The organism is Ruegeria sp. CDSA020 (genome assembly GCF_059612345.1).
Map to the genome: position 1 here is coordinate 170,020 of NZ_JBXWQK010000002.1, position 56,897 is coordinate 226,916.

Consider the following 56,897-nt stretch of genomic DNA (forward strand, 5'->3'; position numbering starts at 1 on the left):
TGGATCAATCTGCATCTCGCCCTTCAGAATTCCTGCATGGATCAGCACATTGCGCAGGCCCTTTTTTGCAACAGCAATCGACTTGGCTGTGGCAGAGCCACCACCGCCCAATTCTGTTGAAACCAGAACCTTACCCATATCTTCGACCGCGGTGTCGTACATTCCGACATTGTCGATCTCCAGTAGCTGCACCGAATAGGGGGCGTTAAAGGCGGCCATCGCGGCGAAACAGGCCGCTTCATTGGCTTTATCTTCAAGGATATGGGCCGCCGCGAAGGGCACGAAATCCAGCGTTTTTCCGCCCGAGTGAAAATCCACCGCAATATCGGCCATTGGCAAAAGAACGCGCTGGAAATAGTCGGCAATCTTTTCGGTTGGGGTGCCATCTGGCCGGCCCGGAAAGGCACGGTTCATATTGCCTTTGTCGATGGGGGACGTGCGTAACCCGGCGCGAAAAGCGGGATAATTGAAGGCAGGCACGATGATCACGCGTCCGGTGATGTCCTCGGGCTTTAGCGTAACCGTCAGTTCTTGCAACGCCACGGGCCCTTCATATTCATCGCCATGGTTGGCGCCGGTCAGCAAAGCCGTAGGCCCATCTCCGTTTTTGATAACCGTTAGCGGGATCATAATTGACCCCCATGCACTGTCATCCCGGCTGTAAGGCAGCCGTAGGAAACCGTGGTGGATACCATCGCTATCCAGCGGGATCGTCGGGGAAATTGGGTTGGGTGTCATTACTCAGTCCTTCACAACCATTTTGCGGGGCACGTTGGCCAGGCACTCATGGCCGGTTCTGGTGATGCGGATGCTTTCAGTAATCTCAAAACCCCAATCCTCCATCCAGAGGCCGGTCATGAAGTGCAGGGTCATGTTCTCCTGCAGAACCGTCTTGTCGCCAGGGCGAAGCGAGAAGGTCCGCTCGCCCCAGTCAGGCGGGTAGCTGACACCGATCGGGTAACCGGTGCGGTTATCTTTGGTGATCCCGTATTTCTTTAGCACGCTGAAGAAGGCATTGGCGACATCCTCGCAGAGGTTGCCCTCTTTTGCAGCCTCCAGCCCGGCCTCCATGCCCTCAAGCACAGCCTTTTCAGCGTCGAGGAATGTTTGCGTGGGCTTTCCAAGGAAGACCGTGCGCGACAGCGGGCAGTGGTAGCGTTTGACGACACCTGCGATCTCGAAAAACGTGCCTTCGCCGGATTTCATTGGCTGATCGTCCCATGTCAAATGCGGGGCTGAGGCATCCGCGCCTGAGGGCAAAAGTGGCACCAGCGCGGGATAGTCTCCGCCCGCACCGATCTGTGCGTCATAGCGTAAGGCCGCATCATAGATTTCCGCCACCAGATCGCATTTGCGGATGCCCGGCTCGACCTTTTCAAAGATACGTTCATGCATACGGCCCACAATGCGGCCTGCTTGGCGCATGTATTCCAGCTCGGTTTCAGATTTTACCGCGCGCTGCCAGTTGACCAACGCAGTCGCATCGGAAAATTTGGCATTTGGCATGTGGTGCTGTAGCGCGGCAAAGGCCGCAGCTGTGAACCAGTAGTTGTCCATCTCAACGCCGATATGGCCCTTATCCAGCTTACGATCGGCCAGCTGTGCCGACAGGTAGTCCATCGGGTGACGTTCGGTGGATTGTACATAATGGTCCGGGTAACCGATTATATTGGCGGGATCCATAAAGCAGGTGCGAAGCGCGCCATTGGCATCTTGTCCACGGCCGTACCAGACCGGCTCGCCAGTGAGACTCAGCACTACGCATTGATGCACGTAAAAAGACCAACCGTCATAGCCGGTCAACCAGTTCATGTTCGAAGGGTCCGTCACGATCAGAAGGTCAAGCCCACGTTCGGCCATGGCGGCGCGGGTTTTTGCAATGCGCTGGCTGAACTCATCGCGTGAGAAGTGGAGTTTTGGTTCTGGCATAGAATTAATCCGTTGTTAGCTTGAAAACGTGGTGCCTTTGCCTGAGTTTTCCGCGCGCTGGCGAGCAAGCGTGGCAATGGCGGTGTCTTGGACACCCGTACCTGTCAGGTCAGCAATAATGATGTCACTGTCGGATTGTCGCCCCGGCGCCTTGTCGGAGGTGATATCACCCAGTTCAGCAAACCTGCCATCAGCCGGGAAAATGCCTACCGCAATGGCGCTGCGCAGCTCGCCTTTGAGGGCGCATTGGGCTTGGCTGTCGGGCACATAGAGCGTTGCCTTGGCAAGACAACCCGGGTCAAGCTCGACCTTGTGTTCCTGATCCGAACCCATCGCAATGACAAGCTGCCCCGGTTGCAGCCAGTCCGCTTTGATCAGCGGGGTCGCCGAAGGGGTTGTCGTGACGATGATATCTGCCGAGGACACGGATCCCGCCCTATCAGTGCTGGCCGTGACGTCGACCCCAAGTTCTTCGCGAAGGCTGGACGCCAAGGTTTCAGCCTTGGCCGCATCCCGCGCCCAGATCACAGCGCTTTCGATTCCGCGCACAAGGGTCAGCGCCTTGAGTTGTAGCTTCGCCTGCACACCAGCACCGATGATACACGCGCGTGTCGCGTCCTCGCGCGCAAGGTGGCGCGCAGATACCGCTCCCGCAGCGGCGGTGCGCACATCCGTGAGATAACCATTATCCAGAAGTAAAGCTTCCAGAACGCCAGTGGTGCTTGAGAATAGCACCATCAAGCCTGATGTGCTGGGCAGGCCCAGCTTGGGATTATCGAAAAAGCCAGGACTCATCTTCATGGCAAAGCTGTCGATGCCCGGGACATAGGCGGACTTTACACATACCTCACCGTTATGATCTGGAACCATCAGTGTCATGATTGGCGGCATGACCACTTTGCCCCCGGCCAGTGTCGAAAAACCCTGTTCGATGCAGTCCACTGCATCGATATCGAGCGGCACCAGATCGCGCAATTCGGTTTCTGTCAGAATTTTAATCTGCGCCATTCTAGCCCTCCGCCGTCACATCTACATCTTCACCGGAAATGATCCGGTGATGCAGCTGCATGTCGATGTTTTGCCCCGAGATCAGCGCGACGCACCTACCTGGGTCTTTGATTTTTCCCGCCAGAAGCGCGGCAATGCCGACACTGCCGGACCCTTCAATGATCTGACGTTCCTGCCAATAGGCGTGGCGGATGGCAGCAGCAATCTCGGTCTCGGTCACCAAAATCAGATCATCAACAAAGGCACGAGTCATGGCAAAAGTGTGCTGGTTGTCCAATCCAACCCCACCGCCCAACGAGTCGGCCAGTGTCGACAGTTCTTCGACCAGAACCGGTTTCCCCGCCTTCTGGCTTTCATACATAGCCGCCCCGCGCTCCATCGAAATTCCGATAACGCGGACCTGCGGATTAACCGCCTTCATCACCATCCCGACGCCGGAAATCAGTCCGCCGCCCGACAGCGGCACCAGAACCGTTTCAAGATCCGGGGATTGTTCCAGCATTTCCAGTGCAACGGTGCTTTGCCCGGCAATGATATCGCGATGATCAAACGGGGGAAGCATGACCATCCCATCGGCGACCAGCCTGTCAACTTCTACCTGTGCGTCATCCTGAGAACGCCCGACAATGCGCACCTCTGCGCCCTGCGCCTTGATCCCATCCACTTTGTTTTGTGGAACCAGCTCGGACATGCAGATGATGCACCGCACCCCGGCCTGCTTTGCCGCATAGGCCAAACCGCGCCCGTGATTGCCCGTCGATACACCCACCACACCTTTGGCGCGCTGCGCATCGCTAAGTGACAACACAGCATTGGATGCCCCGCGCAGCTTGAAACTGCCGGTAATCTGGCCTTGCTCCAGCTTGAGGCGAATATCACCGCCCGTGACTTTGCTCAGCGCGTCTGAGGACACCGTCGGTGTGACCCGGATCGACTGTGCGATCCGCGCGCGCGCAGCAAAACTATCCTGAAGTGTGATTTCAGAGCTCATCTCTTGTCCTGACTTTTTTCCTATTTACTGAACAACATACCGCCCGCGGGATAATCCGAAGTAATCCCAAGATGCCTCATGCAGCGCCAAACCATCGCCTGATTGGAGGTAACAACCGGTTTGCCAAGCCGGGCCTCCAATTGTGCGACACATGGGGCGGCACGCACCGCCGTACAGGAAATAAAAAGCGCATCAGCATCGGGATCGCACGCAGCAACACCACCTTCGATAACGCTGTCCATTGAGACGCGCGCCATGTCGCGATCATCGGACAATCCAAAGCAAACAGCGTTCACCATGTCGAGGCCGTGTTGCGAGAAATAGGTGACCAGAGAATCCGTCACATCCTGCGTATAGGGCGTAAGAACGCTTACTTTTTTTACCCCCAAAGCCTCAAATGCATCAAAGGCTGCCGAGCTGGGTGTGACGCATGGCGTGCCCGGCTTTGCGCTGTTCATGTGCTCGGCCACTTTGTCGTTCCCCAAAACTACCGAAGCTGCCGTGCATCCATAGACCAATACATCTAGCGCCTCGCCAGGCAGGATCTCTGCTGCGGCATCGGTCAGCAGCGGCCCTGTCTTCAAAAGGCTTTCATGTGTGGTTGGGTTTTCAAACCCGATCCGGTTTACATATACGCCCACATCATGCCCTTGCAGAATGCGTGCGAAGTCAGTTTCCGTCGTATGATCCGTGGCCAGCGTGACCAACCCGATACGATGTGTGACAGGGCGAGCATCCAGCGCGAGAGCCACAGACGAGGTCGAAGATTGTATATCCAAAGCCATTGCCATCCTCACACCACCAGAACCGGGCATTGCGCAAGGCTGGTCACCTTGTGAGAGACGCTGCCCAGCAAATAGCCCTCAATCGATCCCAATCCCCGGCTGCCCATGACGATCAGGTCATTCTCATGTTCTTTGGAAAAGCTGACGATAGTCCGCGCCGTTGGCCCGCCTTTGACAAAGGCCCGGATGTTCTCGCACCCCGCCTCGCGCGCAATGGACGCGCCGCGTTCAGCAGTTATCTTTGCGTGATCGCGCATGATCCCGTCAATATCATCGGGCTTTTCTGCATCAATGACATACATCGATCTTTCCAGTATCGAATGATGACGGTAGAGCGTCAGTACCAACATTTCCGCATCACACAACCTAGCCAATTCAGCGGCTTTGCGAAGGGCGGCCTCTGATCCTTCAGACCCGTCAAAAGCAGCGAGTATTGATTTGAACATTTGTCGCTCCTTTTATTTGTTAAATGCGATGTCGCGCAAAAACAGTGCCACCTGCGGGAAGAAGATCATCAAGACCGAGACACTCAAAAGCATGATCACGAAAGGCGGCGTTCCTCTGATTACTTCCAGATAGGGACGTTTGAACACCGCTACCGCCGTGAAGATATCGCATCCGAACGGCGGGGTGGCCGAGCCGATGGCGGCCTGCAATGTGATCAAAGTGCCGACCAGAATTGGGTCCAGCCCGGTTTTCTCGACCACGGGCGCAAAGATCGGAACAAAGATCAAGATGACCACGATGGGATCCACGAACATACAACCGATGAAGAACGCAATCGCAATTGTGAATAGGACGCCGATCTGCCCCATTTCATCAATGCCAAGAGCGCCCAATATCTGTTGCGGTATCTGCGCGAATGACAGAACCCAGGCAAAGGCAGCACCTGCACCCACCAAAATAAAAACCACCGCCGTTACCATGCCCGTTGACAGGGCAACCTGGTATAGACCGGTGATTTTCATTGTTTTGAAAATGAAGACTTCCAGCAACACCGCATAGGCCACGCTGATTGCTGCGGCTTCGGTCGGGCTGAAAACGCCGAAGAAGATGCCGCCGATGATCAGAACCGGGAAACCCAGCGGCCACAAGGCCCGTTTCACCGCTGCCGCGCGTTCGCACCATGTGGCGGCCGGTTCAGTGGGGACGTCATTTATTTTGGCGTAGATCATACTGTAGACCGAGAACATGAACAGGATTAACAATCCGGGCCCGATGCCCGCGATGAACAGTTCAGGGATGGAGGCCTTGGCAACTACACCGTAGATGATCATCCCAATACTGGGTGGGATCAGGAACGCGATGTCACTTGAGTTGACGATCAGGGCCAAAATGAAAGAATCCTTGTAGCCACCTTTCAGCATTCGGGGCCTGAGTGGCGTTCCCACCGCAACGACCGTGGCTTGGGTGGACCCGGACACGGCACCGAACAATGCGCAAGCCGCAGCTGTACTGACGGCCAACCCCCCTCGAACATGGCGAACAAAGGCCATGACCATATCAATCAGCCGCCCTGCGGACTGGCCACGTGTCGTGATATCCGCTGCCAGAATGAACATAGGCACGGCGATCAATGAAGAGGGCCGGATACCACCCAACATTTGCTGAATCATAAACTCAGTTTTGTCGATTGTGCCAAACAACTCGATCACGCCGATGAACGCGCCGGCAATGAGGGGTACCATCATCGGGAAACCCATAAGCAGCAGGACAACCATTGCGGAAAACATCAAGAGTGCCATGGTTAAAGCTCCACTTCCAGTTCCCGCGCATCTGCTTCTCGCAGATCAGTTGACAGATAGATTTCAGGTTCCTGAAGGTTTTTGATGAAAGTGAGCGCGTATTGAACCCCGGTGACAAACAGCCCAATCGGCACCCAGAGGTAGCTGAGATAAACAGGGAATCCGAGGGCAGGATAGACCCGCCCCTTGGCGTACATGCTGATGATGTATTGCACAGCGTACCACGCCAAGAGCAGCAACAGCACAGCGGTGACTCCCGTGACTACAACCATCAAGATTTTTCTGACCCGTTCGGGTAACGCGTCTGAGATGGCGGACATGCGGATATGCCGACCATGGCGCGCAGCGTAGCCGATACCAGCAAATGTCACCAACAATATGAATATACTGTTCAACTCTTCGGCGAATATAATGGAGTGGTTGAAAACAAACCGGCTGATGACATTTGCGATGGTGTTGACTGCCATCAGAATGACGCCTGTGGCCATGATCACCCGCTCAAGCGCAGCGATCCCCTTGTCAATGCCATCAACAATTCCGGCAAGGCCCGACTTTTTCTGCGTCGTTTCGCTCATATTCCCCCCGAACATTCGCAATATAGGCTGATCGCCGATTACTATTTCCAAATTGCAGGCCCGAACTATGGTTCTGGGCCTGCACCGATTTTTCAGATGAACACATCGCAAACGTGATGGATGCCTGTGGCAAAGCGCTACTGCTGCGCAGCCGCTAGATCCTTCTTCATTTGCTCGAGGATGGCAGCGCCACGTTCGCCCGCTCTTTCGACAAAGGCTGCTTCGACCGCTTTTGCACGTTCTTTAAAGGGTGCACGCTCTTCCTCGGTTAGCCGGTTTATTGTGTAGCCCGGATTGCTCTCCTGAATTTTTGCCAGACCGGTTGCATCCAGTTCGACGGCAACATCAAGAATATAATCGAGTGCGACTTGCGACGCATTCTGAACAAGTTCTTTGTCCGCATCGCTTAGCGCGTCGTAAAACTCAGCATTTGCCATCACAGCAGTCGTGTACTGACCATGTCCGGTATAGGTCATCACATTAGTCAGGTTATCCAGATCATAGGCCTCGATCCAAATTGCCGGGTTTTCTTGCCCGTCAACCATTTTAGTTTTCAGTCCGCCGATCAGCTCGCCCCAAGGCATTGCAATCGGGGAAGCGCCAAAGGCCGTGTAAGTCTCCAAAAGCAATGGTGAGGTCATGGTCCGAATTTTCATACCTTCCAAATCGGCAGGTGTCCGAAATTCCTCCATTGTGGTGACCACCATTTCACCTTCCGGGAACACCGACAACAATTCCAGTCCCTGTTCGCGATAGATGTCGTGGAACATCTCATTCACAGCGACGCCTTCTTTGAAAAACTTGCGCACGACTTGAGGGTCCGTCGGCTGGATATATGGCACCAGAAAGGCTTCGGCCTCTGGGATCAACGCACCGGTGAAACCTGGAGATTGATCAATGAACTGCAGCAATCCAGCCTGGGCCTGCTCCATGGCGTCGGCCGATTCACCAAGCGTACCCACAGGATAAATCTGGACTGTGTGATCCGAGTTGGCTTCGATTTCCTCTTTGAACTTGGTGGCGTACAGGCCTTGCGGATCTGTCAGCCCCTCTTCCATCGCATAGCGCCAATTGTCCGCATAAGCGGCAGTTGAGGTTAGCAATGCAGCAGCAAGGGGTGCGCAGACGCGCAGGGCAAAACGTGCAGTCTTGGTCATCATATCCTCCCAGATATCACCTTCTTTGTTAGTGATGTTCCACCACATCCCGAAGATTGTACTGCGAGCCAATTATTATATTGTTGCGCTACATTCTAATAAGCGAATTGCGGCAAAGGCTCGCGTGGGCGCAAAAGTAAACCGGCCAGAAGCTTCAGAGCTTGGCGAAAACGTTCGATTTCGCGAATGCTTCCCACCGAAATGCGCACTGCATTTGTTGCGGTAGCCTTGGGAGAAAGGAATGGGCTTTCAGGGGACACCGCAACATTTAGTTCGCGGGCATGGGCGACAAAACTGTTGGAATCCCAATCTGGAGGGAGCTGCAACCAAAGATGCAAACTGGCCGGATGGCCCGTCCATTTAAAACCAGCAAGCTCTTGCGTTGCTATATGATACCGCTTGGCAATTTCCGCGCGCTGCCAATCCGCCAGCGCTTGTGCTGTGCCATCTTCCACCCAGCGTGAGGCAAGTTCGCAGATCAGCGGCGTTGCCATCCAACCAAATACAATCAGTCTCGCTGTCAATGCAGGAAGCAAATGGTCCGGAGCAACGGCATAACCCGCACGCAACCCGCTGACCGTGCATTTGGTGAACGTTGTCAGGTAGACCGACAGTTCTGATGCGAACATCGAAACAGGCGGCTGGCGATCCGCTGCGACCGGACCAAACGCATCGTTTTCAATAATATGCAGCCTATGTTTGCGGGCGATTGCAGCAATTTGGCGCCGACGTTCCTCTGGCATCATATGTACATTAGGGTTGGCAAGAGATGGCAATAAATACAATGCTTTAGGGGACTTATCAACGCACGCTTTTTCCAATGCATCGGGCAGGATTCCGTGCTCATCAGTTTCAAGGCCAACATGTCGGTATCCGAAATATGCGACACTCGAAACCAAGAGGTGATGCGTGACCATATCTGACAGAATGACGTCGCCAGGACGCAATATCGCAGACATTGCTGCCGACATTCCATGCGTTACCCCGTTCGTCATGAGGACTGAATCTGCATTTGTCTCAAGGCCGCAATGTGAAAGCCATTTGACTCCCGTTTTTCGGTGAGTTTCGTGGCCTACATTCGGGCGTGTAGAAAGATATATGGCCGGGTCGAGCCCGGCATGCAAAGTCCTCAGCGTTGATTGCATCGCCTCAACATGCAGGCCATTAAACAAGGGGCGCGAAATCGACATGTCGAACAAGTTTCGAGGTTCTGACTCCAACTTGAATGGCTGTCCGTCGGTTTTGTCAGTGTCGACAACATAGCTGCCACGCCCAATCTGACCATCGATCAGGTTTTGGCGACGCAGAATGTCGTAAGCTTTGCTGACGGTATTAACGCTCAACCTCAGGTCATCGGCCAGTTTCCGGTGTGTTGGTAATTTCTGTCCCGGTGACAAACTGCCGTCTTCGATCGCGCCTGCAATCATCGTGGCAAGGCTCGTATGCAGCGGTGAACTCAGCGTATCTCGGGATGGTTTCCAATTTGTCATGCGACAATAGTAACCAATTCGAATTCGCGGACAAGCAGATCAATCACAAAGAGCTTCACAGGGGTCGGAATTACAGCTTTTTGTATGTGTCTCCCTTGAAAAGAAAGAAATTGCTGTGACCGTGGATCTATCACTTGGTTTTCCTGCACATCTCAACACGCCAGTATGCGCGGATTGTCCGGGACTGGATGAAGCCCATTGGCTTCGAGGCCAGCGCCTACGGAACTCCTTCAATGCGCCGAACCAAAGTCACGCAGTTCTACAAGAAAAGACAGGAAATCTTCGGGCGATTCAGCTGCTCTTGGGTCATGCAAAGATGGTAAGCACGGCTCGGCATCTAAGCGTCGAGCTTGAAGACGCCTTTGCCATCGCAGCAGCAATCGAGATCAAGAGCTTGTAGACCAATTTTGAACCGGCCATCTGCTACTGCGCATCTCATCGAACCTGCTGTTCGTTGCTTGCGCAAATTCTAACCCACCCCCAACTCGCAAGTTGAGGGATTTTTGCTCCGCGTCGCATAGAGAACAGACACGCGTTTAGCGACGTTTCTACAAGATGAGATGTCCTCGGCTGATTCCATACCTCAATCTACGGATCGCATCCTTGCAGGAGTTGCACTGATGCTTGGATTTTGCCTCACCGCTCCTTTGCTGGACGTAGCTGCAAAACTCGCGTCGGCTAGCGTACCAGTTGGGCAGATTACGGCTGCTCGCTTTGTAGTGCAGTGCGTGTTGATGGCCCCGTTCGTCTGGATAATGGGGCTGTCGTTGCATGTAGCGCGAGGCAAATTGATCGTACTCGCATTCCGCTCATTACTTTTGCTGTTCGCAACTTTTTGCTTCATTGCTGCCATCCGTGTGATGCCACTCGCCGATGCGTTGGCAATCGTGTTTGTGGCCCCGTTCATTGTCTTGTTGGTTGGTAAGTTTTACCTTGGTGAAGACGTAGGTCCGCGTCGTGTCGGGGCAGCTCTTGTCGGGTTTGTTGGGGTAATGTTCGTCATCCAGCCCAGTTTCGCGGCCTTCGGCGCGGTTGCAATAATTCCGCTTGGTACGGCAGTTGCTTTCGCTTTCTACATTCTTGTGACGCGAGGATTGTCGCGTCGGATGCATCCCGTGGTTCTGCAATTCCACACTGGCCTGATTGCCAGCCTGTTTTCCATTCCAATCTTAATATTTGCGCAAGGCTCTGGTTCGGAGCTGTTCGATCCTGTTTGGCCGACAGACATCGCTTTGTTGTGGCTTTTGGGAGCTGGTTTTTTTGCAACGGTGAGCCACATGATGATGACCTATGCGCTTTCGTTCGCACCTTCGGCCACATTGGCGCCTTTGCAGTACTTTGAGCTGCCTGTTGCGACCCTGTTCGGCTATCTTGTCTTCAATGACTTCCCGAACACGCTTAGCCTACTTGGTATTACAATCATCATCAGTGCAGGGCTGTACATGATTCATCGCGAAAGAGTCGTAGCCAGACAATTGGTCACAGAACGTGCAGCACCCCCAATCTAAAACTACTCTCTCTCGCGGCCCATTTCAGACATTTGAGCAAAGCAGAATTTGGGATCACCGCTTCCGCCGAGCTAGCCCCCGGTACATTGCACAACATCGAACGGCTACGGCCCTTCGCAAACCAGCGGGAAGGCACCGATTTCCGGAATCGTGAGCGTGCCTACAGTGACGGATTTGTCTCCTTCGACAGCGGTTATCAATCGAACCGAGGCAACGATCTGACTGTATTCGGGATCGGCAAAGTCGATTACAGTACGCATATCGACATCGGCCCCCTGTGCCACGATGATTGGTATCGCACCATCGACTTCAGTAAGGCTCCAGTGTTTGCCGTCTGTGTGAATGGTCGCGCTTACAACTGCGAGACCAGGGACAGTTCCCAATCCGACATCAAATACAGCGCCTGATCCATCAGGGGCCTCGCAATACAGCCCGACAGTTGCGAATGCCGAGGTTGCCGAGAGGAGAGCTAAGAGCGTCAGTGCAGTAGTTCTGATCATGAACTTTCCTTTTCGTTCGCAATCCGGTCAAAATATATCTTTGGTTCAAAGTTCTCAATAAGCGCGTCTGAACGCAGATCAAAGAAGCAGAAACACCGGCACCCTCAAACCACTACGTTGCCCCAAATTAATGGCACCGCACGGCTGGAACTTGGCTGGTTCCAGTGAGATTCTGCGCGTCGGAGCGGACATCCAACTTCAGCGCAGCAGCGAAAGCAAAGATTTGCATCATCCATTTCTCTGGATGTCGACATTGTCAAAAATGTGGACAACGCTCCGCCCGGCTTTCTAGGTGAAGTTGGACACGACCTCACACACACGTTAGCCTTAAATTCAGAGCGGTACGACAAACGTTAAGGAGACCGTTTTGCGTTTATTTATGTGGATCGCCGCCACACTGCTATGCGGTTCGCTCGCCACTGCCGAGGAACGGCTGGCGATGGTTATTGGGATCGACAGCTATGAAAATATTAACGACCTGCAAAAGGCAGGCAATGACGCTCGAGCCGTCTCTGCCACGCTGAGCGAACTCGGATTTGTGGTCACCGAACTGATCGACCCCGAGCGGCTGGACCTGCGGCGCGGCCTTGTAGATTTCTCTCGCCAGATCAGTCCTGGCGACGAGGTCGTGTTCTACTTTGCAGGACACGGCATCGAAGTAGGAGGTCGCAATTACCTGCTGCCCACCGACGTACCCCAAGTGCGTCCGGGCGAAGAAGATTTTGTGACCGGCGAAAGCATCGCTGCTGACCAGATCCTTGATGTAATCCAGTCCCGCGGTGCGCGCGTGGCACTGGTGATACTAGATGCCTGCCGCGACAACCCATTCCCTACCCAAGGTACCCGGTCCGTGGGCCGCTCGAGCGGGCTATCGCGAATGGAGCCGGCCGAAGGGGCCTTCGTCCTCTTTTCCGCCGGTACAGGCCAGACTGCGCTGGACCGACTGTCGGACAATGACCCAAACCCCAACTCGGTCTTCACTCGCTCCCTGCTGGAGCGGATGACCACACCCGGCCTACCTTTGAACGAGCTAGTGCGCCTTGTGCGGACCGACGTGCGTCAACTGGCTGCCAGTGTGAACCACAACCAGTTCCCAGCTTACTACGACCAGCTACAGGGCACATTTACCTTTGAGCGCGGCGGCCCCGCCCCGCTCCCAGTAGCGGTTCCAACGCCCCAACCCTCTGCCCCTCAGATCAGCCCATGCGACGCGGCACGCGCTGACTGGGAGGTGCTACAAACCACGTCCAGCACCTCCGCGCTGGAGGCGTTCATGACCATGCACGCGGGCTGCCCCATCTATGCCGCCGCTGCTCAGGATCGGATCGACACGCTCAGTGCCGCTACCCAACCCGCCGAAAGGGCCGTGGCACCAGTGCCTTCGCCGCCCAGCACCTGCGAACAGCTTTGGTACTCGCGCAACCTCATCTTTCATAACAACGGCTTCTGCTTTCAGTCCACACGTGCGCGGGCTGCCTTTGACACAAGCCAATGCACCACTCGAAACCCGCGCCTGACAGCAGCCGAACAAGGCGAGGTGCAGCGTCTGCAAGCGCTCGAAAGGGCCAATGGATGCTAATATCGCGGCTAGTCGCTGTCTCTCTTGCGCTTGGACTCTTGCCGAGTTTTGCGCGTGCAGATGGCTGCGTCCCCCGCGATTTTCTGGCGATGCCATTACCGCAGGGTCGGTCCGCAATCGCCACAGCACTTGAGACCGCATATCCCGGCCTGACCGTCGACGAAGCAGCGAAAACGCTAACAACGGGCGGCCAGACGTTGCCACTTGGCGCGGCCCATAACGGTCCACCGAAGGAACGGCTGGCGGAAGCCTCCATCATCGACCAGTTCGCGCAGATTTATCCGTTGGCCTTTGACCTCGCGGCGCGTGACACACCCTGGTTCGACCCAGGCCGCGCCCGCAACGACGCCTTCTTCCGCGCACTTTATGGGCAAACAGAAACTCAGGTTGCAGCCCGGCTCTGGCGCGCAGAATACCAGGGGCCGAAGCGCCGCGCCCGTTTTGCCTTGAACAGCCACCACTGCGCTGCACATCAATTACAAGCTGCGTTCGATGCGATGGCTGCCAGTGGTGAGGATTTTGACCCATATTTCACCCAAGTCGGCGGAAGCTTTAACTGGCGCCGTATCGCTGGCACGCCACGGCTAAGCGCGCACAGTTTTGGTATCGCGGTCGACTTCAACACGCAGCTTGGCGGCTATTGGCGCTGGTCAGGCGCTCCTGAAGGCAACGCCGGGGCCTACGAAAATCAATACCCAGTTGCGCTCGTTCAGCAAATGGAACGCTTTGGGTTTATCTGGGGAGGCAAATGGCACCACTTCGATGGAATGCACTTTGAGTACCGACCCGAACTCATCTTATACGCACGCCTCAAAACGGGTTCACAAAACAACTGAGTCGCGCTTATCCTTGTCTGTCAAGACTCCTGGGTGGACACACACAATGAAGAACCTGACATCAGCGGCCTCCATTTGCATCGCGTGTGCCCTCGTCGCACCGCCGGTTTTTGCGGATTGCGGGTTTTGCGCCGAAAAGGTCACTTTGAACGAACTGCTCGCGAAATGCTATCTCAAGCGGCTGAACGACGAACGCTTGGCGGCATCACAGAACAACTCAGAGGTGCACCTTGTTGATTTGTCCGCATGTGGTTTAGATCGCAGTGCGACTGCGCTTCCGGACGTGCAAACCGATGGAGGGGGGCCGGTGCAGCTGGACCAGGCGTTTCTAATACCCGAACCGGCGCTTGATTGTCTTGCGCGCGAGGTCGAAACCGCGCAATTCGAAAAGGACAAAACACTGACATTTGAGGTCCGCGTTGACTGCTCCAACTGACAAACGGTCGATTAGGCGTACGCGTTCCAATGATCTGGACCCGGGCGCAGCCGAACTTTCCGGTGTTCTTGAATCTGTACAGGCGGACGAGGATGTCGAACCAGGAGACGACGGCCCGCTTGGCCGCCGAATTGCCACCGCCGACACGGCCCCCGCGCCTAAAACCGCATGGGAACGAATTGAGAGCACCTTTCGCCTTTTGTCACTGATCGCTATTGCCGCCTCGGCCGGGGTCTCGGCGTTGAACTTCTATCAGGGCTACCTCGACACAAAAAAGGAGCGCTCCATCGAGTTGATGTCGGACTGGCAGAAAACCGGTGCACGCGAAACATACACCCAACTAGGCAACGTTCTGATCCCCGCAATCAAAGCTGCGGGCGAAGTACCCGCGGACTTGCCCGAGCGAGCACGGCAACTGGCCCGTAAGCAGATCGGTGCGAACCTATTGGAAAATCTCAAAACAGGCGATGCAGATACACTCAAAGAAATCGAAGCGCAGATCGACACAGTAGTTGTGTTTTTCAGCGAGGTTGAATTTTGTTTACGTGCCGACCTTTGCAATACTCCTTTGCTCAAAGACTATTTTGGAACAGAAGTGACCTTATTTTGGGACTATTTTCAGGCCTACGCCTTTGAACAACGCGCCGGTCTATACCCAACCTACGGGGACGCGGTAGAAGCGCTGGCAATCAGCTTTGCAAGCCCATGAACGACGTCACGAAACGGCGCATATACTGAGGACCAACTTTTCCCAATAAAGATAAGGTCGGCCCAAAAGAGACATTCCCCACCCGCGCGCGATGCTACGTTCGCAACCAGCGCTGCCCACCCCAGCCAGACACCGCAGCGCGTCAGACATGAGTTTCGCCAGAATATCGCCGGTAGCTGGCCAGACCGATGCTCTCGCCAGCAAGGGCAGTTACAACATCTGGATCAATACACAAACTCACGCGTCGATGAGAAGGTCTTGGGAAACCATATTTCCGACTTGGAGTATTTGCTGCGAGAGTGGCGAGAAGACCTCGACTATTCGACGGATTGAAATGCAGCAAATCGAACAAAGGCCAATGCACAATGCAAATACGATGTGACTAACCTTCCAGAAGATTGATGCGACCACTGAATCCCAGAGTAAGTTCCTCTACTATCCGATCGTCGGCGTTGACACTGTTGCGACCTGTGTTGCCGTTTGGCCGCTAATCAGTTGCTAGGCCCGACTGATAGAAATCAAAATAGACCCGGACTCTCTGCATTTGATGAGAATCGCGCGCCGGACAAGAGCGGGGAATGCCCCATTACGAAAATCAGCGTTGTAATTTCCTTTAGAACGGCGTGGCGCATAATGAAGCTGCAGGCGTTGTCTTGTGTGTTCCGCTGCATTAGCGTCCGGAATCATGGTCATCCGACGATACACATTTGCGCTATTGACGAGTCTTCTGGTCATTCTGGCCGGATTTGGTGGCGAGTCTCATGCCTGCGTCGGGCTTCACTGCGGGGACCATATGCAATCGGCGGAACACTCCGCCGCGGTGAAAAGCATCCCTGAAATCTCGGCCCAAAGCAGCCATCACGACACGGATAATGCCGATACCGGAGAGTGTAACCCCTTGCTTTGCCAAGCCGTCGTACTGATCTCGCAGAACAGCCAAGTCGTGTGGAATCAATATCAGCTTGACCGAGAGTTCCAGATTGGATCCCAATCCAAGTTGACTGAACCAGATAGCCCCTACAGACCCCCTGACCTTTGAATCTGCCAAGATCCGCGCGCGCCTAAGTGACCGGCCCTTGCGGCTGTTTGCGATGTGCCGCAGCACTTCCAGCTTCTACAAAGTCAGGTTCAACCCATGAAGAAAAGTCACTTGTTAATCGGCGCTTGCGTCGTCTCGGCTGTTGCCGCTTTCATAGTTTTTCGTTCAGACCCAATCGAAGAAGCCAGCCCCCAGGCGACAGTTTCAAGAGACGGCCCTGTCGCAATTCAGATGCCACCTATTGAGGGCAAAGCAGCAATCGGCCAGCGGGTCTTTGATGCCTCCTGTGCCACTTGCCACGGTGTCAATGCGGTCGGAATTGACGGCGCAGGACCGCCACTGATCCACAAGATATACGAACCTAGTCACCACGCTGATGAAGCGTTTCAGAGGGCGGTTTCACAGGGTGTAAGAAGTCACCATTGGCAGTTTGGAGACATGCCACCCGTCGACGGCTTGACGCGAGGTGACGTCGCTATGGTGATCGCCTACATTCGTGAAATACAGCGCGCCAACGGAATAAATTGAGGATAGCCCCATGAAGAAGATTGTAATGCTTATACTCTTGGCTGCGCTCCCCAATTTTGCGCTGGCGCATTCCAAGGTCACAGAAACAACACCTGCAGACGGAACCACAGTAACGACTGTGCCTGCTGAAGTTGGCCTCAATTTCTCGAAAGACATCCGGCTGACCCGGATAGAGATGGCACACGAAGAACACGGGGCAGTACGACTGGATTTGGGCGACCAGGCAAGATTTGCTCAGAAGTTCAAAATTCCACTGCCAGGCAATGGCGCGGGCACCTATGTCATCGAGTGGCGCGGTTTAGGTGAGGACGGTCATGCGATGCAGGGCGCGTTTACCTTTACTGTGGAATGAGCATGCCAGACATCTGGGGAATTGCTGCAATCCTCGCAAAGCTAGCACTCTATATCGGCTTTGCGGGGGCCACTGGCCTTGTGGTCGTTAAGTGTCTCTATTCCAGCTTGGTCACACCGATAAGCCTGGCGATGAAACGCCAATCCATGGCCTTGGCATGGCTTGCTCTCATTGCAACGGCACTGGGATTCATGCTTCGTGGAGCCCTCTTGACGGGCGGAGCGGATGGGCTGGTCGACCCCGAAATGCTTGGATTACTCTGGCAGACATCCGTAGGCGATGTATTTGTTTTTCGAGTGATGGGCGCTGCAATGATCCTTGTCGGATTGTCTGTTCCGCGCTTTGGTTTAGGGATCGCACTTGTGGGTGGCACGATGGCTCTGTGGTCCTTTGCACAGATCGGGCACCTATCGGATCTGGAGAATTTTGGTACCAAACTCTTGTTACTAGCACACCTGCTCTGTGTAGCCTTCTGGGTAGGCATCTTCAGCCCGCTGCGGAGTATGGCTCTTCAACCTGAGCAAATTGCAGACGCCGCTGCACTTGGGCATAGGTTTGGCCAAGCTGCGACACTGATGGTACCCGCATTGATTGCCGCAGGTTTCTGGATGGCTTGGTTGCTTGTTGGTGATCTCCGAGCGCTCATCTCCACTGGTTATGGGCAGGCCCTGTTGCTCAAAGTACTATTTGTAGGGCTGCTATTGATCCTAGCCGCCGCGAACAAGCTTCGATTTGTTCCGGCAATGCTGGACGGAGATACCAAGGCAGCGCAGCACCTCGCCCGATCCATCGAAGTTGAGGCGCTGATCGTTCTGGCGGTGCTGACAACTACGGCGACACTAACAACCGTTCTGACGCTTCCGAATTGAGGTGGGTGGAGATGACCAGGCACTTATTTATATTGGTCCTATGCAGCATTTATTCCAGCGTTGCCGCGGATCATACGTTGACAGACAGAGACGTGGCGAATGGACAGAGGCTCTACGTAGATCAATGCGCCGCGTGCCACGGCGTTAACCTGGAAGGCCAACCCAACTGGCAAACACCGGGTGAAGACGGTGTGATGCCTGCGCCACCACATGACGTGACCGGGCACACATGGCACCATGATAGCCTGCTTTTGTTTGACTACACCAAATTCGGCGGTGCAAAGACACTGGCCGCACGCGGCGTCAAGAATTTCAACGGTGGCATGCCGGGTTTCGACGGCACTTTGACTGATGACGGCATATGGGATGTTCTAGCTTATATCCGTTCCACATGGCCGAAAGATATTCAGCAGGTACAAGCCAGTCGCAACCTCGCACACGACTAGAGGCAGGCCAACACGAATGTCACAGATATCATCCGAGTGGGATGCCTGAACGTTGGCAAATCGCAATGCTCAGTAGGAACTATTTTCCCGAGCTCGAAATCCCAAAAGCCTTTCGATATTTGGGAATGAAAATATCTTTCCCCTTTATCTTGCGTGTGATCCAGTCACCCACTGTCACAAAAAGCCAGCTGCTGCCGATGACCGGCCCAAGGGGCACCAGAATGGGTGCTTTTTTCCAGGGCGCGTAGGGTTTCTGACTTTCGACGGGTGCGCCCTCGATTACTTTCTTAAGCGTTTTGATCAGCCACGGATTCTGCCGTGCCGTTGCTACGATTGTCATTCCGTCGCCAATGTCGGCAATGTCACCGCCGACGAAGACATTCGGATAGCTTGACGGTCGCAACCATTTGTCGGTTTTGACCCTACCCAATGCATCAGTCGACACGCCCGGAAGGCTTTGAACCAAAGACGATTGGGGTTTCGATCCAACCACCGGAAATATAAGATCTGCCGCAATCACCCTACCGTCGGTCAAGCTCACGGATCCTTCGTAGGGCCGATCCAAATGGCGTAAATCCTGCGCCCTCTGGCCGAGAATGACAGTGACGCCCAGCCGTTCCAATTTACCTTTGAGCTGCGCGCCTAGCTTGGCCGGGTATTTGGGAAACAAGGTATCATCCGACGAAACCAGGGTGATGGATTTACCCGGATGTGCCGAGGCGGTTTCGCCCGCAAGCTCTGTCCCGACAGCGCCTGCCCCTACGATCACAACTGAATTCGCCTTGGCCAGTTGCGCGCTGACGTCTTTGCTCGCTTGCTGAAAATCCGCAATGCTGCCACCCGACGGCTTGAACGGCGCTGCATAGGATGATCCGGTGGCGATCAGGATATAGTCCGCCGGAAAGACAGCTCCAGATTCTAAAGTGACCTCGGTTTCAGAAACCGAAACGGCGCGCCCGCGCACGACCTTACCCGATTGCAGCAGATTGTCGTATGGCAGGATGATCTGGTCCAGCAAGGCGGGTTCAACCAGCGCGCGGATCGCTGCAGGCGGATGCACGAACGCTTCGCGTTGCTCGATCAGGGTGACGTCCGCGCAAGCGTCCAGTTCCCGGGCAACTTCAAACCCGACATAGCCCCCGCCAATGATCACAATTTTCTTCTTCGCCATTGGGTCCCCCCGTTGCGGCATAACGTTCTGACCCCTATCTAAAATTGCACGTTCACACGAACAAGTACGGTCATCTAGGATACTGCCTTGAAACATGATGAGTTAGAGGATCATTGTCAGATCGAAGCATTGATCTCGGCAATCTCAGGTCGATGGAAGCTGTTGATCATCTACTGGCTTTCGCAGGGGGACTGCCGGTTCAACCAGCTTCAGCGAAACCTCGGACGCATCACGCATCGAACGTTGACGCGCCAGCTGACCGAGTTGCAGACGACGGGCTTTGTCTCTCGCAAAGACTTCAAGACCATACCGCCGCATGTCGAATACAGCCTCACACCTCTGGGTCAAAGCCTGCTTCCACTGCTGTATGAGATGCATCAATGGGCGGCGCAGAATGCGGACAAGTTACCGGAACCGAAAGATCTTTCGAAACAACTAGGGCGATGACCTAGCCCATTGAACAGGGCCAGGCATCTGAAGGGGCAAGACCAAGATCTAAGTCAAAGCCCGACCAATATCTCTGGCAACCATGTCGCCACTTCGGGGATCAGGATGATGACCACAAGAACCAGCATTTGCGCCCCTACAAAGGGCAACACGCCGCGATACATCTGCCCATAGCTCATGTCACGCGGAGCAATTGATCGAAGATAGAAAATCGACGGTGCCATTGGCGGTGTCAGATACGAAGTCTGAATCACCACTAGAACCATCATGGCAAACCAGATCGGATCAATTCCGGCGGATTTCACGATCGGGGCAAAGATCGGAATGAAAATCAGAACGATCGACACCCAGTCCAGTACAAAGCCCGCGAAAAAGACCACCAACAAAAAGAATGCGATGATACCGGCATTGCCATACCCGATCCCGGCAACGGTAGCGCGCACCAGCTGTCCGCCACCGGTGACCGCAAAGATGCTGGTGAACATCGTGCCTCCGGCCACGATCAACATGATCATAGCGGTGATGCGCAGGGTCACATTCAGTGCCTCGGACATCAGTTTCAGGTTTAGTTCCCGAAACATCAAAGCCAACAGGATCGTACCGGCGGCCCCGACTGCGGCAGCTTCGGTGGCCGAGGCAACACCGGCCAGAAGCGAGCCCAGCACCAGGACAATCAATGCCAGCGGGGGCAACAATGCCGTCAACGTCACCTTCATCTTACGACCGGTTGGCATCGCGCGCTCTGCCTGTGGCAACGGAGGAGCGTCAGCAGGTCGGACCATGCTGCGCACCAAAATATAAAGCACGAAGAACACCACCATCAGCAAGCCGGGCAGGATAGATGCGGCAAACAGCTTGCCAATCGACAGCTGCGCAATCGACGCATAGACGACCACAATGACCGAGGGTGGAATTATTGTCCCCAGTGAGCCCCCTGCACAGATTGTTCCCGCGATGAGGTCATTACGATAACCCGCTTTGGTCATGGCTGGGATGGCCATCAACCCCACAACTATCTCGACCGCGCCTACAACGCCGGATGCGGCGGCGAAAACCGCGCACATTGCAATCGTCGACAGCGCCAATCCACCGGGCAAGCCGCCCAGCCACAACTGCAGTGCAAAGAACAGGCGTTTCGCGATCCCCGAACGCTCAAGTATCGCCCCCATGAAAATGAACAGAGGGATTGCTGCCAGTACGAAATTCGAAGCCGTATGAAGCAGCGGACCATAAAGCTGCAAAAAGATCAGCTCACCGAACACCATGTAGCCAAAGGCGACGGAGATGATGATGAGCGAAAAGGCCACCGGCACTCCAGCAAAGACCAGCACAAAAAGGGCTGCAAACATCAGTAATGGTGTCATTGGTTTTCTTCCATGCCGTCCAGTTCGCCCGGTGCCTCACCAGGGTTCTTGCGCCCCGAAAGCAACTTGATCGCCTCAGCCAGGAATTGCAGCGCCAAGGCCGCCAGACCAACGGCGATGACCGTGTAAAACGGCCAGACAACCGGCGCCCAGGGGCTGACGCTTTCGACCTCTCCGGTGATCAGTGCTTTCCAGGCCTTTTTGCTTGCAACCCAGGCAAAGATGGTCGTGATCGGTGTCATGACCAACAGAAAGACAGCACCATTCAACAGCTGCTGCGCCCGCATCGGCATACGCTGAGACAGAAAGTCGATCCTGACATGCACGTCACAGCGCAGGGCATAAGCCGCCCCAAGCAGAAAAACCGAACCGTTCAGCATGTACGAGATATCAAACGCCCAAAGCGTCGGCGCACCAAACGCATAGCGAGCAACAACCTCGTACAGCATTGCCACGATCAGGGCAAAAATTACGCATCGACCCAGCAGGGCCAGCGCCCCAGCAATCGCGTCGATGACTCTGAGAATAGTGGTCATGTATGTCCCCGGAAACGGATGACCGGCACGAGTATCCGGTCATCCAACCAATGTCAGGGCAGAGCCTATTCGGCGCTGTCGCGAACCAAATAACCCGAATTCTCGGCCCAGTTCGCTTGATAGGCGAGGTAGCTGTCCAGAACCTCTTGCATCCGGGCGCTTCCGTCTTCGGCTTTTTTGGCAGCCTGGTTACGGGCCCAATCGCGCCCGGCGGCACGGATCTTTTCGGATTCCGCTGGTACCATGTTGATGATTTCAACTTTGGTGTCGCGGAAGGCAGCCATGGCCTGAATGTCCGCGTGACCGAAATGTGTGAAGCTTTCGTATGTTGTCAGCTTGGCCGCTGCGGTAACCTGAAGCTTGATATCCTCGGGCAGAGCATCCCAGGTTTCCTGTTTGACGAAGACTTCCCACAGAAAGGACGGCTGATGCACGCCGGGCATGATCATATAGGGCGCAACCTCGTGGAAACCTTCAGAGATATTGCCTCCTGGTGTCGACCATTCGACCGCGTCCACACCCTTACGCTGCAGCAAAGTGTAGATTTCATTTCCCGGGACAACCGTCGGAACGCCGCCAAAGCTTTCCTGTAGAACAGCGGCCCATGCGCCCGAGGTCCGGTATTTGACGCCCTTCAGATCGCTGGTTGTTTCGATCTTGACGTTCGAATGCGCCATCACTTCGGACGTACCGACCCCAACGACCAGCGTGTGCAGACCCATTTCTTCGCGGCGGAAATCCTGCAGCATCTGCTCACCGCCGCCTTCATAGATCCAGTGCAGGGTCGCCTCGCCGGACATGCCACCGGGGAAGCTGGCGAAAACGGCATTGGTCGGGTCCTGGTTTACCAGATAAGACGGCGTGGAATGACCAGCTTCGACGATGCCGTCCTGAACTACTTCATACGCCTTGAAGGCCGGGGCCAGAACGCCCGCGCCAAAAGGTTGGACATGCATGCGCCCCGCGGTCAGTGTGTCTACATTGGCCGCAAATCGTTCCATGAAGTTCTGGTAAAAGAATGAACCTTCACCAATCGCTGCGGTCATCTTCCATTCAATTTCTGCGGCGCTTGCGGGCATTGCAAGCGTGGCTGTTACCGCCAGGGCGGCAAAGTTCGAGAAGAGTTTCATCTTGTCCTCCTGTTATGGGCCAAAGCCCGATTTTGCACGTCGAATGACGCGGAATTTCCGGTGATCTGCTTCTATGGCAGAGTGTTGCGGATGATACGGAACAGCCGATCTGGGTGTCCCTGCCCGGCCCCGTTCACCGGGGCCAAAGCCTTTGATATGGCCGAGGCAATTTCTAGCCTCAGCCCTGTGGTTCACCGCTTATTGCGTCGAGCCTTCCAGATCTTCGGGGCTGAGTGCGGCGGGCATGTTCTGATATGCTACGGGTCGCAGCCAACGGCGGATGGCCATTGTGCCGACGCTTGTCGCGCCGAAATTCGTGCTGGCAGGATAAGGCCCCCCGTGGACCATGGACCCCACCACCTCGACCCCGGTTGGGAAGCCGTTGAACAGCAACCGCCCGGCCTTGCGCTCCAGAATCGGGAAGAGTTGCTGCGCCAGCGCGGTGTCACTGTCATCCATCTGGATCGTGGCCGTAAGTTGCCCGTCCAGCTGGGCAGACAAGGCAACCATCTCTTTTTCCGAGCCGACGCGCACAATCAGCGATGCGGGCCCAAACACTTCTTCGCTGAGGCTGGGATCAGCCAGAAACGCTTCGGCATCGGTTTCGAAGAGCGCCGGTTCAGCTGAACGGCCTGCCGTGGAACCTTGATGGATCGTGCGCACGGCGGGATGTTCGGCCAAATGCGATTGGCCGGATCGAAATGCCTCGGCAATCCCATCGGTCAGCATGGTCTGTGACGGCACTGTACTCAGGGCACTCGCAGCAGCATCGATAAATTGGTCAGCATCATCGCCTGTGATGATCACGGCAACGCCCGGATTGGTGCAAAACTGCCCTGCCCCCATGGTCATTGACCCCGCCCAGGCTTTGCCGATCTCTTCACCTCTGGCGGCCATAGCGTTTGGAAGAACAAACATCGGATTGACCGAGCCCAATTCACCAAAGAACGGGATCGGGTCTGTGCGCGTTGTGCAGAGGTCAAACAGCGCCCTGCCTCCGGCCAGCCCACCGGTAAAGCCCACGGCACGGATTGCTGGATGCATTACCAATGCTTCTCCGATGCTGCGGTCCCCACCTTGCACCAATGAGAATACGCCGTCGGGCATACCGGTCGCCTTGGCCGCCGCTTGAATGGCATCAGCGACGATTTCGCCGGTGCCTGGATGGGCGGGGTGGCCTTTGACCACGACCGGGCAACCTGCGGCCAGTGCCGATGCGGTGTCACCTCCGGCAACCGAAAATGCCAAGGGGAAGTTCGAAGCGCCAAAAACAGCCACCGGGCCAACCGGGCGCTGCATCATCTTGATGTCAGGACGTGGGGCGGGTTGGCGATCCGGCATCGCCAGATCATGGCGGCGCTCTAGATACGCACCATCCTGGACGAATTCGGCAAACATGCGCAACTGACCAACCGTGCGTCCCCGCTCGCCCTGAAGACGCATCTCAGGCAGACCGGTTTCTGCACTGCCAATGCTGGTGATGGCCTCGGCACGGGCCTCGATCTCATCCGCGATAGCATTCAGGAATCTGGCCCGATCCCCTCGGCTGCGATTGGCGTAATCTCCAAAGGCGGCCTCGGCCAGGGTACAGGCCTGATCAACCAACTCAGGCGTTCCCGCAGCAAAGTTGCTCCCCTCACCCGAGACGGGGCTGGAGGCAAAGCTTTCATCAGCTCCAACCCACTGACCGCCAATCAAGTGCTGACCGCGAAAAACATATCCATTATTCAACGACATACCCAATCCTCACGCTGCATTTTGCGCCGAAGAACCGGCCTGACTGCTCCAGTTCTCGTACCAGGTACGGAACAGTCTGAACTGTTGTTCAACATAGCCGCGCTGGCTGTCAGTAAGGGCATCTGTTTCGTTGAAATGATGCGTGTATTCGGGATGACCCGTCATAACCATTAAGTGTTTGTAGTAGAGCACAAGATCGGTGCCTTCGTCGAAGGACGACAAAACGCCCAAAGCCGCCTCAAGCTCCAACGCTCGGGCACGCGCGTTGGCATCGCCCTTGGCCGCCGCCTGACACAAATCCACCAGATGCAGAATCTCATCGGGCAGCACATTCCCGATCCCAGTGATGGCGCCGGTAGCGCCACAATTCACGATCCCGTGGAACACCGCGGTATCCACGCCGACCATCAGGGAAACATTGCCATCACCGCTGGTGATGTTTTCGGACGCATAGCGCAGATCTTCGGCGCCGCCGAATTCCTTGTATCCGATCAGGTTCGGGTGATCCTTGCGCAGATCAAAGAACAGGTCCGCACGGGTGGTAAATCCGTAATAAGGGCTGTTGTAGATCACTGCGGGAAGATCCGGTGCCGCGGCCAGAATGCCTTTGAAGTGGTGCCGCTGCGCAGTCATGGACGCGCCGCGTGACAGTACACGGGGAATGACCATCAAGCCGCTGGCGCCCACTTTCTGCGCGTGTGCGGCATGCTGGATTGCCAAGGCCGAATTGATCGCGCCTGTTCCCACGATCACCGGGATACCAGCCCCGACCAACGCCTCGACGCCCTGCATACGCTGCGCATCGGTCAAAAGGGGCCAATCACCCATCGAGCCACAATAGACAACCGCGGACATGCCCGTCTCGATCAGCTCATGACCTTTACGCACAAGCGCCTCAAAGTCAGGACTGCGATCCGCGCGACAGGGCGTCATCAGGGCCGGGATGCATCCGGAAAAGACATTCGGGTTCACGATTTGGGTCTCCGTATTTTATTGCCGGGCCGGGGGAATGCCCCACCGGGTTAGGGATTCGTGTAATCTTGCCGTCAGTCTACTTTAAATATTTTATTTGTCGACAAATTTTCGACAAGAAGGAATAAGGCCCTAAAATACGTGAAAAACAACTGGTTTTTGGCTGGGATTAACACTCGACTTAGCACCGGTACGTGTGGCAAAATTGATGTGCGAACGCAGATGGACCGCGATCCAGCGGCTAAGGAATGCTCTGACATGGAAAAACGAAAGCCGGTCGAAGCCGGCCGCAAACGTGGATCAGGCGTTCAGTTCGTCTATGAAACCCTGCGGGACGAAATCATCGACCTCGCCCTTGCGCCCGGCAGCGCCATAGACGAGGCCAAGCTGAGCGAGCGGTTCTCGATGTCGCGCACCCCGATCCGCGAAGCCCTTGTCAGGCTGACATCGGAAGGGTTGGTGGCGACACTGCCGAACCGCGCGAGCATAGTGGCGCCCATAGACTTTTTGAATCTTCACACATTCTTTGATGCGATGACCCTGATGTATCGCGTTACAACCCGGCTGGCCGCCGAATACCGAACGGACCAGGATCTGAGCGACATTCGCATACGGCAACAGGAATTTTCGGATGCGGCTGCCAGAAATGACGTTCTGACCATGATCGCAAAAAACGCAGAGCTTCATAATGCAATCGCCAAAGCAGGGCGCAACCCATATTACGAAAGCCTGACGCGCAGATTGCTGAACGAAGGGCAACGGATCATGCGGCCCTATTATTCGTCCTTTGGGGATCGGTTACCGGATCGGTATTCCCTGGAACATGACGACATAATCGCAGCTATAGCGGCCCAGGACATCACCGAGGCCGACCGATTGGCGAGCGCCCATGCGGAACAAATCGTCCAGAACATCCGCGACATGATCTCGGCGGATCGGCGTCACTCAATCAAACTCTGATTCTGTTTCGCTAGATACTAAGCCGTTGGAAAAATTGAGGGGTTTGAAGGTTTACACCCGGATCTTCCCAAAAATATTTACCTCTGCTAAAAAAAATTTTGATATTTCCTCTGCGATCCGGTTGAATGCGCGGCAACCCACGATTCCGGGAGACAGGGAATGAACGCAGCAAACGCGCGCGACAAATCAAAGCCGAAGGGCACGCCGACCGAGCTGGGGCAGGCAATTCGCAGGCGGCGCAAGGCGATGGGCCTGACTTTGGACAAGGTCGCACAGACCTCTGATCTGACAACGGGCTTTCTGTCTCAGGTCGAGCGCGGCCTGAGCTCACCCTCGCTGACCTCGCTGATGGCGATTGCCGCGGCACTTCAAACCAGCATCGAAAAGCTGCTCAGCGTACCCGAGGTGTTCAGCGAATATGTGGCAAAGGACAACCGCCAGACATATTCCCTGGGTATGCGGGGCAGGTTTTATGAGAAGCTGGGCCCTGGTTTTGCCGGTGCATTGTTCAACCCACAGATCGTTCATCGCCCCCCGGGGCACGTTTCCGAAAAGATGCGGCATGAGGGCGAGGCGTTTTGCTATCTGATCTCGGGACGGCTTGAATATCACCTTGGTGACAAGGTTTTCATTTTGTCGCCAGGTGACGTCGTTCACCACGACACATCTACCCGTCATTTCTCGGTCGTATTGGGGGACGTAGAAGCCGTAGAGCTTTGGGTAACAACCTCTCCGATCAATGATTCCGGCTTTGTGACAAGTTAAATTGACCAACCGAACAGAGGTCAGCCTAAATACATTTGGCCATTTTTCACACACTACTAAAAAAAGCTTTAGTATTGTTAAGAATCGGGTATGGTCGCCCCGAGCATGAATTCATTCTGCGGGAGGACTAATTATGAAATTGAAGACGGTTTTGGGACTAACCGTTGCCGCCACCCTGGCCATGCCTGCTTTGGCACAGGAAAGAGGCGGCACACTCAACTTTGCACGCTATGACGGGTCGCGCCTGATTGATCCGATCTATGCGGATCGCAACCCTGATATCTGGATGGTCGGCAGCCTGTTCGACACCCTGCTGCGCAGCAGTGCCGACGGCAATTCCGTCGAACCCGGCCTTGCTGAGACCTATACAGTCTCTGACGATGGTAAAACGGTTTCGCTGACCCTGCGCGAGGGGATCAAATTCGCAAACGGTACGCCCATGTCAGGTGACGATGTAGTCTTTTCCCTCGACCGAGCGCGCAATCCCGACCTGAGCCCCTGGGCTGGCTTGCTGGGTTCGATCGACGCGGTTACCGCAGATGGAAACGCGATCACGGTTGCCCTTGGCAGCCCGGATCCAACCATCCTGTCCATGCTGGCCACATTCAACACGGCAATCGTGTCCAAAGCGGCCTTTGAGGCCGCAGAAGGTGCAACAGATCAGGAAAAATCCGCTGCGATATTTGCCGCCACAGCCGCCGGAGTAGGCTCTGGCCCCTTCTATCTGTGTGGCTTTGAACAAGGTGCATCGATGGATTTCTGCGCCAATGAAAACTATTGGCGCATGGGCGCAGACGACAAAGCTCTGCCGTATCTGGATGCCGTACATTTTGAGATCATCCCGGATGACGCAACCCGCATCCTGAGTTTGCAGGCCGGAGAAGTTGATGCCGCAGAATTCATCCCGTTCAGCCGTGTGGCCGAGCTGGAGCAGGATTCCAACATCAACATGAACCTCTATCCGTCGACGCGGATCATCTATTCGCCAATCAATACGCGCGATAACCGAGCCGATGGTTCTGCAAACCCACTGGCCGACGCCCGCGTCCGGCAGGCGCTGAACTATGGCACCAACAAAGAAGCGTTGATCGGGCTGGTACTGCATGGCGCGGGTCAACCGATGAGCTCGCCTTTGATGGCCAAGGCTACCCAATATGCCGCCGACATGACCCCGCTCTATGGCTATGACGTGGACAAGGCCAAGGCATTGTTGGCTGAGGCCGGGTTTGCCGATGGAACCGAAATCACCTTTACCACGCTGGCAGGTTCTGCGGACGATGCAACCATCTTTGCGGCGCTTCAGCAGATGTGGGCTCCTCTGGGCGTCGATCTTGTGGTCGAGCAAGTGGACGGCGCAACACGCGGCGCAAAGAACCGATCAGGTGAGTTTGACATTCACACCTATGGCTGGGTCAACGATGTAAATGATCCCAGCCAGGTGGTGGGCTGGCTGGGCCACACACCCACGGCCAAGGCAGTAGGAACCGGCTGGGAAAACGCCGAGTTTAACACCCTGTTCGACGAAGCCGCCGGTGAAATGGACGCCGAGGCGCGCAAAGCGAAATTCGCCCGAATGCAAGAGCTCTATGCCGAGGCAGCCCCCCTGCTGTTCATGTATGAGACGCCCTTTGCCGTTGCTGTTGGCTCGGCTGTCGAAGGCTATGTCCAGACCCCTCTGGGCAACAATATCTTCGATCAAGCAACCGTCAGCCGCTAAGGTAAGACCCCTGGTCCCGCCGCTTTCAGGCGGCGGGACAAATTTGCGGAGCTCGCTTTGTCCAGCCTGTCCTATATCTTCAAACGACTCCTGATGATGATCCCGACCTTTTTCCTGGTCATGATCATTATTTTTCTTCTTGTTCGATTGCTACCGGGGGACCCTGCCATTGCGATGGCCGGTGATCGTGCCTCGGACGCCGACATCCAGGCCATCCGTGAACGGCTTGGGTTGACCGAACCTATGCTGGTGCAATTCTGGCTGTTCCTGACCAACACCGTGCAGGGCGATCTGGGTCGGTCCATCCTGATGCGCTCGGATGTGATCAATGTGATTTCTGACCGGCTTCCTATCACTGTCTTCCTGACCGTGTATTCGGTGATTTTGTCGCTGCTGATTGCCGGTCCGCTGGCCTTTGTTGCCGCGCTCAACCGGGGGCGCTGGCCTGATGCTGTGATCCGCACTGTCTTTCAGATCGGGCTGTCGATGCCGGTGTTCTATATTGGCCTCGTACTGTTGACCTTTCTGGCAGCACAGCTGCGCCTGTTTCCGGTCGGAGGATATGGCGACACCTTTACCGAACGGCTCTATCACCTGTTCCTGCCTTCAGTGACCGTAGCGCTTTACACCTCGGCCATCATCATGCGGAACCTGCGCAGCGCGATTATCGAGGTTCTGGACGCCGAATATGTCCAGTTCGCGCGTGCCAAAGGCCTGCCGCCTCGTTTGGTTCTGGGTCGCCACGTCCTGCGCAATGCGCTGATTTCGACGGTAACCCTGCTGGGCCTGTCCATCGGCAATCTGATGAGCGGGACATTGGTCACCGAAACCGTATTCGCCGTGCCCGGAATGGGGCGCCTGATGCTCGAGGCTATCTTTGCCCGCGACTACCCCCTGATTCAGGGGCTGACCCTGACATTTGCTGTTCTGGTTTCCGTGGTTTTCCTGATGACCGACCTGTTTCAGAGTCGCCTTGACCCAAGGATGCGCCTGCAATGAGTGACGCGACCTTCAACAGCACCTCGCAGCGCCCCACCTTCATGCAGCGGGCCTTGCGCAAACCTGGGTTCGTGGCCGGGTGCATCATCATCGGGTTTTCGGTGCTGCTTGCCCTGTTTCCCGGCGTATTCGCGCCCTATGACCCAAGCGCAATCGACTATCTGGCCCTGCGCCAACCACCATCCTGGGCACATCCGTTCGGCACAGATCTGTTAGGGCGCGACAGCCTATCCCGCGTCATCTGGGCCTATCAGGTCAACATGCAGATGGCAATTTTCGGGACTGTATTCGCATTGGTCACTGGTATAACTGTTGGCGCGCTGGTCGGGTATTATCGCGGCATCGCGGACATGATCTTTGGCCGCATCGTTGACGCTGTAATCACCTTTCCTTTCCTGGTTCTTGTCATTGCCGTGGTTGCGGTTCTAGGGCCGGGCCTGATCAACATGTATATCGCGATTTCAGTTGTTTACTGGGTCTATTATGCGCGCCTGATGCGGGCCGAGGTAATCGCTCAAATGGGGAATGACTATGCCGCGGCCGGGGTGGTGATGGGATATTCCGACAGCCGCATCATCTTCCGCCACCTGCTGCCAAACGCGATAACACCGGTTATTGTCTATTGGATGACTGACATGGCGCTGGTGATCTTGCTGGGGTCATCCCTTGGCTATCTGGGGTTGGGGGCGCAACCACCGCAGGCCGAATGGGGCGTGCTGATCGCCGAAGGGCGCAACTTTATCTCGACCGCCTGGTGGCTGAGCCTGATGCCCGGCATCGCCATCGTTCTGACCGGCCTTGGCTTTTCGCTTTTGGGCGATGGGCTTGCCGATCTGCTGAGACCGCGGGGATAGCGATGCAGGATCAAACGAAACTTCTAGAAGTAACCGGGCTAAGCACAACCTTTCACAAGAACGGTCGCGCGCTGCCTGCGCTGCGCGATGTCAGTTTCGGCGTGAACCGGGGTGAAGTTTTGGGGCTGGTCGGCGAAAGCGGGTCGGGCAAGAGCGTCACGTTGCGCTCGATCATGGGGCTGGCGCGCCGCTATGGCGACGTGACCGGCCAGGTGCGCTGGAATGGACGCGATCTGATATCCATGTCAGACAGGGCTCTTCGTCGGTTTCAGGGTCGCGAAATCGCGATGATTTTTCAGGAACCTATGACTTCGCTGAACCCTCTGCTGACTGTCGGACTGCAACTGGAAGAGACCCTGCGTGCCCATACCGACCTGCCCCGCGCCGCGCGCTTGGATCGGGCAATCGAAATGCTGGACCTTGTCGGCATTCCCTCGGCAGCGCAACGCTTGAAGGATTATCCTCACCAATTTTCCGGCGGAATGCGCCAGCGGGTCATGATCGCAATAGCGCTTGCCGCAGAACCCAAACTGTTGCTGGCGGATGAACCCACCACAGCTCTGGACGTGACCATTCAGGCCCAGATCCTCGATCTGATCCTGCGACTGGCGCAGGATATGGATATGGGGGTTGTGCTGGTCACCCATGATCTTGGCGTGGTTGCCCAGACTTGCGACAACGTGGCCGTTATGTATGCGGGGCGGATCGTCGAACAAGGGCCGGTCCGCGATGTGCTGCGGGCACCGCATCACCCCTACACTGTGGGTCTGATGCGGTCTGTGCCCGAAAACATCGCTCCTCGCACGCCGCTATATTCTGTTCCCGGAGTGCCGCCCGCACTGGATGCCCTGCCTGCCGGATGCGCGTTTGCACCGCGCTGTGCCGCATGCATAGACGCCTGCGCGCAAGAGCGCCCAGCGATGACCCTGATCACCGATCAAAGACAGGTCGCCTGTTTCAACCCGATAACCAAAACCCAAGGGAACGCCGCATGACTGCCCTGATGCAAATCCGCGACCTGCATCTGCGGTTCCCAATGGGCCGCAGCATCGGCGATGTCATTTCGCGGCGTCCTGGTCGCGAAGTACGGGCGCTGAATGGTGTCAGCCTAGATCTGACCCGCGGCGAAACTCTGGGTGTCGTCGGAGAGTCCGGGTGTGGAAAGTCCACACTAGCCCGGTGTATCGTGCGCCTTCATAAGCCCAGCGACGGTTCAATCCACTTTGAAGGTCAGGACATATTCGACGGCGAAATCAAAGCTGACCGCACCTATAACCGCCGGGTTCAGATGATGTTCCAGGACCCCTATTCATCGCTCAATCCCCGGATGACGACGGGGCAAATTCTGGCCGAAGCCCTGAGCGTTCACAACATGTGCCCAGAAGCAGAAATTCCCGACCGTGTGGCCGAGTTGCTTGATCTGGTCCGCCTTCCGAAGGACGCGCAAGACAAGCTGCCGCACGAATTCTCCGGAGGTCAGCGTCAGCGGATCGCCATTGCGCGCGCATTGGCGGTCGAACCCGAAGTTCTGATTGCGGACGAACTGGTCTCGGCACTAGATGTTTCGGTTCAGGCGCAGGTGGTAAACCTGTTGCTGGACCTGCAGCGGGAACTTGATCTGACAATCCTGTTTGTGGCCCATGACCTGCGGCTTGTCCGTCATGTTTCAAACCGGGTCGCGGTAATCTACCTTGGGCGGATTGTTGAAATCGGCGACAGCGAAACCTTGTTTTCCGCCCCCTCCCACCCTTACAGCCAAGCTCTGCTTTCAGCCGCCCCTTCGCTGAACCCCGACAACCGGGGCACCGTCAAGCGGCTTGAGGGAGAGCTGCCTTCACCGCTGAACATGCCCTCAGGGTGCCCATTCCATGTCCGGTGCCCTCACGCCAGCAACATATGCAAAGCCAAAGTGCCTGCCCTGCTGCCTTTTGAAAATCGTGGCGAGGTCGCCTGTCACCATGTTGAAGAGATAAATGCCGATGCTTGATGCCCCCGGAACCGACCGATCCGCGATTGTTTCGGCCTTGCGCGCAGAGCTTAAAGCACAAGGTCTGGATGCCTTTATCGTGCCCCGCTACGACGCACATCAGGGCGAATATGTTGCCCCTCATGATGAACGCCTCGCCTTTGTAACTGGCTTCAGCGGCTCGGCAGGCATGGCCATCGTCACACCCGAAACTGTCGCTTTATTTGTCGATGGCCGCTATGTGGTGCAGGCTGCAAACCAGTGTGCCGAGGCTGTTTTCTCGCACCATCATCTGTTTAACGAGCCGCCCGAATACTGGCTGGCCGCCGTTGCACAGAAAGGATGGAAAATCGGCTTTGACTCTATGCACCTACCGCCGGTCTGGTTTGACCGATTTGAGCACGGGCTGGAAGGCAGCGGTGCCGCGATGGTAGCGACAGCTTCAAATCCGGTCGATGCAATCTGGACCGACCAACCCGCTGCCCCCCAAGGACAGATCGAGCCATTTCCACTTCAGTTTTCGGGCCGGGCGGCGGGTGAAAAGATCTCGGATCTGGCCACTGAGCTAACACGCCGAGAGGCCGGCTTGCTGGTGGAAACTCAGCCCGACAACATCGCCTGGCTGCTTAATGTGCGTGGCTCAGACGTGGCTTTCAACCCTGTTCCCAACTCTTTCCTTCTGTTGCAAAGCTCGGGCCAAGTGCACTGGTTCGTGTCTGATCAAAAACTGGATGCCGATGTCACTGACCACATGCCGGAAAATGTTTCGGTTCAGGCGCCGGATGGTTTTCTGTCTACACTCAGTGATCTCACAGCGCCCGGCCAGGCTGTGATTTTCGACCCCGATTTTTCGCCGACGGCGGTCAAACAAGTGCTGGAGCGTATCGGAGCGAAGGGCGTGCCGGTCAACGGATTGTTAAGCAAAACCAAAGCCCGCAAGAATACAACGGAACTGGAAGGGTTGCGCGCTTGCCATATCCGGGACGGGATCGCCTGGACCGAATTCTGCGCCTGGCTGGCGGCTCAGGTACAGAAACAGGCTGAACCGGTGACCGAGCGTGAAGCAGAACAGCGGGTATTGGCCTTCCGCCGCGCTCAGGATGGGTTCATCCACGAAAGCTTCAACACAATCTCGGCCGCCGATGGCAATGCCGCGATGTGCCATTACGCGACCGAGGCCGACAATACCGTTCCGATCCAACCGCGGGGCACATACCTGCTGGATTCCGGGGGGCAGTACGACACCGGCACAACGGATGCCACGCGCAGCTTTTCGTTCGGGCCTCAGCGGCCTGATGGATATGACCGGGCCTATACCGCAGTGTTCAAGGCCTTTCACGCTCTGGCCACGCTGCGCTTTCCTGCAGGCACACAGGGCCATCACATTGATGCAATCTGTCGCCGCCCGCTGTGGGATCTGGGATTGGATTATGACCACGGTACGGGTCATGGAATTGGCCACCGGTTGTCTGTCCATGAACATCCGCAGCGCATTGGCAAACCTTACAACCCGGTCGACCTGATGCCTGGCATGGTTATGTCGATCGAGCCGGGATATTACGAGGCCGGCAGGTTCGGCATTCGCATCGAAAACCTGTTCGAAATTGTCGAGGCAGATGACGGATTTCTGGAGTTCTCGAACATGACCTGGATCCCGATCCAGACGGATATGTTGATGCCAGATATGCTGAACCAGTCAGAAATTGACTGGATCAATGACTATCATGCCAAGGTTCTCAGACAGGTCGGGCCGCATCTTTCGCCTCTGGCCCTTAGATGGGCCCAGACGGCCTGTGCAACGCTGACCAAATAAACCAGAGTTTTGCCATCAGACCACCGTTCGAGGCGTCTTTCCGGCAAATACCGGCTGGACCGGGGCACCCTGATATTCGCCTGCGTTATCCAACCAGTCCAGAAACAGGCGCGTGTTTCCAACGATGTAAGGGACAAAGCCGAAATCCGGTCGATTACCAGCCAGCTTTTGAACCACTGAACCCGTTTGCAACACGAAGATCGCGCCCCCTACCACAACGGCGGCGCTGATTGTGGGCGAGGCTGCGATCTCATGGCTTTGGGTTCCGGCCACCCAAAGAGCAAATGCCAGACGCGTCATCGCCACCGTATCCGTGACGCGGCGCAAGCCTGGAAGGAAATAGGTGGATAGAGCCGTCGCGCATACAATGACAGCCATATAGATCAGGCCGATAACAACCGGGACGGGCAATCCGAAACGCGTTGCCTCTATATGTGAGTAAAGAGTGAAACCTGAGGCAAAAGCCAGAGCCGCAATCAGCGACAACCGCCGTCTTTCGAGACTTAGATGCCTTGTGACTCTATTCACTGCGTCGACCCTCATGTTTTGTTGAGGATCTGTTTGAAATATGAATTTGTGATTGATCTGACGAAATAGCGGCGGAAGTTTGTCTTTGTCTCCCTTCACCATTCAATCGGTCGCCCAAATGACTTGGTTACGCCCTGCACGTTGGCCTTTTAACTCTGGTACGAGTAAAAAATCCAGCGCGGTTCAGGCCGCTGCAACCCGCTTCGGCGGCCCTGTGATTTCAGAAAAGAGGTTTGGCAGAATTCTCACCTCCTATGGTGAAAATCGCTCATGTTCATTCCGCTGGGTCGGTTTCAATGTCGCTTGCCTTCAGGATAAATGTGCTGTCGCTTCAATTTCCAACAAGGCCTCGTCTTCGACCAAACCCGCCACGATGATCATTGACATCGCAGGAAAATGCCTGCCGAAAACCTCACGATAGGCCGCCCCAACTTCGGCTTGCAGAGACAGATATTCGCGTTTGTCAGTTACGAACCAGGTCAGGCGGGTCACATCGCGGGCCGAGCCACCAGCGGCCTCGACAATATCAACGATATTCTGCAGCGCCTGTTTCATCTGTCCGATGAACCCGCCGCTGACAAATTTCTTATTCGCGTCCCATCCTATTTGCCCGCCGATATGTAACGTTCCATCTTTGGTCAAAACGCCATTGGCATATCCTTTGGCAGGCAACCAGCCGTCGGGGTGAATTGTCTTGTGGCTCATAGCGCGTCGTCCCTGAATGCCTCGAGTTTTTTACGGATGTCTGCGGGCCAGGCCGTTGGACCGCCCTTTGAATCTACATGAACAAGCGTTGCTACGCTTGTCAGTCGCTCCTCTTGCGCACAACTGGCTACGACCGAGTATTCGGCTGAACTGCGTCCGATCTTTGTGATCTTCATCCGGAATATCAAATGGTCACCGTGACGGCTGGGCGCTGAAAATCGGGTTTGTATCTGTGCGGTAGGCACTGCGCCAACAGGATGAATCTCTTCAAACGGTTTGCATAGCACTTGATCGAAATAGGTCTCAACGCAATCATTGATCATCTCGAAATAGCGCGGGAAAAAGACAATCCCCGCCGGGTCGCAATGTTTGAACAGAACCTTTTGGTGGAATTCAAAAGTCATCAGACCCCCACATATTTTTCTGTGATGTCATGACCGAGATCCACCATCGCGCCAGACCAGACTGTTTTACCGCGCTCAAGAATGACCGCGCGGTCAGACACCAGCGCCAACTCTTTCAGAGACTTGTCGATCAACAGGATCGAAACATTGGTTTCCTGTTTCAGGCGATGCAAGACCGACCAGATTTCCTGTCGCACGATCGGAGCCAGCCCTTCGGTTGCTTCATCGAGGATCAAGAGCTGGGGATTTGTCATCAGGGCGCGCCCAATAGCCAGCATCTGTTGTTCTCCGCCGGATAGTGAGGCTGCCCTTTGGCCCTGACGTTCCTCTAGCCGTGGGAACAGTTCAGCCACCTTCTGCAATGTCCAGTCACCGGGTCTGGCAGCGGCGATCAGATTCTCGCGCACCGTCAGGTCGGCAAAGCACCGGCGCCCCTCGGGTACCAGCCCGACACCAAGACGCGCGACCTTATAGCTGGGCAAAGCGTGCAGATTCTGATTGTTCAGCGACAGGGTGCCCTCGGACCGGATCATCCGGCAAATGGCTTTGACAGTCGTGGTCTTGCCCATCCCATTGCGCCCCATAAGGGCTGTAACCTCGCCCTGCGCCAGAGAAAGATCGACACCAAATAAAGCCTGACTGACGCCGTATGTCGCGGTCAGGTTTTCTACCCGCAACAAAGTCATGCCTCATCCCCCAGATAGGCATCGCGCACCTCACGGCTTGCGCGGATTTCATCTGCCGTCCCGGTTGCAATCACCTTGCCATAGACCAATACGCTGATCCGATCAGCCAGCGCAAAAACGGCGTCCATATCATGTTCAACAAGCAAGATGGGCGCCTCTTCCCGCAGACCGTCAAGAAACCCGGTCAACCGTTTGGACCCTCCAGCGCCAAGCCCGGCCATCGGTTCATCCATGACAAAGACCCTAGGTGACAAAGTCAAAGCCACGGCGACTTCAAGCTGGCGGCGTTGACCATGGCTGAGATTTGCGCAACGCGTTTCGCGTTCATCGCCCAGGCCCACCCTTTCCAGCGCAGCCTCGGCCCTTTCGAGCAGCTCTGGCCGTTTCAAGGCAGGTTTCCAGAACCGCCATACGAGGTTTTCCGCACCCATGGCGCTCAACACGACGTTTTCCAGAACCGTATCTTCCATGCACAGTTCCGATATCTGGAACGTCCGCCCCATCCCTGCCCTTGCCCGCTTTTGCGTGCCAAGGTCCGACACATCCTGTCCGCACAGCAAAACACGCCCCGAATCCGGTTGCAAACCTCCGCAAATCTGCTGGATCAACGTGGATTTTCCCGCTCCATTCGGACCAATGATGGCGTGGATCTCTCCCGGCCTGAGATCAATCGAGACGTTATCCGTTGCCTTTAACGCACCAAAGCTTTTGTTCAGACTCTCGGTGGCAAGGACGGGATCAGACATGTGCCCCCTCTTTCCCGGTTAGCAGCCCAATCAGGCCACCGCGACCAAACAGAACGATGCACAGCAGAACAATACCCAAATATACATGCCAGAAATCGGTTAGTTCACCCAGAAAATGCTCGAGCGCGACAAACACGCAAGCCCCAATTACCGGACCCATCAGGCGTCCGACACCTCCGATGATTATCAGCACAATCAATTCGCCCGAAAGCTGCCAACTGAACATAGACGGCGAAACGAACCGGTTGAGATCGGCAAACAGCGCCCCGGCCAGACCAGTGACAGCGCCGGACAGAACAAAGGCCAGAAGTTTCAGCCGCATGGGGTTCAATCCCACGGTCTCGACCCGCGCCGTAGATTGCCGCGTCGCATTAAGAGCCAGCCCGAATGGCGCGGCTTGCATCCGCGCAAACAGGAACAGGACGAGACATAGCAGCGCGAAACAGATGCCGTAAAACTGGATCGGATCCAATGTGTTGAGGCCGGGAAAACCGTTGCGAACATAGATGGATAATCCGTCTTCGCCCCCGTATTGCGCCCAAGAAATCGCGAAGTAGTAAAACATCTGTCCGAAGGCCAGCGTAATCATGATGAAATAAACGCCTGACGTTCTTAGGGACAGAAGACCGACGAAAAAGGCAGCAATGCCCGAAGTAAGCATCGCAACTATCCAGATCACGGGCATGGATTTACTGCCTTCGATAGAAATCAAGCCCAGATCCAGTGCAGTGTAGGTCTGCGCGTGATAGGTCAGAATGCCCATCGCATAGCCGCCGATCCCGAAGAAAACAGCATGGCCAAAGCTGACCAACCCCCCAATTCCCAGAATGACATTCAGACCAACCGCTGCAAGCGCCAAGATCACCGCCCGCGTCACAAGCGTGATTGTGAAGGGCTGGTCCGCGGCCAGCGCCCAAAGGGGCAGCGCCAGCAGGCCGGCGATCATCAGGCCATTGATGTATCTTTCATTCATTCTCATGCGCGGGCTCCGAACAGACCTGTTGGGCGCCAGATCAGGACCAGTCCCATCAGGACATAGATTCCCATTGATGCCAGAGCCGAGCCGCTTTTCTGAGCCGCTCCCGGTTCCATGAACAGTTTGAACAGTTCGGGCAGAAAAACCCCGCCCAGCGTGTCGGTCAGCCCAACCAACAGCGCCCCGATGAACGCCCCCCGAACCGAGCCTATGCCACCGATTACGATAACCACGAAGGCCAGGATCAGAACAGGTTCACCCATGCCCACCTGTACCGACTGAATTGCCCCAACCAAAGCACCGGCAAGCCCCGCCAGCGCCGCACCTAATGCAAAGACCAACGTGTAAAGTTTCGAGATGTCGACGCCCAGTGCGGCAATCATTTCCCGGTCGTTCTTACCGGCCCGTATCTGCACACCCAAACGCGTGCGTTCGATCAGGGCCCACAAACCCACTGCAACAGCAAGACCAATCCCGATCAGGGTTAGGCGATAGAGGGGATATTCGATCCCGCCCTGCAGCGTGATCGGACCCGAAAGTGCCGCTGGAATATCCAAGAACAATGGGAAAGACCCAAAGACCCACCTTGTCCCTTCGGAAAAGATCAGGATCAGTGCAAAGGTGGCCAGAACCTGATCCAAATGTGGTGCCTGATAAAGCCGCCGGATAACGAGCATTTCTACGATCACCCCTGCCAGTGCGGCCGCAGCCAGAGCAGCAATCAGAGCAAGCAGAAATGACCCGGTCGCCCCTGCAACTGCTGCAGCGGCAAATGCACCCACCATGTACAAAGAGCCATGGGCCAGGTTGATCAGGCCCATCACCCCGAAGATCAGCGTCAGGCCAGCAGCCATCAAAAACAACATGACGCCGAACTGCAGCCCGTTCAGGATCTGCTCGATAATCAGGATCGAGGACATGGAAACTCCGGTGATCTGCCCGCCCCACTTTTAGGGGCAGGCAGAAATTCAGTTACATTTTGCACTCGGCGGCGTAGGCATCAGAGTGGTTTTCAAGAGCTACGCCAAGGATCTTATTGGTAAATACATCACCTTCTTTGATCACTTCGCGCGCATAGATGGTCTGAACCGGATGATGGTTCGGGCCAAAGCTGAAATCCCCTCGTGTGCTGTTGAAGTCCGCCGCCCTCAGCGCTTCGCGGAAGGCATCCGCATCTGACGGGTCAGCCTTGTTAAGCGCGGCAAGCAACAGGTTGGCGGTATCGAATCCCTGACTGGCGTAAAGCGAGGGCAGACGTCCGTATTCTGCCTGAAAGCTTTCAACAAAAGCAGCGTTGGTCGGGTTGTCGATATCCTTGTTCCACTGCGAAGTGTTCACCACGCCCAGAGCTGCATCGCCTACCGCCTGCAGAATGCCCTGATCAAAGCTGAAGGCTGGGCCAACAACTGGAAGATCGATCCCGCTGTCGGCATATTGCTTCAGAAACGAAATCCCCATCCCGCCGGGCAGGAAGAAAAAGACGCTATCCGCATCGCTTGCGCGGATTTGCGCGATTTCAGCTGCATAATCGGTCTGGCCAAGCTCGGTATAGATCTCACCGGCCAGATCACCTTCGAAAAAGCGTTTATAGCCAGTCAGCGCGTCGACACCCGCCGGGTAATTCGGAGCAAGTATGAAGCTGCTCTTGTAACCCGCACCATTGGCGTATGCGCCCGCGGCCTCGTGCAGGTTGTCGTTCTGCCAGGCGACGTTGAAATAGTTCTGGTGACAGCCCTTCCCCGCCAGAGGTGACGGGCCCGCATTGGGTGACAGATAGAAAACGTCCTGGTTCACGGCTGCTGGCACAACCGCCATCGCCAGGTTTGACCAGATGATACCGGTCATCACATCTACACGTTCGGATTGGATCATCTTGTCTGACAGCTGTACCGCGATATCCGGTTTGCGCTGGTCGTCTTCGATCACCACCTCGATATCATCCCGCCCCGATTGAGCAATCGCAAGCATGAACCCATCCCGTACGTCGATGCCCAAACCGGCCCCGCCGCCTGAAAGCGTTGTGATCATCCCCACCTTAACTTCCGCTGTAACACCCGTCGCGCACAGCGCGGTGATCGCTGCAGCCGCCAATAGTCTCTTCATCGTCTTCTCCCTTCGTTGGCCCTATGAACGCGATTTATGTCATTATTCTCAACGTTCGGTCTATGCCTTTGGCAATTCGGTCTTTTTCTTACATTCTTTCTTCCCGCTATATTCTACATACATTGATCATGATTTCAGGCGGAAACGCTGGATTTTTCCGGTCGCGGTTTTGGGCAAACCATCGCAGAACCGGATCGAGCGCGGGTATTTATACGGAGCAATCATAGATTTCACATGAGCCTGAAGGGCTTCGCGCATAGCGTCATCAGCCGTGCCTGAAGCCAGAACAATATGTGCTTGGACAATATGACCCCTTTCAGTATCTGGGACGCCGATCACCGCGCATTCCGCAACGACCTCATGCGCCAGAAGTGCGGCTTCGACTTCGGGTCCGGCTATGTTGTATCCGGCCGAGATAATCATGTCGTCATTGCGCGCAGAAAAATGAAAATACCCCTCTGCGTCCCGATAAAAGCTGTCACCAGTGATATTCCACCCATCTGTTACATAACCCGCCTGCCGCTTATCATTCAGATACCGGCACCCTGTCGGACCACGAACAGCTAGGCGTCCGATAACCCCAACTGCAGCTTCAGTACCGTCTGGGTTTAGTACTTTGGCCTCATATCCGGTAACCGGCCTGCCGGTACTGGCTGGGCGGTGATCGTCAAACCGGTTTGAAATAAAGATGTGCAACATCTCGGTCGCGCCGATCCCGTCGAGCATTGGTTTGCCTGTCTTGGAAATCCACTCGTCATAGATTGGCTGCGGCAAGGTCTCGCCAGCCGACACAGCCGCACGCAGACTAGACAGATCAACACCGTCATCCATCGCCTGCAGCATGACCCGATAGGCGGTTGGCGCAGTGAAACAGACAGTCGCTTTGTATTTTTCGATTATCTCGATCATGCCCGCAGGCGAGGCTTGTTCTAACAGGGTTGCAGTCGCGCCGAACCGCAACGGAAACACCGCCAAACCACCCAACCCGAATGTGAAGGCCAAAGGTGGAGAACCAACAAAAACGTCCTCTGGAACGACCTGCAACACCTCACGCGCATAGCTGTCGGCAATGATCAGAATATCTCTGTGAAAATGCATGGTGGCCTTGGGCTCACCTGTCGAGCCGGAGGTGAAACCCAACAAGGCCACGTCGTCGCGCCCGGTTTTAACGCAATCGAACTGTACCGGCTTTTCAAGTGCTAGACGATCAAGCTCGGCATCGTGGTTTGAAGTTCCGTCGAACCCGACGACCCGCTGCAGGAATCGGCTATCACTGGCGCAGGACTGCATTTCGTCGATCAGCCGGGTATCACATAATGCAAACTGGATTTCCGCCTTATTGACAGTTTTCGTCAGTTCTGCAGCGCGCAACATCGGCATAGTATTGACGACGACCGCACCCACCTTGGTTGCGGCAAGCCAGCACGCAACCATTGCCGGATTGTTAGCCGATCGGATCAGCACCCGGTTTCCCGGCTCGACCCCCAAGTCATCGACCAATACATGTGCCAGCCTGTTGGTCCAGTCGCTGAGCTCTTTATAAGTTCGTTGCCGACCATTGCCGATCAAAGCGGTATGATCACCAAAGCCCTTGGCAACCATGGCATCGGTCAGCTCATATGCTGCATTCACATGATCGGAATATGCAAAACCCACCAACAGGAAGTCGGGCCACTGATCCTGGGGGGGCAGGTTATCGCGGCTGAACGTGTCGATATGTGCAGACGGTCCAAGCATCACCTTCCCTCCATGTGCGCGGCCATCGTCTGACGTGCAATGATTACTTTTTGAACGTCCGAGGCGCCCTCGTAGATGCGCAAAGCACGGATTTCTCGGTACAGAGATTCAACCGCCATCCCAGAACGCACCCCGTCGCCACCAAACAACTGAACCGCCTTGTCGATAATCAACTGCGCCTGATCGGTAGCAAACAGCTTGGCCATCGCCGCCTCACGTGTAATGCGCGCGGCTCCGCTGTCCTTGGCCCACGCTGCCCGATAGATCAAAAGCGCCGAAGCATCGACATCTAATGCCATCTCGGCGATGTGCCCCTGCACCATCTGCAATTCAAACAACGGGGCGCCTTGCACCTGCCGTTCCGATACCCGTGTCAGCGCCTCATCCAGCGCGCGTCGTGCAAATCCCAGCGCAGCGGCGGCCACCGTCGGGCGGAACAGGTCCAGCACAGACATTGCAATACGAAATCCTGCGCCAGCTTGACCGATCATCGCGCTAGCCGGCACACGCACATCATTGAAACGCAATGTCGCCAATGGGTGTGGCGCGATTGTGTCCAGGCGCCCGACAACTTCGAAACCCTTCAGATCAGGAGTGATGATAAAAGCTGACAACCCTTTGGCCCCGGGTGCCTCGCCAGTACGGGCGAACAGGGTGTAGACATCTGCGATACCCCCGTTCGATATCCATGTCTTTTCACCGTTCAGGACAAAGTCGTTGCCATCACGGATAGCCGTCATTGTCGAATTTGCCACATCCGACCCCGATTGAGGTTCAGTCAATGCAAAGGCCGCGATAGCCTGACCAGAGCGCGTTTGCGGCAGCCAATGCGCCTTTTGGCCTTTTGAGCCGAACAACGAGATCGCACCGGTTCCAAGCCCCTGCATTGCAAAGGCGAAATCGGCCAACCCATCATGGCGGGCAAGTGTTTCACGGCTGAGGCACAGCGTCCTGACATCCAAATGGCCGCTTTCGTCCGAAGTAGGCTGCAGCAGCCCGGCGTCGCCCAGCTGACGGACCAGATCGCGACAAGCCTGGTCCGGGTCGCCATGGTCAATAGTCAGTCCCCGAGCAACCTCTTGCACCCGATCCGCCCAGCCCCGGTGATGAGGGTCAAAGAATGGCCACGAAAGAAAGCTCTGATCTGCCATCAATCGCCCTCGAATACTGGTTTGTCTTTTGCAACAAAGGCCTTGTAGGCGCGTTCAAAATCTCCGGTTTGCATACAGATCGCCTGGGCCTGCGCCTCTGCTTCGATTGCCTGTTCGATCGACATAGACCACTCCTGCGCCAGCATGGTCTTGGTCATCATATGCGCAAAATTGGGGCCTGCCACGATACGGTCAGCCAGAGATTGCGCGGTAGCGTCAAGCTCGGATGGATCAACCACCGCATTGTAGAACCCCCAGGAAAGCCCCTCATCAGCGGTCATGCTGCGTCCGGTATAGAGCAGTTCGGCCGTACGCCCCTGCCCGATGATACGGGGCAGGATGGCGCAGGCCCCCATATCGCACCCTGCCAGCCCCACCCGCGTGAACAGGAATGCACATTTGGCCTGCGGGGTGGCGATACGCAAATCCGCAGCCATAGCGATGATGGCCCCGGCCCCCACGCAAATACCGTCCACCGCAGCAATCACCGGCTTGCCACAATTCACAATCGCCTTGACGAGATCTCCGGTCATTCGCGTGAAGAGCAACAGGTCCTTCATCTTCATGCGCGTTAGCGGACCGATGATATCGTGCACATCGCCGCCCGAGCTGAAATTGCCACCATTTGAGGTGAACACCACTGCATCTACCTCTTCTGAATAGACCAGATCCCTGAACCAATCACGTAGTTCGGCATAGCTGTCGAAGGTCAAAGGGTTCTTACGCTCTGGTCGGTTCAGTGCAATCGTTGCAACCCGGTTCCGGATTTCGCAGCGAAAATGTTTGACGTCACTGGCCATCGATTTCCTCCGAAATAGTGAGTTCGGTTGTCAGAGTGCGGGCGTCCTCGGCGGAAAACTGGCCAAGCATATCGGATATCCACGCCTCATGCGCCGCGGCCTGACGTGCGAATTCCTCGCATCCTTTTTGTGTCATGCGTACGCGATGGGCACGACGATCCCCAGGCACAGGTACGCGCACTAGCAGGCCGTCATCAGCCAGCCGATCCACGATTCCGGTCACATTCCCGTTCGAAACGCGCAGCGCACCCGAGATTTCGCTCATCTTCAGCCCATCTTCGAACCGCGACAGGGCTGCCATCACGTCAAAACGCGGCAGTGTCGTGTCAAACTCTACTCTGAGGTTCTCTCTTAGTGCCGCCTCGATGCCACGCGTGGTCTTGAGCAGCCGCAGCCATAACCGCAACCTCTCTTTGGATGGATCTTCCAATGGTGCTTGAAGCGGGTTTGGGTTCATATCTCGCCTCCGGACAGGCTAAGTGCGTGGCCATTGACTGAATTTGCCGCATCCGAGGACAACCACCTCACGGCACCTGCTACGTCTTCGACCTGGATGAAACGACCCTGTGGGTTTATCTTTTTCAGGCTTTTCACCGCATTTTCCGCGCTCATTCCCGTCTTCTCGACGATGTTCGCAATCGAGCGATCCAGCATCGGCGTTTCCACAAACCCCGGGCAAACCGCATTGACGGTGATGCCTGTCGCCGCAAGTTCGACCGCCAGAGACCGCGTCAGCCCGACCACCGCATGTTTTGTCGCACAATAGCCGGAAACATAAGGATAGCCCTTCAATCCGGCGGTGGACGCGATGGCAATCAGACGGCCCGTTCCAGCGGCTTGCATGTCAGGCAAAACCGCCTGCCAAAGATTGAAAACACCCACCAGATTCACATCCGTCAGGGTCCGCAGATCATCGGCTGTCATCCGATGAAACGGAAGCGAATGGGCCGCGCCGGCATTCGCAATCGCTATCGAAATCGGGCCGCGTTCTGCCCGTGCTGTTTCAATAGCAGCTCGGACTTGCTTGTCATCGGTCACATCACAAAGGACATACGGCAAGGCTTGCTGCTGCAGCTTGGCCTCTGTACGGCCCAAAATGGTAACGGCTGCTCCGCCATTCGCGAAATCTTGGGCTATAGCCGCACCAACACCGGTGCCGCCGCCAGTTATGACGACATGTTTCATACTTCACCCGCCGTTTCCGCCATGCGATCTGCCAGGCGCCAGGCCTGATCCCGTCCAGCCTCATAGGGGCGGGGCCAAGTTTCCTGCCGGTCCCCCAACGCCGTAGCCGCGTGCAAGGTCCAGTACGGATCGTCCAGATGAGGCCGGGCAAGGCACACCAGATCCGCACGACCGGCCATGAGAATCGAATTTACGTGATCGGCTTCATAGATGTTCCCCACCGCCATAGTACTGATGCCGCATTCGTTTCTAATGCGGTCCGCGAAAGGGGTCTGGAACATACGGCCGTAAACCGGGTTAGCATCGGTCGAAGTCTGCCCGGCGGAAACATCCACTATATCTGCACCCGCCGCATCGAACATCGCCGCTATATCCACAGCTTGTTGCGGCGTCACGCCAGTAGGTCCGACCCAGTCATTGGCAGAAATGCGCACCGCCATCGGCTTATCTTTGGGCCAGATCGACCGCATAGCTGAAAAAACTTCAAGCGGATAACGCATACGGTTTTCAAGACTGCCCCCATACATGTCGTCGCGCGTGTTCGACAAAGGAGAGATAAAGGACGAGATGAGGTAGCCATGCGCCGCATGCAGTTCGATCATGTCAAACCCAGCACGGTCTGCCATCCGGGTTGCGGTTACAAATTGGGACGTGACCCTATCCATATCTGCACGATCCATCGCGCTGGGCACAGCGTTACCGTCGGACCAAGGGATCGCCGAAGCTGATACCAAAGGCCAGTTTCCTTCCTTCAGCGGCTGGTCCATTCCTTCCCACCCGATGCAGGTTGAACCTTTGCGGCCCGAATGGCCGATTTGACAGCATATTTTGGCGTCGGTTTCCGCATGGACAAATTCGGTGAGTCGAGCCCATGCGGCCTCGTGTTCGGGCTCATAAAGCCCCGGGCATCCTGGGGTGATCCGGCCTTCGGCGCTGACACAGGTCATTTCGGTGTATACCAGCCCGGCGCCACCTTTGGCCCTTTCACCGTAATGGATCAGGTGCCAGTCAACCGGGCACCCATCAACCGCCTTGTACTGTGCCATGGGTGACACCACGATCCGGTTCTTCAACTGCATCCCCCGCAGGCGAAATGGCGCAAACATCGGGGGCCGGACCATACCATCAACCGCGCCCCCAGACTGTTGCATGAACCATGCCTCGGCATGCCCCAGCCAGTTGGCATCGCGTTGGCGCAGGTTCTCGTGGCTGATCCGCTGAGACCGTGTCAGCATCGCGTAATTCAACTGAACCGAATCCTGATCGAGGTAACGTTCGACATTCTCGAACCATTCGACCGAGTTCCGCGCTGCCGATTGCAGGCGCAACACTTCAAGACGACGCTCGTCCTCATACCGTGCAAAAGCCGCTTCAAGCGTATCTTCTTTATGGAGGAAGTCAGCCAGCGCTATAGCGCTTTCCAGTGCTAGCTTTGTTCCCGAGCCAATGGAAAAATGTGCGGTCGCTGCGGCATCTCCCAGCAATACCAGGTTTTTGTAACTCCATTTTTCGCACAAGACCCTAGGAAACCGCAGCCAGGCCGAGCCGCGGATATGACTGGCATTGCTCATCAAGGGATGGCCGCCCAAATGATCTTTGAAAATGTCTTCGCACAAAGCGATGGACTCTTGCTTGGTCATCTCACCGAACCCAAAAGCATCGAAGGTCTGTTGCGAGCATTCCACGATGAAAGTCGCCGTATCCCGGTCGAACTGATAGGCATGTGCCCAGACCCAGCCCTTTGGCGTTTCCTCAAAAATAAAGGTGAAGGCGTCGTCAAACTTCTGATGCGTTCCCAGCCAGACGAACTGACACCGTCGTTGGTCTATATCGGGTCGAAAAACATCTGCGAACTCGGCCCGTGACTTGGAGTTCAGCCCGTCCGAAGCCACAACGATGTCGTAGTTCATCATATAGTCCGAGGCTGATGCCGCCTCGGTCTCAAAGCGCATCTCGACACCAAGCTCGCGCGCTCGGTCTTGCAAAATGAGCAGCAGTTGCTTGCGTCCGATCCCGCAAAATCCGTGGCCACTGGACACGGTGCGCTGACCTTTATGCACAAGTGCTACGTCATCCCAATAGGCAAAGTGTTTACGTATCACCGCCGCGCTGGCTGCGTCATTGGCGGCAAGGTTATCCAGCGTCTCATCAGACAACACGACGCCCCAGCCAAATGTGTCATCCGGGCGGTTTCGCTCGATAACAACAACTTCGGCATCCGGATCGCGGAGCTTCATTGAAATCCCGAAATAGAGGCCAGCCGGCCCGCCGCCGAGACATGCAACACGCATCGTTACCTTCCCCCCATTCGCAGCTTTACCTGAAACGCTAGACCAGGTGGCTCATCCCTTCAAGTAAAAATATTTTATACTTGAAGTTTCTATATTCTGAATAACCACCCACAAAATCGCGACGGGTTGGTATTTTCCTGAGCCAAGCCAGCATCGGTTTGCCTGCGACAAAGCAATCAATCTCTGTAAGCGGTTACATTTCGCTTTCACCTGAACGGCGCAGAGCTTACACATATTTGCAAAATCAAATTTCAGGTTTGACAATGCCAAAGGCAAAAACTGCACCGACCCTGGAGGATGTTGCGAAACTCGCGGGCGTATCGACCGCCACGGTTTCACGTTGCCTCAATTCTCCGAGCCTGGTGGTGCAGGCTACGCGTGATCGGGTTCAGTCTGCCGTTGACGCTTTGGGATACACGCCAAATTTTGCCGCACGTGTTATGGCTGCCAGACGATCGCACACCATCGGCGCCATCATTCCCACCATGGAAAACGCGATCTTTGCGCGTGGACTTCAGGCCTTTCAGGAAGAGCTGCGCCAGCATGGCTATACCCTGCTTGTCTCTAGTTCGGCCTATCAGCCTGAGATCGAAGAAGAGCAGATACGCAACCTGGTCGCACGGGGGGCGGATGGGTTGCTGCTGATCGGGCATGATCGAGACTCGCGGATCTATGACTATCTCGCAAAGCGCAGGATTCCGGTTCTGATAGCGTGGTCGTTTCAGGCAGACGCACCAGTCCCTTCGGTCGGATTTGACAACCGTGCGGCCATGGCTGAACTGGCAAATCAAGTGATCAAGCTGGGTCACCGAACCCTGGGTATGATTTCTGGTGTCAGCACCGGAAACGACCGTGCCCGACTGAGGATCGAAGGGGTGCAAGAAGCAATGCGCCGCAACAACATCCCAAATGACCGGCTGACGATCGTAGAAACGCCATATGAAATCGAAAACGGGGCAGAGGCGTTTTCCCGTCTGATGTCTCGGCAAGATCGACCAACAGCGGTGCTGTGCGGGAACGATGTTCTGGCTATCGGTGCGTCGCGCCGGGCCAAGGAGATGGGGCTTAGAGTTCCTCAGGACGTCTCCGTCACAGGGTTCGACGATATCGAACTGGCGCAGATCACCGATCCAGGCTTGACGACCGTGCATGTCCCACATCGGGAAATGGGTCGACGGGCTGCGCTGGAACTGGTTGGATTGATCGAAAAGCCCACCGAAAGTTGCAATGTACAGTTGCGAACCAATTTGGTCGAACGCCAATCGCTGGGGCGCCCCGGCTGACTTCAGGCGGCCTCGTTCTCCATGGTGCGAAACTCACCTTTCAACCAGGCGTGACTTGCGCACATCGGGTCGGTAAAATGTTGACGAATAAGCTTTCCCATCGCTCTCTGGATTAGCTTCGAAGTGGTCTCGGGGTATACGTCGGTCGTGAATAAAGACACTGTTCTTACAAAGTTTCGGCCGGGAAATGGCACCACCCGAACTTGGTCGTGAAATCTGTGGGCCCTATGAAAACTTGCGGCCGTGGTGATGGTCCAACCGGTGCCTTCAGCGACCAATCCTATGATCGACTGATTGCATTCCAGTTCGAACCTGTTGGGCAGATCAAATTTACCTCGCCTGAGCTGTATCTCAATTTGCTTGCCGATCACGTAATCACGCGAATAGCGCAGCAACGGCAATTCTGCGTTTGATGAAAACATCTCCTCGGGCATGCCACTGAACGCTCCGGGCAAAACAACGATAAAAGGGTCGCGCATCAACGGGTATTCGATCAGGCCCTCGGTCCGTTCGAACGGTCGGGTCGCCACCCCTGCATCCAGCTTGTGTTCCTGTAACTTGGCAATGATCTCATGGCTGGGGCGTGTGAAATGCCGAAAACTGCAGCGCGGCAAAGCATGCGCAAGAAACCGAAACAAGTCTGGCGAGATTTGATTGTCGAAATCATCAATCAGTGCCAGCCTCAAATCCGTCGCATGGCGCCAGTTACCCGACCGGATCTCCGCCTCGGCCTTTTTCAAAACGATCAGCCCATCGCGGACATGGCGCGCATAGACTTCACCGGCAGGTGTCAGACCCATTGGACGACGCCCGTGATCCACCAAATCAATGCCCAATGCGGTCTCAAGGCTTCGTAGGTGATTGGAAACTGTGCTGATAGACAAACCGGTTTCCGATGCGACCTGTTGGATCGATCCTGACTTTGCGACCAACTGAAAAACTTCCAGCCAGCGGAGGCTTAGCGACTTTGGCACATTTACAGTCCGTTGTTTCGATTACATCAAAACTAGCGAAACAAAGAACGCCCCTCATTGCAATGAGGAACTTGCAAACCGTTCTGCGTCAAGCCCGGAGCCTGCTATGGTCCGGGTCATAGGGCGAAGGTGCGATCACCGTTGCGTTGACCCGTATTCCACAGTGATCCAACTCTATCTTGCACCCGATTTCTGCAAGTTGCGGATCGACAAATCCATGGGCAAGATTGAAGCCGGTGCGGTGCCCCCACTCGCCCGAGGTGATTGTCCCGACAACCGTGTCACCCAGCATCAGCGAAGCCCCGGCATGGGCAGATCCCTGTTCGCTTTCCAACCGGAGCGGCACGAGTTTTCTCCGCGGCCCATCAGCATCACGGTTCAGCAGGGCATCGCGCCCGATGAAGTCGCCCTTTTCCAACCTCACAAACCGACTCAGACCTGTTTCAAAAGGATCAAACTCGGTGATCAAATCAGCCTTCCAGTGCAGGAACGTTTTTTCCATCCGCATGGAGTCGATCGCCCGAGCGCCAAACAACTTGAGGCCGAAGCGCTCTCCAGCCCGCCGCAGCGCCAGATATGCGCTATAAAGCGAAGGGTTGGGAACATGGATTTCATATGCAAGTTCGCCAGAAAAACTTACCGCCATCACCGTTGCCGGAGCGAAGCCAACAAAGCACTCCCTGACGCTCAGCCATGGAAAAACTGCCGGGGACCAATCACCGCGCGCGCTGGACGCCAGCACATCACGTGATTTCGGGCCGGCAAGGATCAGAATGGTGTAGTCGTTGGTCAGACTGCGTAAATGCACGTCTTCATCAGGGTAGCGGTTATGCTTTAGCCAATCCATATCGTGGAATTCACTTGCCGCCGCCGAGCCATACCAGACCCGGGCAGGGCCGCGATCGCTGGCGGGCAGGTTCGCCACAGTCGCTTCGGCTTTGACCATCCCGTGATGGTTCAAAAGATAGCCCAGCCCAACCCTGCCGTCGCGGCGCGTGACAGCACCGCAAAACAGACGATCCAGAAAGGCATGCCGATCCGCGCCGGTAATCTCGATACGGTTGAAACCATTCACCTCGGACAACCCGACATTGGACTGAACATTTGCCACCTCGGCCCCGACCAGATCATAGGTTTCGTCAAAATCGAAACTGAGGGTCGGTTCAAAGCTTGGGTCAGGCTTGATGTAATCCACCCTTTCCCATCCGTTGACGACAGTGAATTCGGCGCCCTCGGCCGCTAGAACCGGGGTCAGCGCCGTGGTCTTGGCGGGCCTTCCTGCAGGGCGGTGTTCATGCGGGAGGTGAAAGCGGAATTCATTCTGGTAATCTTCAACTGCCTTTAGCGCCGTCAATTCCACATTTGCGTGGCCCGTGAACCGGCGCGGGTCCAGGCACCAGGTGTCATAACAGGCCTCTCCATGCACAATCTGCTGGGCCAACAGCCAACCATGGCCACCGCCCTCACCCAATCCAGCCCGCAGGCCGATGATACAGAAGGCGTTGCGCTTGCCCGGGATCGGCCCGACAAGTGGTGCACCATCAATCGTATAGGTTATCGGCCCGTTGACGACCGTGTGAATCCCGGCCTCTAACAGCGCAGGCATCCGAGCAAAAGCGCCTTCCAGTACGTCCGACACGCGGTCCAGATCGTCCGGGCAAAGCGCATTTACAAAATTTGGATCGATCCCGTCCATGCCCCAGGTCTTGCAGCCCTGTTCATAGAACCCCAGCAAGAGGCCGTTCTTTTCTTGTCGACAGTAGAAATCGCTGATCGGACATCGCAGCAAAGGCATTCGGTTGCCGGCATCGCGGATTGCAGGAATTTCTTCCGTCAGAAAATACTGATGCTCCATCGAGGCCACGGGGTGGTGCACCCCCATCAAGGCGCCCACTTCGTTTACACGATATCCGCAGGCATTCACCACGATGTCACAGTCGATATCACCGTATTCGGTCTGCACCGTCCAGGTTTCATCCTTGTGTTGGGTCAACCCGACAACCGGGGTATTCCGGTACACCTCGGCCCCGTCCAAACGTGCAGCCCGGGCCAACGCCTGACACAGCTGAGCCGGATCAATATCCCCGTCCAAAGGATCCCACAGCCCGCCAATTAGGTTTTCGGTCGAAATCAGAGGGTGCCGCCGGGCACATTCTTCGGCATCGATAACCTCGAATTGGACACCCATCCCCCGGGCCATCGACGCGAAGTGACGGTATCCCTGCATCTGCGCTTCGGTATTCGCCAGCCTGATCCCGCCATCGCCATGATGGTAGTTGATGGGATAGTCCGGGTTGGCCGCCAGATCTTGGTACAGCTTGATCGAATGGGATTTCAGCCCAACCATAGTCTGGTTGGTTCCGAAATTCGTCACCTGCGCGGCTGAATGCCAGGTGGTACCAGAGGTCAACTCGTTTCGTTCGACCAGGACGACATCTGCCCATCCTTCTTGCGTCAGGTGATACAGAGTTGAGCACCCTGCGATCCCGCCACCAATTACCACTACTTTTGTCCGCGACTTCATTGGCTTTGCTCCTCTGAACCCCAATAGGTTTTTGCTGAAAACGGGTCTTCGCAACAGCTTACGAATGGCTTGTGCTGAAAAATCGAAACTACGATTGAGGATTCTGAAAGGCGCATTTCCCTTTTGCAGAGACCCCGCATCGCCCTTTACGGTTCCGGGAATTCTGACATGAAAAGGATTGGGCGTTGTCAAAGGGCAGTAAAAGAAGCGGTCGAAATGCGCGTCTTGCGCAACGCGCAGCAGAGCCCGCCATAGATCCGTGCCCCCCCGGGCAAGCCGGCGGTCGCTTTCAACCTTTGACACAGTCCGAAGTCAAACAAATATACAATACCGCCTTAAGGCTTCTGGAAACTCTCGGCATGGGCGAGGTCCCGGACAGGCTGGCCAACGATCTGCGGTCAGCCGGTGCACAAACCGGACAGCAAGGGCGGCTGCTATTTCCTCGAAACATGGTTGAAGACGCTATTGGGTCCGCTGCCAAGACTTTCTCGTTTCATGGCCGGGACGAAGCGCGCTCGATCGAAGTGGGCGGAAATCGTGTGTTCTTTGGCACCGGCGGCGCGGCGGTGCAGACGCTGGATCTGGAGAGCGGCCACTATCGCCCCTCCACGTTGGCCGATCTGCATGATTTCACGCGGCTTCAGGATACGCTGGCCAATGTCAGCTGGTTTACGCGCTGCTGTGTCGCGACTGATCTGCCAGATGTTTTCGATCTGGACGCGAACACGGTTTACGCTCTGGTTCGCAATACCACCAAACCGATTGCCACGTCGTTTACCCTTGCCGAACATGTGGCCCCGATCGTCGAAATGCTCGACATCGTTGCAGGCGGGCCAGGCGAGTTTGCCAAGCGGCCGTTCCTGAAAGCCCACATAAGTCCGGTGATTTCACCACTGCGTTATGGCGAAGATGCGGTGGACGTTGTCTATGAATGTATCGCCCATAATATCCCGATGTCCTGCATTACCGCTGCACAGGCAGGCGCTACCGCCCCTGCAACACTTGCCGGGTTTCTGGCGCAATCTTTGGCCGAGACACTGGCCAGCCTTGTTATGGTCAACGCGATCAAGCCTGGGTTTCCGATGGTGTTTTCGAACTGGCCTTTCATTGTTGATTTACGCACAGGATCCTTCGCAGGTGGCAGCGGTGAGACCGCCATCCTGAACGCGGCGTCGGCACAGATCACTAACGCGCTGGGGCTGCCTTCGGGAGTGGCCGCCTCGATGACTGATGCCAAAGCTGTCGACGCACAGTACGGGGCCGAGAAAGGAATGACCTCGCTGGCTGCAGCGCTGGCCGGGGGCAATCTGATCTACGAAAGCTCGGGCATGACCGCTTCGTTGCTGGGCGTCAGTTTCGAAGGGTTCGTCCTTGACGACGAAATGCACTCTCACACCTATCGCGCTTTGCGCGGCATCGAAGTGACCGACGAAAACCTGGGATTCGACGCCATTTGTCATGCGGTATTGGGCGACGGTCATTTTCTGGGAAGCGCCCACACCTATGCTGCGATGGAACGGGACTACTTCTATCCAGCGCTGGCTGACCGGAACGAACCCCGAACATGGCAAACCGAAGGGGCCGCCGATGCGTGGACGGTTGCCCGCCGGCACGCAAAGGACATCCTGGCACGACATCATCCGCAATACCTGACCGAAGAACAGGACACTGAAATCCGCAGACGGTTTCGCATTCTGTATTAGACTTACGTCGACCGACTCTAGCCAGTAGGCTTGCAGCACATACACTCAGATGAGGCCCTCATGACAAATCCCTTCTTTCAGCCGGTCTCGGCAATGGAGCTTGCGCGTTTCGCTGGTGTCCCCACGTTCATGCGCCTTCCCGAACTGACCCCCAAGGACGACCGGATCAACGAAGTTGATATTGGGATCATCGGGATCCCGTGGGATGGCGGCACCACAAACCGCCCAGGCGCGCGGCATGGGCCTCGGCAGTTGCGCGACTATTCGACCATGATCCGCGCAATGAACCCGGTCACCGGTGTAGCCCCTTTTACTATGGTGAATTGCGCCGATCTGGGTGATGTCGCGCCGAACCCGGTGGACATCGAAGACACCATGAACCGAGTCACGTCTTTCTATGACGATCTGACCGAACGGGGCATAACGCCGCTAACCGCGGGCGGCGACCACCTGACCACCCTGCCCGTCTTGCGTGCTCTGGCCAAGTCGGAGCCGTTAGGCCTTATTCAATTCGACAGCCACACCGACCTGTTCGACAGCTATTTCGGTGGCTACAAATACACCCATGGCACACCGTTTCGTCGTGCCGTTGAAGAGGGCCTTGTGGACCCCAAGCGCTTTGTCCAAGTCGGCATACGCGGGACGGCCTATAACACAGACGATATCGATTGGGCCGAGGCACAGGGCATCCGCATCATCCGCATCGAAGAACTGTTCGACCGCGGCATTGACGATGTCATGGCGGAGGTGCGGGAGATCGTCGGAACAGGTCAGACCTATTGCACCTATGACATCGACTTTGTGGACCCCACCTATGCCCCCGGCACCGGCACGCCAGAGATCGGCGGGCCGAACAGTTTTCAGGCGCAGCAGGTGATCCGCCAGTTAAGCGGCGTCAATCTGGTCGGCGCTGATCTGGTTGAGGTCGCGCCCCCCTTCGATGCCGCTGGGGGCACGGCCTGGCTGGGCATCTCACTGATGTTCGAGCTACTGTGTGTTCTGGCACAGGCCGTAGACGCCCGCCGCTAACCGGTGTTTTCGGCAATCATCGAGATCATCTCGAACATCACCGCCGCCGCGGTCAGGGCGGTGATGTTGTTGGGGCTGTCCTTAGTCGGCATCATGCAAACAACGTCACCGCCGACAATGTTCAAACCGCGCGCGGCACGCAGGATACCCACGGCCTCATCAATATCGAACCCCTTTTCGCCCGGTTCCAGATTAGAAACCGCCGGAGCGATTGTCGGATCAAGGCAATCCAGATCGAAGGTAATATAGACCGGTCGTTCGCCTAGAACCTCTTTGGTCTGCGCCACTACATCTGCAAGCCCGCGCTGACGGAATTCGCGCATGGTGACGATGTTGTACCCATAGTCGTAAGAAGGCTGCAGCCAGTCCAGGCTGCGCGGATGGCCTCGCAGGCCGATTTGCATCGAACGGGCTGGATCAACCTGCCCCTGATCGGCCAGATAAGCCCCCCAATGGGCTGCCGATTTCTTTGCCCCCAAAAAGTGATCGACCTTTGTAAACACATCCGTATGGGCATCCAGATGCAGAAAACTAATCGGCTCTCCTCCAGCCAGCTTCCCACATCCCAGCGCCTGTACGATCCCGCCGGTAATGGAATGGTCACCGCCAACGGATACCGGGCGCGCACCTGCCGCATCTATGTCCTTGTAAAAGGCGGTAATGCGTTCGATGCAGTCTTCGTTGTCGTTGGCGCGCGGAAAGGGTACATCGCCGACATCGGCAATCTTGGCGCGGCTCCAGGGGTCGATCTCAAAAACCGAATGGACCCTGCGCTGTACCGCCGAGACATTCCGCAAGGCGCGCGGGCCCAGATGCTGATCCCTTTCGGTTGTCCCGTTTCCGGTCGAATGCGGCACACCGACAAGTGCAATATCCTGCCCCTCGGGTCCGATATTGGGACAGCGAAACATCGTCGGTATGCCCCACCAGTACAAATTGTCCATCATGGACTGCTCATAGCGGTCGACCATTTCATCCTCCGGTAAAAAAATGCCCCCGGCCTGGGCCGAGGGCATAGAAGTTCAGATTCTTTCGTCTTCTCGCCGGAATGCACCCTGAACAATACGGTCCATGACCATAGCAAGGAACAAAATGGCAAAGCCGCCCAACAGGCCGGGCCCCTTGGCTGCGTATTGCAACGCCTCAAGGATTTCCTTGC

Annotated in this window: 57 protein-coding genes and 1 pseudogene (2 of these 58 only partly in view); 22 read left to right on the plus strand and 36 right to left on the minus strand. The window is 55.9% G+C overall.

The features are described from left to right. The 10 genes from doeB to ehuR form a co-directional block, all read right to left on the minus strand. Positions 1-738 carry the 5' portion of a N(2)-acetyl-L-2,4-diaminobutanoate deacetylase DoeB gene (gene doeB / locus AC2FJW_RS03835; protein ID WP_496702251.1) on the minus strand. Its footprint begins 255 nt before the window's first position, so only the first 738 of its 993 coding nucleotides appear in the window; its start codon is at positions 736-738; its stop codon lies beyond the left edge, outside the window. 3 nt (positions 739-741) lie between these two features. After that, positions 742-1,929: an ectoine hydrolase DoeA gene (gene doeA / locus AC2FJW_RS03840; RefSeq protein ID WP_496708868.1), complete on the minus strand. Its 1,188-nt coding sequence runs from the start codon at positions 1,927-1,929 to the stop codon at positions 742-744. A gap of 15 nt (positions 1,930-1,944) precedes the next feature. Next, positions 1,945-2,937, minus strand: a complete 993-nt coding sequence (gene eutC / locus AC2FJW_RS03845) for an ectoine utilization protein EutC (RefSeq protein WP_496749253.1) — start codon at positions 2,935-2,937, stop codon at positions 1,945-1,947. 1 nt (position 2,938) lies between these two features. Continuing rightward, positions 2,939-3,928 (minus strand): hydroxyectoine utilization dehydratase EutB, encoded by a 990-nt coding sequence (gene eutB, locus AC2FJW_RS03850; RefSeq protein ID WP_496749254.1) that lies wholly within the window; start codon positions 3,926-3,928, stop codon positions 2,939-2,941. Between the two features lie 20 nt (positions 3,929-3,948). Continuing rightward, the gene (eutA, locus tag AC2FJW_RS03855; protein ID WP_496749255.1) at positions 3,949-4,713 is read right to left on the minus strand and encodes an ectoine utilization protein EutA; all 765 of its coding nucleotides are present in this window, start codon (positions 4,711-4,713) and stop codon (positions 3,949-3,951) included. A gap of 8 nt (positions 4,714-4,721) precedes the next feature. Continuing rightward, entirely contained in the window at positions 4,722-5,159 is a 438-nt protein-coding gene (locus AC2FJW_RS03860) for a universal stress protein (protein ID WP_496749256.1), read from the minus strand. Positions 5,160-5,171: 12 nt separating this feature from the next. After that, on the minus strand, positions 5,172-6,458 hold the full coding sequence (locus AC2FJW_RS03865) for a TRAP transporter large permease (protein WP_496749257.1): 1,287 nt from the start codon (positions 6,456-6,458) through the stop codon (positions 5,172-5,174). Between the two features lie 2 nt (positions 6,459-6,460). Continuing rightward, on the minus strand, positions 6,461-7,033 hold the full coding sequence (locus tag AC2FJW_RS03870; protein ID WP_282022053.1) for a TRAP transporter small permease: 573 nt from the start codon (positions 7,031-7,033) through the stop codon (positions 6,461-6,463). A 137-nt stretch (positions 7,034-7,170) separates the two neighbouring features. Continuing rightward, on the minus strand, positions 7,171-8,190 hold the full coding sequence (gene dctP / locus AC2FJW_RS03875; RefSeq protein WP_271950046.1) for a TRAP transporter substrate-binding protein DctP: 1,020 nt from the start codon (positions 8,188-8,190) through the stop codon (positions 7,171-7,173). A 95-nt stretch (positions 8,191-8,285) separates the two neighbouring features. Further along, positions 8,286-9,680 carry a MocR-like ectoine utilization transcription factor EhuR gene (gene ehuR / locus AC2FJW_RS03880; protein WP_496749258.1) on the minus strand — a complete coding sequence of 465 codons (1,395 nt, stop codon included), beginning with the start codon at positions 9,678-9,680 and terminating at the stop codon, positions 8,286-8,288. Between the two features lie 143 nt (positions 9,681-9,823). Between ehuR and AC2FJW_RS03885 the strand changes: the two are divergent. Both AC2FJW_RS03885 and AC2FJW_RS03890 read left to right on the plus strand, forming a co-directional pair. Next, positions 9,824-10,080, plus strand: a pseudogene (locus AC2FJW_RS03885) (site-specific integrase); the annotation flags it as partial. Positions 10,081-10,240: 160 nt separating this feature from the next. Beyond that, complete coding sequence (locus tag AC2FJW_RS03890; protein ID WP_496749259.1) at positions 10,241-11,188, plus strand: DMT family transporter; 948 nt, start codon at positions 10,241-10,243, stop codon at positions 11,186-11,188. Between the two features lie 104 nt (positions 11,189-11,292). Here the strand turns inward: AC2FJW_RS03890 and AC2FJW_RS03895 are convergent, their stop codons facing one another. Continuing rightward, a complete protein-coding gene (locus AC2FJW_RS03895) occupies positions 11,293-11,688 on the minus strand; it encodes a hypothetical protein (protein ID WP_496749260.1) in 396 nt (131 codons plus the stop codon). A gap of 367 nt (positions 11,689-12,055) precedes the next feature. On the opposite strand from AC2FJW_RS03895, the gene AC2FJW_RS03900 reads away from it, so the two are divergent. From AC2FJW_RS03900 to AC2FJW_RS03915, 4 genes are all read left to right on the plus strand, one after another. Further along, the gene (locus AC2FJW_RS03900; RefSeq protein WP_496749261.1) at positions 12,056-13,267 is read left to right on the plus strand and encodes a caspase family protein; all 1,212 of its coding nucleotides are present in this window, start codon (positions 12,056-12,058) and stop codon (positions 13,265-13,267) included. Between the two features lie 197 nt (positions 13,268-13,464). Beyond that, the gene (locus AC2FJW_RS03905; protein WP_496749262.1) at positions 13,465-14,103 is read left to right on the plus strand and encodes a M15 family metallopeptidase; all 639 of its coding nucleotides are present in this window, start codon (positions 13,465-13,467) and stop codon (positions 14,101-14,103) included. Between the two features lie 46 nt (positions 14,104-14,149). Further along, a complete protein-coding gene (locus AC2FJW_RS03910; protein WP_496693006.1) occupies positions 14,150-14,539 on the plus strand; it encodes a hypothetical protein in 390 nt (129 codons plus the stop codon). A 241-nt stretch (positions 14,540-14,780) separates the two neighbouring features. Further along, the gene (locus AC2FJW_RS03915) at positions 14,781-15,248 is read left to right on the plus strand and encodes a hypothetical protein (RefSeq protein ID WP_496749263.1); all 468 of its coding nucleotides are present in this window, start codon (positions 14,781-14,783) and stop codon (positions 15,246-15,248) included. A gap of 712 nt (positions 15,249-15,960) precedes the next feature. Here AC2FJW_RS03915 and AC2FJW_RS03920 read toward each other — a convergent pair. Further along, a complete protein-coding gene (locus AC2FJW_RS03920) occupies positions 15,961-16,296 on the minus strand; it encodes a hypothetical protein (RefSeq protein ID WP_496749264.1) in 336 nt (111 codons plus the stop codon). Between the two features lie 87 nt (positions 16,297-16,383). Here AC2FJW_RS03920 and AC2FJW_RS03925 point away from each other — a divergent pair, with 87 nt between their 5' ends. The 4 genes from AC2FJW_RS03925 (at position 16,384) to AC2FJW_RS03940 (ending at position 18,482) form a co-directional block, all read left to right on the plus strand. After that, positions 16,384-16,815, plus strand: a complete 432-nt coding sequence (locus AC2FJW_RS03925) for a c-type cytochrome (protein ID WP_496749265.1) — start codon at positions 16,384-16,386, stop codon at positions 16,813-16,815. Positions 16,816-16,825: 10 nt separating this feature from the next. Then, positions 16,826-17,167, plus strand: coding sequence for a copper resistance CopC family protein (locus tag AC2FJW_RS03930; RefSeq protein WP_496749266.1), 342 nt, complete (start codon positions 16,826-16,828; stop codon positions 17,165-17,167). Beyond that, positions 17,164-18,036 (plus strand): CopD family protein, encoded by an 873-nt coding sequence (locus AC2FJW_RS03935; protein WP_496749267.1) that lies wholly within the window; start codon positions 17,164-17,166, stop codon positions 18,034-18,036. Before AC2FJW_RS03930 ends, AC2FJW_RS03935 begins: the two co-directional genes overlap by 4 nt. A 77-nt stretch (positions 18,037-18,113) precedes the next feature. After that, positions 18,114-18,482, plus strand: a complete 369-nt coding sequence (locus AC2FJW_RS03940; RefSeq protein ID WP_496749268.1) for a c-type cytochrome — start codon at positions 18,114-18,116, stop codon at positions 18,480-18,482. A gap of 79 nt (positions 18,483-18,561) precedes the next feature. Here the strand turns inward: AC2FJW_RS03940 and AC2FJW_RS03945 are convergent, their stop codons facing one another. Continuing rightward, on the minus strand, positions 18,562-19,653 hold the full coding sequence (locus tag AC2FJW_RS03945; RefSeq protein WP_496749269.1) for an NAD(P)/FAD-dependent oxidoreductase: 1,092 nt from the start codon (positions 19,651-19,653) through the stop codon (positions 18,562-18,564). 87 nt (positions 19,654-19,740) lie between these two features. On the opposite strand from AC2FJW_RS03945, the gene AC2FJW_RS03950 reads away from it, so the two are divergent. Next, positions 19,741-20,100, plus strand: coding sequence for a winged helix-turn-helix transcriptional regulator (locus tag AC2FJW_RS03950; RefSeq protein WP_142637835.1), 360 nt, complete (start codon positions 19,741-19,743; stop codon positions 20,098-20,100). A gap of 53 nt (positions 20,101-20,153) precedes the next feature. On the opposite strand, the gene AC2FJW_RS03955 is transcribed toward AC2FJW_RS03950, so the two are convergent. The 5 genes from AC2FJW_RS03955 to AC2FJW_RS03975 all read right to left on the minus strand — a co-directional run bounded on the left by AC2FJW_RS03955 (position 20,154) and on the right by AC2FJW_RS03975 (position 25,839). Next, positions 20,154-21,449, minus strand: coding sequence for a TRAP transporter large permease (locus AC2FJW_RS03955; protein ID WP_496749270.1), 1,296 nt, complete (start codon positions 21,447-21,449; stop codon positions 20,154-20,156). An 11-nt stretch (positions 21,450-21,460) separates the two neighbouring features. Beyond that, positions 21,461-22,000 carry a TRAP transporter small permease subunit gene (locus AC2FJW_RS03960; RefSeq protein ID WP_142637832.1) on the minus strand — a complete coding sequence of 180 codons (540 nt, stop codon included), beginning with the start codon at positions 21,998-22,000 and terminating at the stop codon, positions 21,461-21,463. Between the two features lie 65 nt (positions 22,001-22,065). Further along, a complete protein-coding gene (gene dctP / locus AC2FJW_RS03965) occupies positions 22,066-23,130 on the minus strand; it encodes a TRAP transporter substrate-binding protein DctP (protein ID WP_496749271.1) in 1,065 nt (354 codons plus the stop codon). A gap of 198 nt (positions 23,131-23,328) precedes the next feature. After that, the gene (locus AC2FJW_RS03970; RefSeq protein ID WP_496749272.1) at positions 23,329-24,867 is read right to left on the minus strand and encodes an aldehyde dehydrogenase (NADP(+)); all 1,539 of its coding nucleotides are present in this window, start codon (positions 24,865-24,867) and stop codon (positions 23,329-23,331) included. Positions 24,868-24,876: 9 nt separating this feature from the next. Continuing rightward, entirely contained in the window at positions 24,877-25,839 is a 963-nt protein-coding gene (locus AC2FJW_RS03975; RefSeq protein ID WP_496749273.1) for a dihydrodipicolinate synthase family protein, read from the minus strand. Positions 25,840-26,097: 258 nt separating this feature from the next. Here AC2FJW_RS03975 and AC2FJW_RS03980 point away from each other — a divergent pair, with 258 nt between their 5' ends. The 8 genes from AC2FJW_RS03980 (at position 26,098) to AC2FJW_RS04015 (ending at position 34,913) form a co-directional block, all read left to right on the plus strand. Beyond that, positions 26,098-26,799, plus strand: a complete 702-nt coding sequence (locus AC2FJW_RS03980) for a GntR family transcriptional regulator (protein WP_496692997.1) — start codon at positions 26,098-26,100, stop codon at positions 26,797-26,799. 159 nt (positions 26,800-26,958) lie between these two features. Further along, complete coding sequence (locus AC2FJW_RS03985) at positions 26,959-27,564, plus strand: helix-turn-helix domain-containing protein (RefSeq protein ID WP_496749274.1); 606 nt, start codon at positions 26,959-26,961, stop codon at positions 27,562-27,564. A 133-nt stretch (positions 27,565-27,697) separates the two neighbouring features. Further along, positions 27,698-29,281, plus strand: coding sequence for an ABC transporter substrate-binding protein (locus tag AC2FJW_RS03990; RefSeq protein ID WP_496749275.1), 1,584 nt, complete (start codon positions 27,698-27,700; stop codon positions 29,279-29,281). Positions 29,282-29,338: 57 nt separating this feature from the next. Beyond that, positions 29,339-30,280, plus strand: a complete 942-nt coding sequence (locus tag AC2FJW_RS03995; RefSeq protein WP_496749276.1) for an ABC transporter permease — start codon at positions 29,339-29,341, stop codon at positions 30,278-30,280. Then, on the plus strand, positions 30,277-31,134 hold the full coding sequence (locus tag AC2FJW_RS04000; RefSeq protein WP_496749277.1) for an ABC transporter permease: 858 nt from the start codon (positions 30,277-30,279) through the stop codon (positions 31,132-31,134). The genes AC2FJW_RS03995 and AC2FJW_RS04000 overlap by 4 nt, the downstream gene beginning before the upstream one ends. Positions 31,135-31,136: 2 nt before the next feature. Further along, a complete protein-coding gene (locus tag AC2FJW_RS04005; RefSeq protein ID WP_496749278.1) occupies positions 31,137-32,129 on the plus strand; it encodes an ABC transporter ATP-binding protein in 993 nt (330 codons plus the stop codon). Continuing rightward, positions 32,126-33,121: an ABC transporter ATP-binding protein gene (locus tag AC2FJW_RS04010; RefSeq protein ID WP_496749279.1), complete on the plus strand. Its 996-nt coding sequence runs from the start codon at positions 32,126-32,128 to the stop codon at positions 33,119-33,121. Before AC2FJW_RS04005 ends, AC2FJW_RS04010 begins: the two co-directional genes overlap by 4 nt. Further along, positions 33,114-34,913 (plus strand): aminopeptidase P family protein, encoded by a 1,800-nt coding sequence (locus AC2FJW_RS04015; protein WP_496749280.1) that lies wholly within the window; start codon positions 33,114-33,116, stop codon positions 34,911-34,913. Before AC2FJW_RS04010 ends, AC2FJW_RS04015 begins: the two co-directional genes overlap by 8 nt. Positions 34,914-34,928: 15 nt before the next feature. On the opposite strand, the gene AC2FJW_RS04020 is transcribed toward AC2FJW_RS04015, so the two are convergent. From AC2FJW_RS04020 to AC2FJW_RS04085, 14 genes are all read right to left on the minus strand, one after another. Then, positions 34,929-35,291 (minus strand): hypothetical protein, encoded by a 363-nt coding sequence (locus tag AC2FJW_RS04020; protein WP_496749281.1) that lies wholly within the window; start codon positions 35,289-35,291, stop codon positions 34,929-34,931. A gap of 459 nt (positions 35,292-35,750) precedes the next feature. Next, positions 35,751-36,146: a RidA family protein gene (locus tag AC2FJW_RS04025; protein WP_142637805.1), complete on the minus strand. Its 396-nt coding sequence runs from the start codon at positions 36,144-36,146 to the stop codon at positions 35,751-35,753. Continuing rightward, positions 36,143-36,550, minus strand: coding sequence for an acyl-CoA thioesterase (locus tag AC2FJW_RS04030; RefSeq protein ID WP_142637803.1), 408 nt, complete (start codon positions 36,548-36,550; stop codon positions 36,143-36,145). Before AC2FJW_RS04030 ends, AC2FJW_RS04025 begins: the two co-directional genes overlap by 4 nt. Then, on the minus strand, positions 36,550-37,236 hold the full coding sequence (locus AC2FJW_RS04035; protein ID WP_496749282.1) for an ABC transporter ATP-binding protein: 687 nt from the start codon (positions 37,234-37,236) through the stop codon (positions 36,550-36,552). Before AC2FJW_RS04035 ends, AC2FJW_RS04030 begins: the two co-directional genes overlap by 1 nt. Then, positions 37,233-37,982 (minus strand): ABC transporter ATP-binding protein, encoded by a 750-nt coding sequence (locus tag AC2FJW_RS04040; RefSeq protein WP_282027717.1) that lies wholly within the window; start codon positions 37,980-37,982, stop codon positions 37,233-37,235. The genes AC2FJW_RS04035 and AC2FJW_RS04040 overlap by 4 nt, the downstream gene beginning before the upstream one ends. Further along, positions 37,975-38,955, minus strand: coding sequence for a branched-chain amino acid ABC transporter permease (locus AC2FJW_RS04045; RefSeq protein ID WP_271950103.1), 981 nt, complete (start codon positions 38,953-38,955; stop codon positions 37,975-37,977). The genes AC2FJW_RS04040 and AC2FJW_RS04045 overlap by 8 nt, the downstream gene beginning before the upstream one ends. Before the next feature lie 2 nt (positions 38,956-38,957). Beyond that, on the minus strand, positions 38,958-39,878 hold the full coding sequence (locus AC2FJW_RS04050; protein ID WP_496749283.1) for a branched-chain amino acid ABC transporter permease: 921 nt from the start codon (positions 39,876-39,878) through the stop codon (positions 38,958-38,960). Positions 39,879-39,930: 52 nt separating this feature from the next. Next, positions 39,931-41,061 carry an ABC transporter substrate-binding protein gene (locus AC2FJW_RS04055; protein ID WP_282027718.1) on the minus strand — a complete coding sequence of 377 codons (1,131 nt, stop codon included), beginning with the start codon at positions 41,059-41,061 and terminating at the stop codon, positions 39,931-39,933. A 126-nt stretch (positions 41,062-41,187) separates the two neighbouring features. Beyond that, positions 41,188-42,798 (minus strand): AMP-binding protein, encoded by a 1,611-nt coding sequence (locus AC2FJW_RS04060; protein WP_496749284.1) that lies wholly within the window; start codon positions 42,796-42,798, stop codon positions 41,188-41,190. Beyond that, positions 42,798-43,949, minus strand: coding sequence for an acyl-CoA dehydrogenase family protein (locus tag AC2FJW_RS04065; RefSeq protein ID WP_496749285.1), 1,152 nt, complete (start codon positions 43,947-43,949; stop codon positions 42,798-42,800). Before AC2FJW_RS04065 ends, AC2FJW_RS04060 begins: the two co-directional genes overlap by 1 nt. Further along, complete coding sequence (locus AC2FJW_RS04070) at positions 43,949-44,749, minus strand: enoyl-CoA hydratase family protein (protein WP_496749286.1); 801 nt, start codon at positions 44,747-44,749, stop codon at positions 43,949-43,951. The genes AC2FJW_RS04065 and AC2FJW_RS04070 overlap by 1 nt, the downstream gene beginning before the upstream one ends. Continuing rightward, positions 44,739-45,206, minus strand: coding sequence for a MarR family winged helix-turn-helix transcriptional regulator (locus AC2FJW_RS04075; protein ID WP_142637787.1), 468 nt, complete (start codon positions 45,204-45,206; stop codon positions 44,739-44,741). Before AC2FJW_RS04075 ends, AC2FJW_RS04070 begins: the two co-directional genes overlap by 11 nt. Then, positions 45,203-45,934 (minus strand): SDR family NAD(P)-dependent oxidoreductase, encoded by a 732-nt coding sequence (locus AC2FJW_RS04080; protein ID WP_496749287.1) that lies wholly within the window; start codon positions 45,932-45,934, stop codon positions 45,203-45,205. The genes AC2FJW_RS04075 and AC2FJW_RS04080 overlap by 4 nt, the downstream gene beginning before the upstream one ends. Next, the gene (locus AC2FJW_RS04085; RefSeq protein WP_496749288.1) at positions 45,931-48,225 is read right to left on the minus strand and encodes a bifunctional salicylyl-CoA 5-hydroxylase/oxidoreductase; all 2,295 of its coding nucleotides are present in this window, start codon (positions 48,223-48,225) and stop codon (positions 45,931-45,933) included. Before AC2FJW_RS04085 ends, AC2FJW_RS04080 begins: the two co-directional genes overlap by 4 nt. Positions 48,226-48,488: 263 nt before the next feature. Between AC2FJW_RS04085 and AC2FJW_RS04090 the strand changes: the two genes are divergently transcribed. After that, on the plus strand, positions 48,489-49,508 hold the full coding sequence (locus AC2FJW_RS04090) for a LacI family DNA-binding transcriptional regulator (protein WP_142637781.1): 1,020 nt from the start codon (positions 48,489-48,491) through the stop codon (positions 49,506-49,508). A 2-nt stretch (positions 49,509-49,510) separates the two neighbouring features. Here the strand turns inward: AC2FJW_RS04090 and AC2FJW_RS04095 are convergent, their stop codons facing one another. Next, positions 49,511-50,482: a LysR family transcriptional regulator gene (locus AC2FJW_RS04095; protein ID WP_271949993.1), complete on the minus strand. Its 972-nt coding sequence runs from the start codon at positions 50,480-50,482 to the stop codon at positions 49,511-49,513. Between the two features lie 88 nt (positions 50,483-50,570). Further along, positions 50,571-53,006 carry a GcvT family protein gene (locus AC2FJW_RS04100; protein ID WP_496749289.1) on the minus strand — a complete coding sequence of 812 codons (2,436 nt, stop codon included), beginning with the start codon at positions 53,004-53,006 and terminating at the stop codon, positions 50,571-50,573. Positions 53,007-53,191: 185 nt separating this feature from the next. Here AC2FJW_RS04100 and AC2FJW_RS04105 point away from each other — a divergent pair, with 185 nt between their 5' ends. Beyond that, positions 53,192-54,709, plus strand: a complete 1,518-nt coding sequence (locus tag AC2FJW_RS04105) for a trimethylamine methyltransferase family protein (protein WP_496749290.1) — start codon at positions 53,192-53,194, stop codon at positions 54,707-54,709. Positions 54,710-54,769: 60 nt separating this feature from the next. Continuing rightward, positions 54,770-55,738 carry an agmatinase gene (locus tag AC2FJW_RS04110; protein ID WP_496702310.1) on the plus strand — a complete coding sequence of 323 codons (969 nt, stop codon included), beginning with the start codon at positions 54,770-54,772 and terminating at the stop codon, positions 55,736-55,738. On the opposite strand, the gene AC2FJW_RS04115 is transcribed toward AC2FJW_RS04110, so the two are convergent. Next, a complete protein-coding gene (locus tag AC2FJW_RS04115) occupies positions 55,735-56,709 on the minus strand; it encodes an arginase family protein (RefSeq protein ID WP_496701259.1) in 975 nt (324 codons plus the stop codon). The genes AC2FJW_RS04110 and AC2FJW_RS04115 overlap by 4 nt on opposite strands. Positions 56,710-56,760: 51 nt before the next feature. Continuing rightward, on the minus strand, positions 56,761-56,897 hold the 3' end of the coding sequence (locus tag AC2FJW_RS04120) for an ABC transporter permease (protein ID WP_496749291.1). The gene runs 1,453 nt beyond the window's last position; the window shows 137 of its 1,590 coding nt (coding positions 1,454-1,590); its start codon lies beyond the right edge, outside the window; its stop codon occupies positions 56,761-56,763.

Bases quoted from the DNA above. Each gene is read 5' to 3' on its own strand.
- AC2FJW_RS03990 (WP_496749275.1), top strand. From the start codon at position 27,698: ATGAAATTGAAGACGGTTTTGGGACTAACCGTTGCCGCCACCCTGGCC.
- AC2FJW_RS04015 (WP_496749280.1), top strand. From the start codon at position 33,114: ATGCTTGATGCCCCCGGAACCGACCGATCCGCGATTGTTTCGGCCTTG.
- AC2FJW_RS04030 (WP_142637803.1), bottom strand. From the start codon at position 36,550: ATGACTTTTGAATTCCACCAAAAGGTTCTGTTCAAACATTGCGACCCG.
- AC2FJW_RS04070 (WP_496749286.1), bottom strand. From the start codon at position 44,749: ATGGCCAGTGACGTCAAACATTTTCGCTGCGAAATCCGGAACCGGGTT.
- AC2FJW_RS04085 (WP_496749288.1), bottom strand. From the start codon at position 48,225: ATGCGTGTTGCATGTCTCGGCGGCGGGCCGGCTGGCCTCTATTTCGGG.
- AC2FJW_RS04010 (WP_496749279.1), top strand. From the start codon at position 32,126: ATGACTGCCCTGATGCAAATCCGCGACCTGCATCTGCGGTTCCCAATG.
- AC2FJW_RS04065 (WP_496749285.1), bottom strand. From the start codon at position 43,949: ATGGCAGATCAGAGCTTTCTTTCGTGGCCATTCTTTGACCCTCATCAC.
- AC2FJW_RS03930 (WP_496749266.1), top strand. From the start codon at position 16,826: ATGAAGAAGATTGTAATGCTTATACTCTTGGCTGCGCTCCCCAATTTT.
- AC2FJW_RS04040 (WP_282027717.1), bottom strand. From the start codon at position 37,982: ATGTCTGATCCCGTCCTTGCCACCGAGAGTCTGAACAAAAGCTTTGGT.
- AC2FJW_RS03860 (WP_496749256.1), bottom strand. From the start codon at position 5,159: ATGTTCAAATCAATACTCGCTGCTTTTGACGGGTCTGAAGGATCAGAG.
- ehuR (WP_496749258.1), bottom strand. From the start codon at position 9,680: ATGACAAATTGGAAACCATCCCGAGATACGCTGAGTTCACCGCTGCAT.
- AC2FJW_RS04000 (WP_496749277.1), top strand. From the start codon at position 30,277: ATGAGTGACGCGACCTTCAACAGCACCTCGCAGCGCCCCACCTTCATG.
- AC2FJW_RS04025 (WP_142637805.1), bottom strand. From the start codon at position 36,146: ATGAGCCACAAGACAATTCACCCCGACGGCTGGTTGCCTGCCAAAGGA.
- dctP (WP_271950046.1), bottom strand. From the start codon at position 8,190: ATGACCAAGACTGCACGTTTTGCCCTGCGCGTCTGCGCACCCCTTGCT.
- AC2FJW_RS04100 (WP_496749289.1), bottom strand. From the start codon at position 53,006: ATGAAGTCGCGGACAAAAGTAGTGGTAATTGGTGGCGGGATCGCAGGG.
- AC2FJW_RS03895 (WP_496749260.1), bottom strand. From the start codon at position 11,688: ATGATCAGAACTACTGCACTGACGCTCTTAGCTCTCCTCTCGGCAACC.
- dctP (WP_496749271.1), bottom strand. From the start codon at position 23,130: ATGAAACTCTTCTCGAACTTTGCCGCCCTGGCGGTAACAGCCACGCTT.
- AC2FJW_RS04050 (WP_496749283.1), bottom strand. From the start codon at position 39,878: ATGTCCTCGATCCTGATTATCGAGCAGATCCTGAACGGGCTGCAGTTC.
- doeA (WP_496708868.1), bottom strand. From the start codon at position 1,929: ATGCCAGAACCAAAACTCCACTTCTCACGCGATGAGTTCAGCCAGCGC.
- eutC (WP_496749253.1), bottom strand. From the start codon at position 2,937: ATGGCGCAGATTAAAATTCTGACAGAAACCGAATTGCGCGATCTGGTG.
- AC2FJW_RS04080 (WP_496749287.1), bottom strand. From the start codon at position 45,934: ATGAAACATGTCGTCATAACTGGCGGCGGCACCGGTGTTGGTGCGGCT.
- AC2FJW_RS04060 (WP_496749284.1), bottom strand. From the start codon at position 42,798: ATGCTTGGACCGTCTGCACATATCGACACGTTCAGCCGCGATAACCTG.
- AC2FJW_RS03870 (WP_282022053.1), bottom strand. From the start codon at position 7,033: ATGAGCGAAACGACGCAGAAAAAGTCGGGCCTTGCCGGAATTGTTGAT.
- AC2FJW_RS03910 (WP_496693006.1), top strand. From the start codon at position 14,150: ATGAAGAACCTGACATCAGCGGCCTCCATTTGCATCGCGTGTGCCCTC.
- eutB (WP_496749254.1), bottom strand. From the start codon at position 3,928: ATGAGCTCTGAAATCACACTTCAGGATAGTTTTGCTGCGCGCGCGCGG.
- AC2FJW_RS03935 (WP_496749267.1), top strand. From the start codon at position 17,164: ATGAGCATGCCAGACATCTGGGGAATTGCTGCAATCCTCGCAAAGCTA.
- AC2FJW_RS04020 (WP_496749281.1), bottom strand. From the start codon at position 35,291: ATGGCTGTCATTGTATGCGCGACGGCTCTATCCACCTATTTCCTTCCA.
- eutA (WP_496749255.1), bottom strand. From the start codon at position 4,713: ATGGCTTTGGATATACAATCTTCGACCTCGTCTGTGGCTCTCGCGCTG.
- AC2FJW_RS03955 (WP_496749270.1), bottom strand. From the start codon at position 21,449: ATGTTTGCAGCCCTTTTTGTGCTGGTCTTTGCTGGAGTGCCGGTGGCC.
- AC2FJW_RS04035 (WP_496749282.1), bottom strand. From the start codon at position 37,236: ATGACTTTGTTGCGGGTAGAAAACCTGACCGCGACATACGGCGTCAGT.
- AC2FJW_RS04075 (WP_142637787.1), bottom strand. From the start codon at position 45,206: ATGAACCCAAACCCGCTTCAAGCACCATTGGAAGATCCATCCAAAGAG.
- AC2FJW_RS03980 (WP_496692997.1), top strand. From the start codon at position 26,098: ATGGAAAAACGAAAGCCGGTCGAAGCCGGCCGCAAACGTGGATCAGGC.
- AC2FJW_RS03865 (WP_496749257.1), bottom strand. From the start codon at position 6,458: ATGGCACTCTTGATGTTTTCCGCAATGGTTGTCCTGCTGCTTATGGGT.
- AC2FJW_RS04110 (WP_496702310.1), top strand. From the start codon at position 54,770: ATGACAAATCCCTTCTTTCAGCCGGTCTCGGCAATGGAGCTTGCGCGT.
- AC2FJW_RS03970 (WP_496749272.1), bottom strand. From the start codon at position 24,867: ATGTCGTTGAATAATGGATATGTTTTTCGCGGTCAGCACTTGATTGGC.
- AC2FJW_RS04090 (WP_142637781.1), top strand. From the start codon at position 48,489: ATGCCAAAGGCAAAAACTGCACCGACCCTGGAGGATGTTGCGAAACTC.
- AC2FJW_RS03925 (WP_496749265.1), top strand. From the start codon at position 16,384: ATGAAGAAAAGTCACTTGTTAATCGGCGCTTGCGTCGTCTCGGCTGTT.
- AC2FJW_RS04005 (WP_496749278.1), top strand. From the start codon at position 31,137: ATGCAGGATCAAACGAAACTTCTAGAAGTAACCGGGCTAAGCACAACC.
- AC2FJW_RS03890 (WP_496749259.1), top strand. From the start codon at position 10,241: ATGTCCTCGGCTGATTCCATACCTCAATCTACGGATCGCATCCTTGCA.
- AC2FJW_RS03960 (WP_142637832.1), bottom strand. From the start codon at position 22,000: ATGACCACTATTCTCAGAGTCATCGACGCGATTGCTGGGGCGCTGGCC.
- AC2FJW_RS03945 (WP_496749269.1), bottom strand. From the start codon at position 19,653: ATGGCGAAGAAGAAAATTGTGATCATTGGCGGGGGCTATGTCGGGTTT.
- AC2FJW_RS04045 (WP_271950103.1), bottom strand. From the start codon at position 38,955: ATGAATGAAAGATACATCAATGGCCTGATGATCGCCGGCCTGCTGGCG.
- AC2FJW_RS03985 (WP_496749274.1), top strand. From the start codon at position 26,959: ATGAACGCAGCAAACGCGCGCGACAAATCAAAGCCGAAGGGCACGCCG.
- AC2FJW_RS04055 (WP_282027718.1), bottom strand. From the start codon at position 41,061: ATGAAGAGACTATTGGCGGCTGCAGCGATCACCGCGCTGTGCGCGACG.
- AC2FJW_RS04115 (WP_496701259.1), bottom strand. From the start codon at position 56,709: ATGGTCGACCGCTATGAGCAGTCCATGATGGACAATTTGTACTGGTGG.